Raw genomic sequence first — 55,929 nt, 5'->3', positions numbered from 1 at the left:
TAGATGACGTCGACGTGATCCATCCCGCGACCGCGTGCCTCTTCGAGGACGGCGGCGATCGCGTAGCTGCCGACGCCGCGGCCCTGCTCATCGGCGTCGACGTTGATGCGCCACAGCACGGAGCGGAAGTGCTCCTCGTGGGCCTCGGGGTCGAAGTTGGCGCTGACGAAGCCGACGACCTCGTCGCCGTCGAGCACCACGCGCTGCCACGACGTCTGGGGATTGCTCACCGTCGCGGCGATGCCGTAGCTGACGGGAGCGAGGAACTGCTCCTGCCCGGGCTTGAGCGACAGGGTGTTCACGGCCACGATCGTGGCGGCGGACAGTTCGACGAGACGCAGGTCAGCCATGCGCCCAGGCTAGCGGCCCGATCCCTCAGCCCCAAGGCCGGGGTGAACCAACGAGCACGCAGGGGGCTTGCGAAGTGCGCGCAGGCCCCGATTAGGCTTGTCGAATGCGTGTGGATTACGGACAGTTGGCCCTGTGCTCGCAGACGCTTCGCCGCCAAGGTGAGCAGCACCTCCCCGCGATGTCGCGGTACGTGCAGGACCGTGGCATTCTGACCCCCGCCGATACGGGGATGATCATGATGCCGTTCACGGCGCTCTCGCTCGCGATCGCCGTGGTGGGTGTGCAGATCGCCGATGGACTGGCGCAGGTGATGAACTCCGCGGCCGACAAGGTCGACGGTGCCGCGGCCGCCTATGCGGAGCAGGAGAAGGCTCTGCACGACCGGATGAACCAGATCCTCGCGCCGCTGGGCGGGGGGACGCCGTTCGTCGATCCGCGTTCGAACCCGCCGACCCTCCCGGCCGCGCATGGCGGGGCGCCGGCAGGGCACGGCGATCCGGAGCCGTGGCTGTTCGAGCAGGCCTACGACGCCGGTCAGTCTCTCGTCAGCGGCGGCCGCGGCATGGTCGACGACATCTCGGGCGCCGTGAACTCCTGGTCGGTCGGGGCCACGGGCGTCGTGGAGCGGCAGGATCCCTCGAGCTTCCTGGTCGCGCCGAACGCGACGAAGAGCGAGGTCGAATCGATGCGCTGGGGCGCGGGTCCGCTCCTCGGAGGCGTCGACTGGGTCTTCGAGAAGATCGCCGGGTTCAGCCTTCTCGAAGACGTCATCATGAAGCCGTTCGCCGGCGACTGGACGGGGATCGAAGAGGTCTCGATCGCCTGGCAGTACCTGGGGGAGGCGAGCCGTGCCGTCGCCGACAACACGGCGGGCCTCGTTCAGCAGGGCGAGTTCTGGGACGGCGAGGCCGGCCTGGCGTTCCGCGGGGGGATGACGGCGATCGGCGGAACGATGTTCGGCGTCGGCGCGGCGTGCGACATCGTCTCGGCGAAGGTCGGCACGTTGGTGCTGGTGTCGAAGTCGGCGGCCGCGGGGATCGGCCTCATCCTCAACCAGATCTCGCAGAAGCTGCTGCGCATGGCGGCCGAGGCGACGGTTCCCGTGGCGGGCTGGATCGTGGCAGCGGCCGAGGGTGCGCACCTGGCGACCAAGATCTTCTCGCTCGTCCGCCTCATCTACACGATCGTCGACACCATCTTCGATGCGATCGAGGGTGCCGTGGAGGCGAAGGCGCAACTGGTCGAGACGGCCCTGCTGGTCGACGACCTGCTGAGATTCCTCGTCGACACCGGAAGGCGGGCGGCAGCATGAACGACGATCTCTTCGACCTCACCCGGCAGCGCATCGCCCGCATCGAAGCCCTCGTCGCGGAGGCACGCGCCCTCGACGACGACGAAGAACTCGACGCCGAAGAGGAGTTCGCCCGCCGCGCACGCGCCGGGGAGCTCGGCATCGATTGGCAGGTGCTGCAGGGGCGCATCGACCTGGGCGAGACCAGCCGCACCGCCATCTTCGACGGCACCGACGACAGCGTCGCCGCTCTCAGCGTCCGAGAGGCGGCGAACGAGGGTGTCGGTCTCTTCGGCGAGGAGGCGCGGGCGATCGCCGACGCCGAGGGAGAGCCCGACCCCGTCGCCGAGCTCGAGCTCGAGAGGGAGCGGCTCCTCGCCCGCGGGGCGGCGCTCCGTGCCCGTCTGTCCGATCTGATCGGCCCGAACGAAGGGATGTCGCGATGAGCGGGATGCGACTCGAGTTCAGCGCCGCGCACGAGGCGGCCGCCCGGATCGCGGCGGCGCAGTCGGGCATCGCCGAGCGTCTGAGCGCGCTCGAATCCGCGGCCGCCACGCTGTCGGGCGGGTGGTCGGGCGACGCACAGGCCGCCTACGCGTCGGCTCAGGCCGAGTGGTCCGCCGGAATGGTCCGCATGAACACCCTGCTCGACGGGACGCGACAGGCGCTCGACGACTGGGTGGGCGAGGTGGAGCAGCTCGAGGCCGACCTGGCCACCGGGTGGCCCGGATGAGCGCCGCCGCGCGCGCGGTCCCGCTCTGGCGCGAGTCGCTCGTCGGGGGCCACAAGATCCGCGCCGCGTGCCGTTTCACGGTCCCGCCCTCCGAGTCGACGGCCGGCATCGTCGCGGTGGGCGAGCTTCTCGGCCGGGCGGGTTTCACCCGCGCCGACGCGCCCGACGGCGTCATCGTCCTCCGCCGGGGGAGCGCCGTGGGCGACACGATCCTCAACGGCACGGGACTGTCGCTCCTCACCTCCCGTCTCGGCCCGCTGTCGCTGGAAGCCGTCGTCGTCGTCGAGGCGACGCCGCGCGACGATCTCACCGAGATCGTGGTGTCGATGGTCCTCGGCGACGAGTTGGCTCCGACCGTGGCCGAGGCCGTCGACGCGGTCATCGACGGCCTGGTCGCCCGCGGCGTCGCCGTCGGCGGCGCCGGCTGGGGCAGGGCGGTGGATCTGCCCGCCGAGAGTCTGGGCAATCCGAAGACCGCTCGCGAGCACGGCCTGCGCCGCTGACCGGCGCAGCGCGGGTCGGGGCAGGGCGCGGATGCCGAGAACTATCTCGACATCAAGAGACTTTGCCGCGGTGCGATAGGCTGAAACACAACCCTGGCCGCCTCTACGGAGAGATCTGACGTGCCCGATTCCACCATCATTTACACGTACACCGACGAGGCGCCGGCTCTTGCCACGGCGTCGTTCCTGCCCATCGTGCAGGCCGTCACGAAGCAGGCGGGCGTCGACGTCGAGACCCGCGACATCTCGCTCGCCGGCCGCATCCTCGCCGCCTTCCCGCAGCGCCTGACCCCCGAGCAGCAGGTGGGCGACGCCCTCGCCGAGCTCGGCGGACTCGCCACGCTGCCCGAGGCGAACATCATCAAGCTGCCGAACATCTCGGCATCCATCCCGCAGTTGAAGGCGGCCATCGCCGAGCTGCAGGCGCAGGGATACGACATTCCCGACTACCCCGACGAGGCGTCGAGCGTCGAAGACAAAGACGTGCGCGCCCGCTACGACCGCATCAAGGGTTCCGCCGTGAACCCCGTGCTGCGCGAAGGCAACAGCGACCGCCGTGCCCCGCTCGCCGTGAAGAACTACGCCAAGAAGCACCCGCACCGCAACAAGGCGTTCGGCGCGGGCTCGAAGACGCGCGTCGCCACCCTCGGGCACGACGACTTCCGCTCGAACGAGAAGTCGGTCGTGCTGGCCGACGACGACGTGCTGACGATCCAGCACGTCGCGGCCGACGGCACCACCACGACGCTCAAGGAGGGCCTCAAGGTCCTCCAGGGCGAGATCGTGGATTCCACGTTCCTCTCGGCCGCGGCGCTCGACGCGTTCCTCGCCGACACGTTGGCCGAGGCGAAGGCCGACGACGTGCTCTACTCGGTGCACCTCAAGGCCACGATGATGAAGGTCAGCGACCCGATCATCTTCGGTCACGTCGTGAAGGCCTTCTTCGCCGACGTGTTCGACCGCCACGGCGACGCCCTCGCGGCCGCCGGTCTCACCCCGAACGACGGCCTGGGCTCGATCCTCGCCGGTCTGTCGAACGTCGACGGCGGCGACGCCATCGCGGCCGAGATCCGCGACGCGCTCGCGAACGGCCCGCGCCTGTCGTACGTCAACAGCGACAAGGGCACCACCAACCTGCACGTGCCCTCCGACGTCATCGTGGATGCCTCGATGCCGGCGCTCGTGCGCAACGGCGGCAAGCTGTGGGGCGTCGACGGGGGAGAAGACGACACCCTCGCCGTCATCCCCGACTCGTCCTACGCCGGTGTGTACCAGGCGACCATCGAAGACGTCATCGCGAACGGCCCGCTGGATCCCGCCACCATCGGCTCGGTGCCCAACGTGGGTCTCATGGCCCAGGCCGCAGAAGAGTACGGCAGCCACGACAAGACGTTCGAGATCGCGGCCCCCGGCCGCGTGCAGGTCGTCGCCTCGAACGGCGACGTGCTGCTCGAGCACGAGGTCGAGACGGGCGACATCTGGCGCGCGACCCAGACCAAAGACGTCGCCGTGCGCGACTGGGTGAAGCTCGCCGTCACCCGTGCCCGCGCCGCGGGCGTTCCGGCCGTGTTCTGGCTCGACGAGAGCCGCGCGCACGACAAGAACCTCATCGCCAAGGTGCACGAGTACCTCGCCGACCACGACACCGAGGGCCTCACCATCGAGATCCTCGAGCCGGCCGAGGCCACGCGCTACTCGCTCGAGCGCATCCGCCGCGGCGAGGACACCATCTCGGTGACCGGCAACGTGCTGCGCGACTACCTCACCGACCTGTTCCCGATCCTCGAGGTCGGAACCAGCGCCAAGATGCTCTCGATCGTGCCGCTGCTCGCCGGCGGCGGACTGTTCGAGACGGGCGCCGGCGGTTCGGCCCCGAAGCACGTGCAGCAGCTGCTCGAAGAGGACTACCTGCGCTGGGACTCGCTGGGCGAGTTCTTCGCACTGGCCGCCTCGCTGGAGCACCTCGCCGACACGACGGGCAACGAGAAGGCCCGCGTGCTCGCGCAGACGCTCGACGCCGCGACCGGCACGTTCCTCGAGAACGACAAGTCGCCCGGCCGTGCCCTCGGCACCATCGACAACCGCGGCAGCCACTTCTACCTCGCCCTGTACTGGGCGCAGGAGCTGGCACAGCAGTCGACCGACGCCGAACTGGCCGGGGTCTTCGCCCCGGTGGCCGAGAAGCTGGCCGCCGACGAAGAGACCATCGTCGCGGAGCTCAACGCGGTGCAGGGTCACACGGCCGAGATCGGCGGCTATTACCGCCCCGACACCGCCCTCGTCGAGAAGATCATGCGTCCCTCGGCCACGCTGAACGCGGTGGTCGACGCTCTGCGCTGAGTCGCTGACACGCTGACGGAAGAGGGGTGGATGCCACGGGCATCCACCCCTCTTCCGTTTCTCGGCGCGGGCCCGGGGCCTGACCGGCCGCGTCGCGCGTGCCTCATGCACGACTCCGGCACGTCGCCGTGACCCGCGGGCTGTGTCGCGGTTCGGCGCTGTTCTGCGGGAGTCGTGAGCGGACACGTGCGCTCGTGCCGCGGCGGTGACGCGGGGCTAGGAACGACGAAGGGGCGGATGCCATCGGCATCCGCCCCTTCTCCGTTGCGGGCTCAGTAGTGGACCGAGACCTCGGTGCCCTTGTACGCCCAGTCGTAGAGTTCCTTGGCGTTGTTCACCGTGAGGTTGACGCAGCCGTGGCTCATGGGGGTGCCGAAGTTGTTGTGCCAGTACGTGCCGTGGAACGCCTCGTCGCCGTTGAAGTACGCGACCCAGGGGACGTCCTTCGTGCACCAGTCGTATCCGGGAGCGCAGCCCATGTCCTGCATGGAGGTCTTCCAGCCGATGCGGTAGGTGCCGGTGTGGGTCTCCCACCCGGTCTTGCCCGACGACATCGACCAGTTGCGGTAGACCTGACCGTTCTCGTACAGGGTGACCGTCTGCGCGCTGAGGTTGACGTCGATGCGACGCTCGGTCTTCGCGGTCTCGAACGGCGTCTCGGAGACGGCGAGGGAGTACTTGGCGTTGCCGTCGGCGAGCTGAGCGGCGAAAGCTGCGGCCACGCCGGCGGTGTCGCCCAGGGCACGACCGGTCTGACCCTCGGTGAGCGTCTTGATGACCTCTCCACCGCTGTCGACGATCACGTCGGCGTTCACGGCTCCGCGGTCGACGGCGCCGGGAAGACCGGCGACGGCCTGCTCGATGGCGGAGGTGTCGGCCGAGATGGCGAAGTCGCCCTTGCCGTCGGGGGTGACGGTGAGCCACGAGGCGGCGGTGGCGCGATCGACGGTGACGGTGCGCTCGTCGCCGACGTAGAAGCCGGCGGTGTCGAGCACGCCGTTGAGCGTGGCGACGGCCGCGTCGGCCTCTTCGGTGCTGACGGGGGCTTCGACCGGCACGAGCGCCGCGTCGACCGTGGTCGCGGGGGTGCCGGAGTCGAAGGCCGACTGCAGGGCGGCGGTGACGGCGGCGACGTCGATGCCCTCGCCCGCCTCGGCGGGGGAGGTGACGTACGTCTGCGAGCCGGCGTCGTAGGCGACGGTGGCGTCGACGGGCGCGCGGTAGGTGCCGGGGGCACGGTCGCGCAGAGCCACGGCGGCAGCCGACTGGTCGACGGCGACGGTGACTCCGGTGCCCTGCGGGAACCACGACGAGGGCTTCCACATCGGGTTCTCGGAGAACGCCTTGTCGGCCAGGGCGGCCGCGTCGACCGAGGCGCCCAGATCGGCGCCGGTGACGGTGACTTCTCCGGCGGGGCTCTCGACCGTGATGGCCGTCTGCGCCAGTCGCGTCGAGATGGCCTGCGCGGCGGCGCCGGCGGTCAGACCGCCGATCTGCACGCCGGCGACCGAGGCCCCGGGAGCGATGAGCACGAGCGAGGCCGCGATGAGGGCCACGGCCGTCGCGCCGGCGGGGATGCCGATCCACAGGCCGGAGCGGTTCTTGCGCTTCGTGGGCTCGGGCGGAGCCCAGGCGTAGGTCGCGCCGTCGGTGCCGTTTGCGCCGTCGGTCATGTGTCAAACCCCCCAGTAGTCAGTCTTCCCATGGTAAGTGGGTCTGCTGCGCAATCGCCGGGAGCATTATCACGGTCTGGTCACGCCGCAGAAATGCAGGGGGCGATCACGGCGCGAAGACCTTGCCCGGGTTCAGGATGCCGAGCGGGTCGAACACCCGGGCGATGTCGCGCTGCAGACGCCACTGGTCGTCGCCGAGCTCGTCGGCCAGCCAGCGGCGCTTGAGCACGCCGATGCCGTGCTCGCCGGTGAGCGTTCCGCCCAGGCGCAGGGCCGCGTGGAACAGCTCTTCGGCGGCCTGCCACACCACGGGCGGCACCTCGGGCCCCTCGAACACGAAGTTGGGGTGGAGGTTGCCGTCGCCCGCGTGCGCGACGGTCGGGATGACCAGGTCGAACCGGCGCTCGATCCGGGCGATCTCGTCGAACATGTCGGGCAGGGCGCTGCGCGGCACCGAGACGTCTTCGATGAGGGCGGTGCCGAGGGTCTCCATCGCGGGGTGCATCGCGCGCCGGACGGCCAGCAGCTCCTCGCCCTCCGCGTCGTCGGCGGCGACGGACACGCGCCCACCCGCGGCCGTCAGCACGTCGGCGATCGCGCGGGCCTCGTCGGCCGCGACCGGTCCGTCGGTCTGGATCGTCAGCTGTGCCGCGCCCACCGGCGGGGCCGGCAGCGACAGCAGGCGGTGCACGGCGGCGAGGCTCGTGGCATCCATCAGCTCCATGATCGCGGGCTGGAGTGCGGATGCCGTGACCGCGGCCGAGGCGACCGCGGCGGCGCGCACGCCGTCGAAGAGGGCGGTGAGGGTGACGCGCTCGCCCGCGATGAGGCGGCGGAGCTTGAGCGTGGCGCCCACCACGATGCCGAGCGTGCCCTCGGACCCGATCACGAGCGAGGTGAGGTCGAGCCCGGTGACGCCCTTCACGCTGCGGTGCCCCAGGTGCATCAGTCGCCCGTCGGCGAGCACGAGGTCGACTCCCAGGACGGCGTCGCGCACGACCCCGTACTTGGCGCACAGCAAACCGCCCGCGCCCGTGGCGATGTTGCCGCCGACGGTCGAGATCGCCCGACTGGCCGGGTCGGGCGCCCACCACACGCCGTGCGGTTCGAGCAGCGCATTGAGTTCGGCGTTGAGGATGCCGGGTTCGACGACGGCGAGAAGGTCGTCGGGGCGCACCTCGATCAGTCGGTCCATGGCACGCAGCGACAGCGAGATCTCGCCGCCCCCGGTGTTGGCGCCGCCGGCGAGACCCGTACCGGCGCCCCGCGGGACGACCGGGGTGCCGGTGGCCGAGGCGATGCGCATCACCGCTTGCACGTCGGCGACGGAGGCCGCGTGCACGACGGCGAGGGGGACGCCCTCGGCCGCGTGGCCGGACTTGTCGGCCCGGGCGGCGTCGAGGGCGGCGGGCGAGGTGTCGACGCGCGCGCCGAGCTCGGCACGGAGCTGCGCGACGACGTCGGCGGTCATGCCAGGCGCCGGCGACCGTTCAGCGCGCCCACCACGACGGCGACGATGGCGAAGACGAGGCCGATCGCGGCCTGGCCCATGCTCCACCACGCCACGGTCGCCGCGGCGTAGACGAACAGTTCGACCAGCGCGCGGATGAACGGGTGCACGGCGAGCACGGCGCGCGGCGAGACGAAGAGGGCCCACACGAGCACGGCGAGGGCGGGTGCACCGATGCCGACGACGATGTTCCACGGGAACGGCCACGCGAGGAAACCCCAGACGGCCAAGGTCACGAAGGCGAACAGCCCGCACAGCACTCCGACGATCTCGAGCGCCGACGGCCGCGGACGCATGCCGGGAGCGAGAGGCGCCTGGGCGCGGGCGTTCGATGAGTCGGTCACCCCGTCATTTTACGTGGGCGCCGGGCCGCGGCATCCGGGGTCTCTCGGCATCGAGCGGAGAACGACCCTGTGGAGGACCGGTGGATGCCGGGACACGCGGGGGAGCGGACGCATTACCCGCTAAAGTGGCACCGTCGCGACTGGCGTTGAGGTGGGCCACCACCGGGGAGCGACCGCTTGGCGGTATTCGACCGTACGCCTGGGTCGATGCGGTATTCACGCGGACTCGACCGAGCCCGCGGCATCCGGAAGCCATCGTCAAGGAGATCGCATGACCGATCAGTACTTCAACGCCCCCCTCTCCGAGGTCGACCCCGAGATCGCCCAGGTGCTCGAGCGTGAGCTCGACCGCCAGCGCAGCTTCCTCGAGATGATCGCCTCCGAGAACTTCGTGCCCGTGTCGGTGCTGCAGTCGCAGGGCTCGGTGCTCACGAACAAGTACGCCGAGGGCTACCCGGGTCGCCGGTACTACGGCGGCTGCGAAGAAGTCGACGTCGCCGAATCGCTCGCCATCGAGCGCGCCAAGGCCCTCTTCGGCTCCGAGTTCGCCAACGTGCAGCCCCACTCCGGCGCCACCGCGAACGCCGCCGTGCTGCACGCGATCGCCCGCCCCGGCGACACGCTGCTCGGCCTCTCGCTCGACCAGGGCGGCCACCTGACCCACGGCATGAAGATCAACTTCTCGGGCCGTCTGTACGACATCGTCGCCTACGGCGTCGACCCCGAGACCTCGCTCATCGACATGGACGAGGTGCGCCGCCTCGCCGTCGAGCACAAGCCCAAGGTCATCATCGCCGGCTGGTCGGCCTACCCCCGTCAGCTCGACTTCGAGGCGTTCCGCGCGATCGCCGACGAGGTGGGCGCGTACCTGTGGGTCGACATGGCGCACTTCGCCGGTCTCGTCGCCGCGGGCGTGCACCCGAACCCCGTGCCGCACGCGCACGTCGTGTCGACCACGGTGCACAAGACGATCGGCGGCCCCCGCTCGGGCCTCATCCTCACCAACGACGCCGATCTCGCCAAGAAGATCAACACCGCGGTCTTCCCCGGCCAGCAGGGTGGTCCGCTCATGCACGTGATCGCCGCCAAGGCGACCGCGTTCAAGCTCGCGATGACCCCCGAGTTCAAGGAGCGCCAGGAGCGCACCCTGCGCGGCGCGTCGATCATCGCCGACCGCCTCACGCAGGACGACGTCACGAACGCCGGCATCGCCGTGCGCTCGGGCGGCACCGACGTGCACCTCGTGCTCGTCGACCTGCGCGACGCCGAGATCGACGGCAAGCAGGCCGAAGACCTGCTGCACGAGATCCACATCACGGTCAACCGCAACGCGGTTCCGAACGACCCGCGTCCGCCGATGGTGACCTCGGGCCTGCGCATCGGCACCCCCGCGCTCGCGACCCGCGGCTTCGGCGACGCCGAGTTCACCGAGGTGGCCGACATCATCGCCCTGGCCCTGCAGCCCGGCGCCGAGCTCGAGGCCCTGCGCGCGCGCGTGGCCGTGCTGGCCGACGCCTTCCCGCTGTACCCCGACCTGAAGCAGTGAGCCGCGGCCGGGACGGCCGCCGCATCGCGCGGCGGTTCGTCCCGGCACCCGCCCCGCGACGCACGGCGGCGGGGTCGCGGCATCCGCTGCCGCGTTCCTGCGCCGGGTGTGTCGCGACGTCGCGGGTCCGGCATCCGGATGCCTCGACGACCGACCCCCACGCATAAACGCCGTCCGTGCGCATAAACGCGCAGAGAGAGTGTTTCTGCGCAGCACTGCCGTTTATGCGTCCTCGAACACCCCCGCATGACGATGACCGACACCAGGAAGAGGGATGCCATGACGGCGACGATTCTCGACGGCAAGGCCGCTTCGGCGGCGATCAAAGACGAACTCACCGAGCGGATCGCGGCCCTGCGCGAGCGCGGGGTCGTGCCGGGCATCGCGACGGTGCTCGTCGGCGCCGACCCGGCCTCGCAGCTGTACGTGGGGATGAAGCACCGGCAGTCCGAGGCGATCGGCATGAACTCGATCCAGGTGGAGCTGCCCGCCGAGGCCACGCAGGCCGAGGTCGAGGCCGTCATCGACCAGCTCAACGCCGACCCCGCCTGCCACGGGTACATCGTGCAGCTGCCCCTGCCGAAGCACATCGACACCGACGCGATCCTCGAGCGCATCGACCCGGCCAAAGATGCCGACGGCCTGCACCCCACCAACCTCGGTCGCCTGGTGCTGAACGTCAACGCGCCGATCACCACTCCGCTGCCGTGCACGCCGCGCGGGGTCATCGAGCTGCTGCTGCGAGGCGGCTACGACCTGAAGGGCAAAGAGGTCGTCGTCGTCGGCCGCGGCGTCACCATCGGTCGCTCGATCGGGCTGCTGCTGACCCGCCGCGAGATCAACGCGACCGTTACCCTCACCCACACGGGAACGGCCGACCTGGCCAAGCACCTGCGTCAGGCCGACGTGATCGTGGCCGCCGCCGGCGTGAAGCACATCGTGCGCGCCGAAGACGTCAAGCCGGGCGCCGCGGTGCTCGACGTGGGCGTCACCCGCGAGACCGACCCCGAGACGGGCAAGTCGCGCGTTCACGGCGATGTGCACCCCGACGTGGCCGAGGTCGCCGGGTTCGTCTCGCCGAACCCCGGAGGCGTCGGTCCGATGACGGTGGCGCTGCTCATGACGAACGTCGTCGAGGCCGCGGAGCGTGCCACGGCCCTCTGACGGTGAACCGCTCGGTGCCGCCGGTTGAACACACGGCGCGGCGTGCGCAAGAGGCGGGCGCGAAACCCGGCGACGTGGGATCGTAGAGACATGACTGAGTCTGTGCTGAACGACCTCCTCCGCCGCGTCACCGAGAGCGGTCTGCTCGACGACGCCCAGATCGACGAAGACAGCGTCATCGGCGTGGGGCACCTGGATGCCGCCGGCGTCGAGGTGGAGGTCGACCTCGACCCCGAGTTCGACGACGAGAGCGACTCCGACCTCGACGCGATCATGGTCGCGCTCAAGGACGTGCTGTCGGTGAGCGAGGACCGCTGGCGCGCGATCGTCGAAGAGGTCGCGAGCGACATCGAGGACGCCCTCGACGATGACGAGCTCAGCGCCGACATCGACCTGCGCACCGACCTCGAAGCGATCGGGGTGGGTGTGTTCGCCGACGCCATCATCGTCGTGTTCGCCGGCCAGACGTCGTTCCCCGACGCGCTCGTGCACGTGCAGCTGACCCCCGAGCTCGAGGTCGAAGACATCGAGATCATCGGCGACGACGAAGAAGACGACGAAGAGACCACCGAGGGCTGATCCTCGACACGATAAGAGGGACCGAGCCGTGCGGCTCGGTCCCTCTTTCGTTCTGCTCGGGCTGCGGTCAGACGATCGCGGCGCGGAGCGCGGCCGCGGCGGCGCCCACGTCGGGAGAGCTGTAGATGGCGCTGCCGGCGACGGCGACCTGCGCGCCCGACTTCTGCACATCGGCGATGCTCGCGACGGTGACGCCGCCCGCGACCGAGAACGGCACCCCGGCCGCTTCGCCGTCGCGCAGCAGCGTGCCGAAGGTGAAGCCCTCTTCGGCCTGCTCGTCGAGGCCGGCGTGCATCTCGACGAACTCGGCGCCGAGGGCGATGACCTCCCGGGCGCGGGCGGGCTTGTCGGCCACCCCGATCAGGTCGACGACGACGCCCTTGCCGTGCTTCTTGGCCGCGGTGACCGCGCCGACGATCGTGCTGTCGCCGGCCGAGCCGAGCACGGTGACGAGGTCGGCACCGGCGCCGAAGGCGATGTCGGCTTCGAGCTCACCGGCATCCATCGTCTTCAGGTCGGCGAAGACGATCTTGTCGGGATGCGCCTTCTTGATCGCGGTGATGGCCGAGAGGCCTTCGCTCTTGATGAGCGGCGTGCCCAACTCGAGGATGTCGACGTGGGGCGCCGCGGCGGCGGCGAGATCGAGGGCGGCCTCGGTCGTGAGGGTGTCCATGGCGAACTGCAGCTTCATGCGGGTGTCCTTACTTTCTGCGGTGGGGAGGGAGGAATCATTCGAGGTTCGCGTGGCGCGGCCAGAGGTCGTCGGCCGAGAGCCCCGAGCGCTGCCACAGCGCGTCGAAGATCGCGTCGCCGACGAGCACGACGGCCTGCTCGAAGAGACCGCCCGCGTACTGCGTCGAGGCGGCTCCCGAGCGGTCGAGCTTCGCCGCGGCGGGCACCACGACGAGCGCGTCGGCGGCGCGTCCGAGCGGCGAATCGGCGGCCGTGGTGATCGCGACGATGCGCGCGCCGACCTCGGTCGCGGTGTCGGCCGCGCGGACGATCCCCGCCGTCGTGCCCGAGCCGCTCGCGGTCAGGAGCGCGTCGCCGGGGCCGATGGCCGGGGTGGTGGTCTCGCCGACGACGTGCACGTCGAGGCCGAGGTGCATGAGGCGCATCGCGGTCATGCGCAGCGCCAGGCCCGAGCGACCGGCGCCGAAGACGAAGACGCGGTCGGCGTCGGTCAGCACGTCGAGGACGCCGTCGAGACCGGCGGGCTCAGTGACGAGACGGTCGACGACCGCGGTCAGCTCGCCCGAGATCCGGGCGAGGGAGTCCGCGATGCGGGCGTCGGAAGAGGTCATGCCTCCATGCTCCGCCTCGCCGGGCGTGACCGTCGCCGGTCGATGGCACGGGTCTACCTACCCGAACGGGTAGGTGCCTGTCGGTGGGCTAGGTTAGGCGCGTGAGTGAGTCACCCGAACTGTCGTCGACCGCGTCGCGCGCGCTCGTCATCGAACACGAACGCATCGTCGCCGAACAGGCCGACCGTCACGCGGTGACCCTCGAGTCGATCCTGGCGATCCTGCGGTCGGCGCGGCTCGACGATCGCGCCGCCCGTGCCCTGGCCGTCGAGACCGCGGCCGCCGCCCTCGTCGTTCTGCGCACCTCGACCGACCAGCAGCGCAGCGCCCTGCTCGAACCCGTGACCGGCGCGTTCGCGCGGCTGCGCACCGACCTGCGCCCGCTCGTGCGACACGGCGACCTCGACGTGCAGTTCGTCGAGCCGCCCGCAACCGGACGCGCCCTGCCCGGCGAGGTCGCCCACGAGGCGCGGGCCATCGTGCGCAGCGCCGTGCTGGCCCTGCTCGACCGGGGGACGCCCCACCGCGTGCGCATCCAGTGGGACTGCGACGGACTCAACCTGCTGATCGGCATCCGCGACGACGGCGCGGGCACGCTCACCGCCCACGACGATTCGCTCGGACCGATCGTCGAGCGGGTGAGCGCCCTCAACGGGGCGTTCGACGTCGCGTCGACGCCCGGATGGGGCTCCGAGCTGTCGGTCGTGCTGCCGCTCGATCCGCCGCCGCGGCCCGACTTCCTCGACGAGGCCGTCGACCTCAGCCCCCGCGAGAGCGAGGTGCTCAGCCTGGTCGTCGCGGGGTCGCGCAACCGCGCGATCGCCGAACGTCTGGGGATCAGCGAGAACACGGCGAAGTTCCACGTGTCGAACCTGCTGCGAAAGGCCGGCGTCTCCACGCGCGCGGAGCTGGCGGCGCTGGGGACGGCGCGCGCTCAGTAGCTCTCGCGCAGACCCCCGCGCGCGCTGACGAAGCGCGCGGCCAGGGCTTCCGACGCCCGCGCCAGCAGCGCCACATCGGCCCCCACCGCGACGAAGTCGGCGCCCGCGTCGAGGTAGGCCTCGGCCACCGCCGGGTCGAAGGCGTTCACGCCGACCGGGGTTCCGGCATCCCGTGCCGCGGCGAACACCGCGTGCACCGCCGCCACGACGTCGGGGTGCGACTGCTGCCCCAGGAGCCCCAGGGACGCCGACAGGTCGGAGGGACCGACGAAGACGGCATCCACCCCCTCGACGGCGGCGATCTCGGCCGCGGCGGCGACACCCGCGGTGGTCTCGATCTGCACCGTCAGCGACACGTGCTCGGCGGCCTCGGCGAGGTAGCCGTCGATGCGGTTCCAGCGGGCGCTGCGGGCCAGGGCGCTGCCCACTCCGCGCACGCCCTGCGGCGGATACCGGGTCGCCGCGACGGCGGCCCGGGCCTCGTCGGCCGACGAGACCATGGGCACGATGAGGTTCTGCGCGCCCACGTCGAGGACGCGCTTGATGGTGACGACGTCGTTCGCGGGCACGCGCACCACGGGGGTGATGGGGTAGGCGGCGACGACCTGCAGCTGCACGAGCACCTGCTCGATCGACGTCGCCGAGTGCTCCATGTCGATGAGCAGCCAGTCGAGGCCGGAGCCGGCGGCCACCTCGGCGACGACGGGATTGCCCGTGCAGAGCCACATGCCGGCGAGCGGACGATCGGATGCCGTCAACGCGGCCCGGAAGGTGGGGGTCAGACGAAGCGGCACGAGATCGTTCCCATCGGTCCGTAATCGCACAGCACGTCGTCGCCGCGCGACACCCACATCGGGCGCGTGAACGATCCTGCCAGGATGATCTCGCCCGCCTCCAGGCGCGCGCCGTGCTGGTGGAACTTGTTGGCGAGCCACGCGACGCCGGTCGCCGGGTGACCGAGGACGCCGGCGGCGACCCCCGTCTCTTCGATCTCGCCGTTGCGGCTCAGCACGCCGGGGACCCAGCGCAGGTCGATCTCGTCGGGGCGTCTGTGCACGTCGCCGAGCACCATCGCGCCGTACGCGGCGTTGTCGCTGATCGTGTCGACGATCGTGCGGCCCTCGAGCTCGATGTGCGAATTGAGCACCTCGAGCGCGGGCACGGCGTAGTCGATCGCGGCGAGGGCGTCGTCGAGCGTGCAGTCGGGGCCTTCGAGCGGCGCCTTCAGCACGAAGGCGAGCTCCACCTCGATGCGCACGTTCGAGAAGTGGTCGACGGGGATCTGCGCGCCGGAGCGGTAGACGGTGTCGTCGAACATCACGCCGTAGTCGGGCTCGGTGATGCCCGTCGCCTGCTGCATCGCTTTGGAGGTCAGGCCGATCTTGCGCCCCACGAGCGTGCGCCCCGCGGCGATCTGCGTATCGCGCCAGCGGCCCTGGATCCGATACGAGTCGTCGACCGTGGCATCCGGGTACCTCGCCGTGATGCGCGGGATGACCGCGTGGGCGCGATCGGCCTCGGCGAGCTCGGCCGCGATGGCGTCGATCTGTGCGTCGGTGAGCATGCTGTCTCCTGTCGATGGGGCACGGTCGGACGGTGCGTGTCCCATTTCGTGCGAGCTTCTGCCGCGATTTCCGCACGAAGTGGGACATGCCTGGCGGGGAGGCGTGCGGCGGGCGGTGCGTGTCCCACTTGGTGCGACGTTCGGCGGTGATTTCTGCACGAAGTGGGACATGCCCGGCGGGCTACAGCTGGTTGCCGAGCTTGAACTCGGCGGAGGGGGCTGCGGATGCCGTGTCCTCGGGCGCGCGGGTGTAGCTGAAGCCGTCGGCGCCGATCGTCACGGCCATCTCGGACGAGTCCTCGCGGGCGCGGACCGGCTGCGGGCGGCCGTCGAGGTCGAGCACGAGCGAGCCCTCGGTGTACCACGACGGCACGACGGGGTTCCCCCACCAGTCGCGGCGCTGGTTGTCGTGCACGTCCCACGTGATGACGGGGTTGTCGGGGTCGCCGGTGTAGTAGTCCTGCGTGTAGATCTCGACGCGGTGACCGTCGGGGTCGCGCAGGTACAGGTAGAACGCGTTCGAGACGCCGTGGCGGCCGGGGCCGCGCTCGATGGCATCCGATCGGCGGAGGGCCCCGAGCTTGTCGCAGATGGCGAGGATGTTGTGCTTCTCGTGCGTCGCGAAGCACACGTGGTGCATACGAGGGCCGTCGCCGCCGGTCATGGCGGTGTCGTGCACGGTGGGCTTGCGGCGCATCCAGGCCGCGTAGACGACGCCCTCTTCGTCTTGGATGTCCTCGGTCACGCGGAAGCCGAGCGACTGCATGAAGTTCACCGCGCGGGGCACGTCGGGGGTGATCTGGTTGAAGTGGTCGAGGCGCACGAGCTCGCCGGGGGAGTGCAGGTCGTAGCGCCACGAGAGGCGTTCCTGGTGCTCGGTGTCGAAGAAGAACTCGTAGGGGAAGCCGAGCGGGTCGACGACCCGCACCGAGTCGCCGATGCCCTTCGTGAAGCCGCCGGGCTCCCGGCGTACGTCGCAGCCGAGCTCCTCGTAGAAGGCGACGGCCGCGTCGAGGTCGTCGGACGAGCGCACGCGGTACGAGAACGCGGCGACCGCGGCGACCTCGCCCCGCCGCAGCACCAGGTTGTGGTGGATGAACTCCTCGGTCGAGCGCAGGTAGATCGCCTCGTCGTCTTCTTCGGTGACGTGCAGGCCCAGCACGTCGACGTAGAAGACCCGGGATGCCGCGAGGTCGGTGACCACGAGCTCCATGTAGGCGCACCGCAGGATGTCGGGCGCGGGGGAGGAGGGCGTGGGGATGGGGTTCTCGGAGACGATGGGGGCTTCCTGGGTCACCCAGAACCCCGAGGAGGTCTTCTGTTCTTCGGTGTGCTTTGCCATGGTGCGCGTCCTTGCGTATGACGAGTGGGGGATGGGGCGGGGCGGGGTCAGTGCGCCTTGCCGAAGGTGGGGTTGTGGGCACCGCCGAGCGTGATGTGAACGGCCTGCTGGTCGGTGTAGAAGTCGATCGAGCGGTAGCCGCCCTCGTGCCCGAGTCCCGAGGCCTTCACCCCGCCGAAGGGGGTGCGGAGGTCGCGCACGTTGTTGCTGTTGAGCCACACCATGCCCGCCTCGACGTTCTGCGCGAACAGGTGCGCGCGCTTGAGGTCGTTCGTCCACACGTAGGCGGCCAGTCCGTAGCGGGTGTCGTTCGCGAGCGCGAGAGCCTCGGCATCGGTGTCGAAGGGCGTGATCGCCACGACCGGGCCGAAGATCTCCTCCTGGAAGACGCGCGCATCGGGGGCCACGTCGGCGAACACCGTGGGGCGCACGAAGTTGCCCTCGTCGAAGCCCTCGGGGCGGCCGCCGCCGGCGACCAGACGCCCCTCGGTCTTGCCGAGCTCGACGTACGACATGACCTTGGCGTAGTGCTCGGGGTGCACCAGCGCCCCGACCTCGGTCGCGGGATCGTCGGGGTAGCCGACGGTCACCCGGTCGGCCTGCGCGGCGTACCGCTCGACGAACTCGTCGTACACGGAGCGCTCGACGAGGATGCGGCTGCCCGCGGTGCAGCGCTCGCCGTTGAGCGAGAAGACGCCGAAGATCGTGGCGTCGATGGCGGCGTCGAGGTCGGCGTCGGCGAAGACGATCGCGGGGCTCTTGCCGCCGAGCTCCATCGACAGGCCCTTGAGGAAGGGGGCGGCGTTGGCGAAGATCAGCTGCCCGGTGCTGCTCTCGCCGGTGAACGAGATGAGCGGCACGTCGGGGTGCTTCACGAGCGCATCGCCGGCGTCTTCGCCGAGTCCGTTGACGAGGTTGAACACGCCCTCGGGAAGGCCCGCCTCCTCGAAGATCCCAGCCCACAGCGACGCTGACAGGGGCGTGAACTCCGCGGGCTTGAGCACCACGGTGTTGCCGGTCGCGAGGGCGGGGCCCAGCTTCCAGGACTCGAGCATGAACGGGGTGTTCCACGGGGTGATGAGCCCCGCGACGCCGATCGGCTTGCGGTTGACGTAGTTGAGCTGGCGACCGGGCACCTTGAACGCGTCGTCGGTCTGCGCCACGATCAGGTCGGCGAAGAAGCGGAAGTTCTCGGCCGCCCGCCGCGCCTGGCCGAGGGCCTGGGTGATGGGCAGGCCCGAGTCGAAGCTCTCGAGCTCGGCGAGGCGCTCGTCGCGCGACTCGACGAGGTCGGCGATGCGGTGCAGCACGCGCGAACGCTCGCGGGGCAGCATGCGCGGCCACGGTCCCTCGGTGAAGGCCGTGCGGGCGGCGGCGACGGCGAGGTCGATGTCGGCCTTCTTGCCGGCGGCGGCCGAGACGTAGGCCTGGTTCGTCACCGGGTCGAGCACGTCGAAGGTGTCGCCGTCGACCGAGTCGACGAAGGCGCCCCCGATGTAGTGCTGGATGCGCTCGGGCAGGTCGGCCGGGATGCGGCGGGTCATGGATGCTCCTTCGTTGGAGGGGCGGATGCCGGTGGCATCCGGAATCAGAAAGCGGGAAGGCCGAGCACCTGGTCGGGGTGCTCGTGGATCATGTACGCGTCGAGGGTGGCCGAGCGATGGCGCCGCGACGCCTTCTCGATCTCGGCGAGCGGGGCGCCGGTCTCGATGAGAACGAGGATGTTCTCGTGCTCCCGCACCGATTCGGCGGCGCGTCCGGGCACGAAACTGAACGTCGAGTCGCGCAGGTGCCCGAGCCGCGCCCACTCGGCCTGCACCAGCTCGAGCATGCGCGGGTTGGCGCATTTCTCGAACAGGATGGCGTGGAACTCCTGGTTCAACGCGGTGAAGGCGCGGGGATCGAAGTGCTCGAGGGTCTCGACCATGAGCTCGTTCACCTGCCGCGCGCGACGCACGTCGTCGGTGGTGAGCGCCCGGGCCGACAGGGCGGTCGCCGCCCCCTCGAGCAGGCTCAGCGCCTGCATGCTGAAGCGGTACGCGGTGTCGTCGACCATCGAGACGCGGGCGCCGACGTTGCGCTCGAACATCACCAGGCCCTCGGCCTCGAGCTGACGGATGGCCTCGCGCACCGGCACGACGCTCATGTCGAGCTCGCCGGCGATCGAGCCGAGGACCAGGCGGTAGCCGGGGGTGAACTCCTGAGACGCGATGCGCTGCTTGATCCACTGGTAGGCCTGCTGCGACTTGCTCTTCGTCGCCGGGGTCGTGACGTCTCTCATGAGCGTCCCTCGCTCTCGTAGCGCGCGCGCCATTCGGCGTTCATCGGGAAGAGCCCGTTTACGGGATGACCGGATGCCACCTGCTGGGCGACCCACGCATCTTCGGCCTCTTGCGCGAGGGCGGCGTCGACCACTTCTTCGGCGAGGGCGGGAGGGACGACGATGACGCCGTCGCCGTCGCCGACGAGGATGTCGCCGGGCTCGACGGTGGTGCCGCCGCAGCCGACGGCGACGTCGGTCTCCCACGGCACGTGCCGGCGGCCGAGGACCGCGGGGTGAGGGCCGGCGGTGAACACGGGGATGCCGACCGCGGCCACGGCCTCGGCGTCGCGGACGCCGCCGTCGGTGACGATCGCGGCGGCCTTGCGGGCGTGCGCGCGGATCGCGAGGATGTCGCCGAGAGTGCCGGATCCGGTCTCTCCGCGCGCTTCGATGACGATGACCTCGCCCTCTTCCACCGCGTCGAACGCGCGCTTCTGGGCGTTCTGGCCGCCGCCGTGCGAGGCGAAGAGGTCTTCGCGGTGGGGGACGAAGCGCAGGGTGCGGGCCGTGCCGACGAACCGGCTGCCCGGGGTCAGCGCGTGGACGCCGTCGATCGTGACGTCGTTGAGGCCGCGCTTGCGCAGCTGTCCGCTGAGGGCCGCGACGGGAACGCGCGAGAGCTTGTCGCGGAGGGCGGCGGTGAGGACGGGGGCGGCGGGGACGAGCCCGGCGGCCTCGGCCGACCCCCACGCCTCGGTGCGCTGGGTGTCGTCCACCGCGGGCAGGGAGCCGAGGGCGGCGTCGAAGGCGCGGTCGCCCTGGACCACCGCGGTGCGGAGCCGGCCGGTGGAGAGGGGGCCGGCATCCACCTGCACCTCCACGACCTGGCCCGGCGTGACCACCGACGACCCCGCGGGGGTGCCGGTGAGGATGACGTCGCCCGTTTCGAGGGTGAAGTGCTGCGACAGGTCGGCGACGATCTGGGCGAGGGGGAACAGCAGGCCCGCGGTCGAGTCGTCTTGCACGAGCTCGCCATCGACCCAGGTGCGCAGGCGTAGGGCGGCGGGATCGACGTCGCGGGCGTCGATCAGCGCGGGACCGAGCGGGGTGTAGCCGTCGCCGCCCTTGGAGCGGACGTTCGATCCCTTGTCGTTCGCGCGCAGGTCGTACAGACCGAAGTCGTTCGCGGCGGTGACGGATGCCACGTGCGCCCATGCGGCATCCGGAGTCACCCATCGGGCGGGCTCGCCGATCACGAGCGCGATCTCGCCCTCGAAGGCGAGCAGTTCGGTGCCGGCGGGGCGCACGATCTCGGATCCGGAGGCCGCGAGCGAGCTCGACGGCTTGAAGAAGTACGACGGGGCGGCCGGGCGGCGGCCGCGCTGGTCAGCGCGGGAGGCGTACGAGAGGTGGACGGCCACGATCTTTCCCGGGCGGCCGCCGAGGGCGGTGAACCGGGGGTCAGCGGTGTCGTTCATGGAGCTCCCTTGCGTCGTATCCGAAATCGTATACGATGACGAACGCCCCAGCAACACCACGCCTCGTCACCGACGACGACGTCCCGGGGCCCGACGATGACGTCTCGAAGGAGTCCCCATGTCCCGCTCTCAGCCGCCGGGCTTCACGCCCACCGGCACGATCTCCACCACGAAGGACCGCCGCCGCGTGGTCTTCGCCACCGTTGTCGGCACCACCGTCGAGTGGTACGACTTCTTCCTCTACGCCTCGGCCGCGGGCCTGGTCTTCGGCCAGCTGTTCTTCGCACCCGCCGGCCCCGGCATCGCGCAGATCCTGGCGTTCCTCACCGTGGGTCTGAGCTTCCTGTTCCGGCCCCTCGGCGCCTTCCTCGCCGGCCACCTCGGCGACAAGTACGGTCGCCGAGTCGTGCTGATGCTGACCCTGATCATGATGGGCGCCTCGACCACGCTCATCGGCGTGCTGCCCACCTACGAGGTGATCGGCGTCGCCGCCCCCGTGCTGCTGATCCTGCTGCGCGTGCTGCAGGGCATCTCGGCCGGTGGCGAGTGGGGTGGCGCGGTGCTCATGGCCGTCGAGCACGCCCCCAAGACCAAGCGCAGCCTGTTCGGCGCCTCGCCGCAGCTCGGCGTGCCCCTCGGCCTGCTGCTCGCGAGCGGCATGCTCGGGCTGATGGCCCTGATCGCCCCCGGCGACGCCTTCTTCGCGTGGGGATGGCGCGTGCCGTTCCTGCTGTCGTTCGTGCTGATCCTCGTCGGCTACTACGTGCGCCGGAAGGTCGAGGAGAGCCCGGTGTTCGTCGAACTCGCCGAGCGCAAGGAGCAGACCCGCATGCCGATCGTGCAGCTGTTCCGCAAGCACTCGCTGCTCGTGGTCATCGCCGCGTTCGTCTTCGCCGGCAACAACGCCGTGGGCTACATGACCACCGGTGGGTACATCCAGCGCTACGCGACCAACCCCGACGGCCCCCTCGGTCTCGCGACCGCCGACGTGCTCGGCGCCGTGACCCTGTCGGCGGTGACCTGGCTCATCTTCACGTGGCTCGGTGGGTGGCTGGGCGACAAGATCGGCCGCCGCAACACGTACATCATCGGATGGGTCTCGATGCTCGTGGCGATCGTGGCGCTGTTCCCGCTCGTCAACTCCGGCAGCATCGTGCTGCTGACGGTCGGCCTCATGCTGCTGACGGTCGGCCTCGGCCTGACCTACGGCCCCCAGGCCGCGCTGTACGCCGAGCTGTTCCCGGCATCCATCCGCTTCTCGGGTGTCTCGATCGCCTACGCCCTCGGCGCCATCCTCGGCGGAGCGTTCGCCCCGACCATCGCGACCGCGCTGGTGGATGCCACGGGCACGACCGTGTCGGTGACGGTGTACCTCGCGATCATGGCGGTGCTGGGCCTCGTCGCGACGCTGCTGCTGCGCGACCGCAGCGGCATCCCCCTCGGCCCCGACCACGAGGCCGAGCAGGAGGTCAGCCCGATCCGCGGGCTCTCGCGCGTCTGACCCGGGAATCGAACGGCCTCGTCGCGGACAGCCGCGGCGGGGCCGTTCGTCGTGCGGGTGCGGGGGAACGGTCGCCGGATCGCGCAGGGTGCGGCTCACAGCAGCACCGCCAGGGCCATCAGCGCGGTCGATCCACCCATCGCGGCATGGTGCGCGCGATCCGCGCGGGACGCGCTCAGCGCCCGGTGCGCTGAGGCGGCGACGTGCACGACCGCGAGTGCCACGCAGAGCCACGTCAGGGTCGCGGAGCCGACCGCCATCCCGCCGTGGGCGTGGGCGGCGGTGGGGGCGGCGCCCGGGTCGCCGTGCGTGGTCGACGCGATCAGGGCGGCCATGACGACGAGACCCGCGGGGGTGTGGATGCCGTGACCGCCGCGCCCCGAGTGCAGCCGGCGCCCCGCGCTCACGACGAGGGCGACGCCGAGGAGGACGGCCGCCCAGACGATCGGCGGGACCACGCGCAGGACGGCGGAATCGATCATCGCGGCGGTCATGAGCGCCGACGTGGCGACCCGCTCTCGACGCTCCGCCGGGGGACCCGACCTCGCGCAGCACGCAGCGATCCCCGAGCAGAAGAGGGCGGCCCCGTGCGTCAGGAGCTCGATCGTCATCGCGCGCCCTCGACCCGTGCGACTTCGACCCGTACGACTTCGGCCCGTGCGACCTCGACCCGCGCGCCCGACGGCAGGACCGGGGTCTCGTGCCGTCGGATTCTGCGCATGACGCGAGCGTAGGAAGAGGGGCGCCCCCGCGACAGGGATGAGGATCGATCGTGCGCGCACAGCACATTCGCGTGCACGGGTGGGCGAGGGGTCGCGACGTCAGCGACCGCCGACGCGTCGAGAGCGCATCTGCCTCATCCGTAAAAGGTCGAGGGAACCATGTACACCGAGTCGGATGGCATCCGTGAGACCAGGAGGCTCGGACACGCGCGCTCGTCGGCTCCGGCGACGGAGGGTGGGGAGGAACCCGTGAACGTCACGGTCACTCCGTAACAGGTGAAGTACGCCGAGGACTCCCACGGCAGCCGGGCTCGCTGGCCGGGGGGACCGGGGCGCTCTCCCGACGAGAGGAAGACCCGGAAGGCGAGCGCGTTCGTGTGCTCCTCGATGTCGTGGATGACCAGAGTGGGTCGGGAGAAGTCGAGGGCGTCCGCCCCCTCCGGGCTGCCATCCCATCGGTCGCCGTCGAGCGCGTCGAGAAGGGCCGTGACTGAGCCGGCCGTCGGTGAGTACAGCGTCCTGTCGAAGGGGTCCTCGACCGATGCCACCTGGCGCCAGAGGACGCCGTCCACGTCGGGGCCGTTCTCGTACTGGTGCCGAGCCCAGAGGTATGAGCCGGCCAAGACGACGGGGCCCATGATCAGGACACCGCACACCACCGTGATCCACCAGACGCGAGGCAACCTTCCCCTCGTCTCGAGGGTGCGCGGTTCGGTCACGTGGGCACCCGGCGCATCAGCAGGCCCGCCGCGAGAACGACGATCCCCACGACGAAGACCATCGCCGCCACACCCATCGCGGCGGCGTCGTTCGGGAGCATCGAGCAGCCCGCGGAGGTGTCTTCGTACTCGCAGCTCCGCCACGGCTGGAAGAAGTACAGCACCACCACGGCGCCGCTGATCATCGCGATCGCGGTGCCCGAGGCGATCAGGCGCGTTCTCGTCCCCATGCGTCACCACCGTACCGGCGGCCCGCGACTCCGGCGGGCCGGTCCGCCACGGGCGGTCGGCTCCGGGGCGTCCGGTCGCTAGATCGCCCGCCCCGGTGTCAGGATGCCGCGGGGATCCAGTGCGGCCTTGACCGCGCGCTGCACGTCGAGGGCCACGGCATCCTGCTGCCAGGGGAGCTCGTGACGCTTGACCGAGCCGATGCCGTGCTCGCCCGAGATGGTGCCGCCGAGCGAGAGCGCCAGGTGCGTGATGTCGTCGATCACCAGCTCCGCCGCGGCATACTCGGCGGGGGTGTCTCCCGCCTCGACCGTCGGATGCAGGTTGCCGTCGCCCGCGTGCGCGACGATCGCGATGCGCCGACCGTGGCGCTGTGCCAGTTCGCCGATGCCGCGGAACACCGTCGCCAGCTGCGAGACCGGGACGCCGACGTCGCACGACACCCGCAGTCCCTGCGCGGTGAGCGCCGGGTTGGCGAGACGCCGGGCCTCGAGCAGGCTGTCGGAGTCGGAGACCTCGGTCTCGACGGCGCCGTGCGCGCGACAGATCGCGGTGATCGCCTCGGCGGCGTCGAGGGCGGTGAGCCCGACGGTCTGACCGACCAGCATGGCCGCGCCGGGGGAGGGGAGGCCGCTCGGGTGGAACGCCTCGATGATCTCGACGCTGCGCGCGTCGATCAGCTCGAGCACCTCGGGGGCCGCGGGGCCCGACACGATCGCCGTGACCGCGCGGCCGGCGTCTTCGATGTCGTCGAAGCTCGCGCGGAAGGTGCGGGGCTGCCCCGGCGGCACGGGCTTGAGGCGCACGGTCGCCGCTGTGATCACGCCGAGGGTGCCCTCCGAGCCGCAGAACAGGCTCGTGAGGTCGTAGCCGGTGGTGTTCTTGCGGGTGCGGGCGCCGGTGCGCAGGATCCGCCCGTCGGCGAGCACCACCTCGAGGGCGGCGACGACGTCGGTGGTCACGCCGTGGGCGACGCAGCGCAGGCCCCCGGCGTTGGTTGCGATGTTGCCGCCGATCGTCGACCACTGCGCGCTCGCCGGATCGGGCGGGAAGAACAGGCCGTGCGCGTGGGCGGCGGCATCCAGGTCGGCCGTGACGACGCCCGCCTCGACGTCGGCGAGACGGTTGTCGGCGTCGATCGAGACGATCCGATCCATCGCCTCCAGCGACACCACGAGCCCGCCCGCGTAGGCCACGGCCCCGCCGGAGAGTCCGGTGCCCGCGCCGCGGACGGAGACCCGGATGCCGCGGGCGTGCGCCCACGCCAGGGCGGTCGAGACGTCGCCGGTCGAGGTCGCCCGGACCACGGCGATCGGCAGGCCCTCGGGCTGCGCACGCGAGCTGTCGACGGCGTAGGCGGCGAGACTCGCGGGGTCGTCGAGCAGGCGTTCGCCGAGGGCGGCGCGCAGCTCGTCGAGAGCGCCACGCGACTCACTCGTGCCGCCGCTCGGCGCGTCGAAGCCGTCGCCGGGGTCGCCGGAGCCTCCCGGAGCGGCGAGCCCGACGATGCTCACGAGTTCACCCGGATGATCTCGCGCTGGTACGGCGCGATCACGGTGCCGCTGATGCGCAGGTCGAGCAGCAGAAACGGCCGCTCGGCGGGGTCGCGCCGGGTCCACTCGGCCAGCGCCTCGAGGTCGGCGACCTCGCGCACCACCACTCCCTCGGCGCCGAAGCCGCGCGCGACGGCTGCGAAGTCGACCTCGGGGATGAGCATCGGCTCGCGGGTGAGGCCCTTGAGGCCGTACAGGTTGATCTCGGCGCCGTAGGCGGCGTCGTTCCACACGACGGCGATGCCGTGGCCGGCGGCCGTGCGCACCGCGCTCTCGAGGTCGGCGATGGCCATGAGTCCGCCGCCGTCGCCGGTCGTCAGCACGACGGTGGTGTCGGGGCGCGCCGCGATCGCCCCGGCGACCGAGGGGAAGCCGAGACCGATGGACTGGTATGCGGTGCCGATCATCATGACGCGGTCGGGTGAGGAGACGGGCCAGTACATGTTCGACCAGCCCAGGAAGTGCCCACCGTCCGACACCACGACGCGGTCCTCGGGGAGCAGCTCGCCGATCCGCGCGGCGGCGGAGCGCGGGTCGAGGCGGCCATCCGGGGCGAGCCCCTCGCCGGCTTCCTGTTCCCGCAGCGGGGCCACATCGACGCGGTCGCGCCACCCCGACGACACCGCGCCGCGGGAGCGCAGGCGGTTCCCGATCTCGTCGGCCGCCAGCGCGGCATCCGCCCGCACGAACCCGCCCACCTGCGCGTGCGTCGCCGTCGGCGCCACGTCGACCTGGAAGACCCGCGTGCCGGGGGCGAAGAGCTCGCCGAAGCGCATCGTGAACTGGTTCAGCCCCGCGCCGAAGACCACGGCGACGTCGGCCTCGCGCACGAGCTCCATCGCGCCCTCGGCGCCGAAGCCCCCCGTGACGCCGAGGTCGTGGGCGGTGTCGGGGAAGATGCCGCGGCCGAGGGCGGTGGATGCCGTGATCGCCCCGGTCAGCTCGGCGAGCCGACCGAGCGCGGGGCCGGCGTCGGCGAGCCAGGCTCCCCGTCCGGCCAGCAGGAAGGGGCGCGCGGCGCCGGCGAGGGCATCGGCGATCCGGTCGAGTGCGGCGGAGGCCGCGGGTCCCTGCGGGGGCAGGGGGGCGGGGATCGTCACGGTGCCGGCATCCGTCAGCGGCCCCGCTTCGCGCATGACCACGTCATAGGGGATCGCCAGCACGACGGGGACGCGGTACGTCAGGGCGTGCTCGAGGGCGATGAGCACGGTGGCCGAGGCGTCGCGATCGCCGACGGTGTACGTGCGGACCCCGACCGCCGACGCGAGCGCGACCTGGTCGACCCCCCACGGGCGCGGGCCCGACGTGGGCTCGTCGCCGACGACGAGGAGCAAGGGGATACGCGCCTGGGCCGACTCGGCCAGAGCGGTGAGGGTGTTGGTGAAGCCGGCGCCGTAGGTGGCGGTGGCGGCGGCGATGCGCCCCGAGGCGCGATAGTGCGCGTCGGCGGCGACCACTCCGCCGGCCTCGTGCCGCATCGCGGTGAAGGCCGCGTCGGTGTGGCGGTGCAGGGCGTCGAGGAAATACGCGTTGCCGTTGCCCATCACGCCGAAGACGTGGTCGAGGTGGCGGCCGAGGGTGTGGGCGACGTGCGCGGAGACGATGGGCATGACGAGCCTTTCGCGAAACAGGAACGGGAATGAGCCGTATGTGTCTCGCGCGGTTCTCGCGCTACGTGCCCTTTTTTCGAGCAGCGACGCACGACCTCGTGCGCCTGACGGGAGTGATCATATACGATCCGCGGGCGCGGGGCGACGGGGGCGTGCATGCGCCTCGCGCGGACGCGTCCCGTGACCCTCCCGCGATGGTCGTGTCCGGTCGCCGCACGTTGCGGGGCGACGGAAGAACGGGCAAGCGGGCGCGCCCGGTCATGGCCCGCGCACGCGCGGACAAGCGCGGTGCGGGCCCGCGGCGGAGGCTGACGGAAGACGGGCCCCTCGCACCACGGCCCGGGACACGAACCGAAGGAGCCGAGATGTCCGACCCCACCCCCGCCCTGGCCGATCCCGAGATCGACGCGGCCGTGCCCGCCTCGGACCCGACGGCCGACGACACCGCCCTGCTCGCGCGCGTGCAGGCTCCCGAGGGCCAGGGGCGGGATATCCCGGATGCCGCCACGCGCGAGGTGATCGGACGAGCCCCGGTGCACACGGTGGCCGATGTCGACGACGCCGTGGCCCGCGCCCGCGCCGCCCAGCCCGGGTGGGACGCCCTCGGACACGAGGAGCGCAGCGGCCTGCTGATGGCCGCAGCCGAGCGCATCGAGGCCCACGCCGAAGAGCTCGCGCGCCTGCTCTCGCGTGAGCAGGGCAAACCGCTCGACGGCCCCAACGCCCGGTTCGAGGTCGGCGCGTGCGCGGCGTGGCTGCGCACCGCCGCGAGCACCGCGCTCGATCCCGAGGTCGTCGTCGACGACGGGCAGCTGTACGCCGAACTCCACTACCGCGCGCTCGGTGTGGTCGCCGCGGTCGGCCCGTGGAACTGGCCCATGATGATCACCGTCTGGCAGATCGCCCCCGCCCTGCGGATGGGCAACTCCGTGGTGGTCAAGCCCAGCGAGTACACGCCGCTGAGCGTGTTGGCGCTGGTCGACGTGATCAACGAGGTGCTGCCCGACGACGTGCTCATCGCCGTCGCGGGCGACCGCGATGCCGGTGCCCGGCTCGTCGCCCACCCCGAGGTGGACAAGGTGATGTTCACGGGCTCGACCGCCACGGGGCGCAAGATCATCGAGAGCTCGGCCGGCAACCTCGCCCGCCTCACGCTCGAGCTCGGCGGCAACGACGCCGGCATCGTGCTGCCCGACGTCGACCCCGCGGCCATCGCCGAGGGGCTGTTCTGGGGAGCCTTCATCAACACCGGTCAGACCTGTGCGGCGCTGAAGCGCCTGTACGTGCACGACGAGGTCTACGACGACGTCGTCGAGGCGCTCGCCGGCTACGCCGCGAACGTGCCGATGGGACGGGGGCTCGACGAGGGGACGGTCCTCGGGCCGCTGCAGAACACGCAGCAGTTCGACATCGTCGCCCGTCTCGTCGACGACGCCCGGGCCGCCGGCGGTCGCATCGTGCTGGGCGGCGAGCCCGCCACCGACCTCGGCGAGCTGTTCTACCGCACGACGATCGTGGCCGACGTGGCCGACGGTGTGGCCCTCGTCGACGAGGAGCAGTTCGGACCCGTCCTGCCCGTCATCCGGTACACCGACGTGGAAGACGCCATCGCCAGCGCGAACGGCCTCGACGTCGGCCTCGGCGCCTCGGTGTGGTCGAGCGACCGCGATGCCGCGCGACGCGTGGCCGCGCGCCTGCAGGCGGGCACCGTGTGGATCAACTCGCACGGCGGGGTGCACCCGCTCATCCCCTTCGGCGGGGTGAAGGGCTCGGGCTACGGTCTCGAGTTCGGCGTCGAAGGGCTCAAGGCCCTGGGCGTGCCGCAAGTCATCAACGGCTGAGCCCCACCCGGGCGGAGTCGGTCCCCGCCCGGTCCCCGGGTTGTGCGTCCTGCGTCAACCCGGGGGCATCCGCGGTCAAGCACAGCGGGCCCGGGGCGCGCAGGATGTACTCACTCGCTCCACCCCGGCACCGTGGCATCCGCCCGCCGGACCCGTTCCACCCTCACCGTCGTCGCCCTCGACGCCGCCGAACACCGGGAGCCTCATGACCGTCGCCGACCTCATCCTGCACGGCGCCGTGGTGCGCACGGCCGATCGCTCCCGCCCGCTCGCCACCGCGCTCGCCGTCGCCCAGGGGCGTCTCATCGCCGTCGGCAGCGACGACGAGGTGCTCGCCACGGCCGGCCCCGACTCCGAGGTGCGCGACCTCGCCGGGGCAACGATCGTGCCGGGACTGGTCGACGTGCACAACCACCACCTCATGGCCGGCGAGGCCGACCTCTTCCAGCTCGCGTTCCCGCCCACCGCGAGCCTCGACGAGGTGCTCGAGGCCGTGCGCACCTGCGCCGCCGGGCTCGGCCCCGACGAGTGGGTCGTGGGCGAGGCGTTCGGCAGCGTCCTGCTCGACGAGTTCTCGCACGCCGAGACCCGCGCGCGCTTCGACGAGGCCGCGGGCGGACGCCCCGTCGTCCTCACCGACGACAGTCACCACAACCGGTTCGCGAACTCCGCGGCGCTCGAGGCCGCCGGCATCCATATCGACACCCCGGATCCCGCGCAGGGGCGCATCGTGCGCGACGCCGAGACGGGCGAGCCGACCGGCCTGCTCATGGAGGCGGCGACTCTCGCCGTCACCGAGGCGCTCGATCGCAACCTCGCACGGACCCCGGAGCGCTACCGCCGGGCGAGCGCCCGGGCGATCGAGATCCTGCACTCCTTCGGCATCACGGCATTCCAGGATGCCGCCGCCACCGTCGAGATCATGGGCGCGCTGCGCGATCTCGACGTCGACGGCGACCTGCACGCCTGGGTGGTGTCGTCGCTGCTGTCGAGCGAGTTCCTCTTCGCGAACACCCCCGTGGGCGACGAACTCGTCGCGCGGCGCGAGGAGTTCCGCACCCCGCATCACCGCCCCGACTTCGTCAAGGTCGCGCTCGACGGCGTTCCGCCCACCTACACGGGCGCGTTCCTCACCCCCTACCTGCCGAGCCCCGATCACGGGCACGCGCACTGCGGCGTGACCACCATGGACCCCGCGCACCTGACCGACTGGCTCACCCGCACCGCGGCGCAGGGACTGGGCGCCAAGATCCACTGCACGGGCGACGCCGCGGTGCGCATCGCGCTCGACGCGATCGCGGCCGTCCGCGCCGGCGGCGACACGACCAGCCGTTACCAGATCGCCCACGGGCAGTTCGTGCACCCCGACGACCGGCAGCGTTTCGTCGACCTCGACGTGTCGGCCGACATCTCGCCCTTCCTCTGGTTCCCGGGGGTCATCCCGGATGCCATCGCGCAGGTGCGTCCTCAGCCCGAGGCCGCTCACCTGCAGCCCAATCGCGACCTCGTCGATCGGGGAGTGCTGGTGGCGGGCGGGTCGGACTGGCCCGTCAGCGTCTCGCCGAACCCGTGGGAGGGGATCCAGGGCCTCGTCACCCGAGCCGACCCGCTCGGGCGCGCGCCCGGCACGCTCTGGCCCGAGCAGGCGCTCACCCTCGCCGAGGCGTTCGAGGTCTTCACCGTCAACGCCGCCACGGCGATGGGCCTCGGGGACGTGACCGGCTCGCTCGTCGTCGGCAAGTCGGCCGACTTCGTCGTCCTCGACCAGGATCCCTTCGCCGTCGAGATCGACCGCGTCGTGCACACGCGCGCGATCGAGACGTGGTTCGCGGGACGCCGGGTGTTCACCGCCTGACCGCGCGCCGCCGCACTCCGCCCCCGGATCCCCGGGGGCGGCATCCAGCAACCCCCGCACCACCCGCACCACAGCAACCGCACACACCCCTGACCCGCAAGGAGCATCATGAAGCGCCGCCTCCGCCTGACCGCGATGGCCTCGGTCGTCATCGCCGGCCTCGCCCTCTCCGCCTGCAGCACCACCGCCGCCGACGACGCCGGATCGGGGCCCAGCGCGGCCCCGTCCGACCGCGGACCGGTCACGAAGATCCTGTTCGACTACCCCTTCACCGCCCTGCCTGTCTACGGCGCCATCGTCAACATCGTCGAGCAGCGCGCGGCCGAGAAGGGCGTGGAGGTCACCTTCACCAACGACGAGATGGACCTGCAGAAGCAGGTCAGCCAGCTCACCTCGAACCTCACCAGCGACGTCGATGCCGTCGTGTCGTTCCCCGTCGACCCCGCGAGCCTGGAGTCGGTCGCGCAGCAGTACCGCGACGGCGGGAAGTACTGGGTGACCTACGGCGGCGACATGACCAATCAGGACGCGACGCTGCAGTTCAGCTTCTACCAGTCGGGGTACGACCTCGGGAAGGATGCCGCGGAGTGGGCCCTGAAGAACGTCGGCCCCGACGCGAAGGTGATCGTGCTCAGCGAGACCGAGCGGCAGATCGGTCAGGAGCGCACGCAGGGCCTGCTCGACGGTCTGAAGGAAGCCGGTCCCGACCTGCAGATCGTCGGCCAGCAGCAGGCCGTCACCCCCGACGACGGTCTGTCGGTCACCACCACGCTGCTCGCGCAGAACCCGGACGTCAACGTCGTCGTCTCGGCGGTCGGTGACGCCGCTCAAGGTGCGTACCAGGCGCTCGTCGCCTCGGGCCGCGCCGAGAACGACGCGAAGACGTACGTCGGCGGGCTCGACCCCAACCTGTTCCTCCTGCAGAAGATGAAGGACGGCAACTTCTTCCGCGCCGCCACCTACTTCTCGCTGAAGGACCTCGTCGACAACGTCATCGACATCCCGATCGCGCTCGGCGAGGGCAAGACGGATGCCAGCGTCGACCTGCCCGTGACCGTCGTCACGGTCGACGATCCCGACCTCTCGAGCTACATCACCGAGCTCGGCGGCTGATCGCCCGGCGGGAGCGGGGTGACCCGCTCCCGCCTCCATCCGACGAGAACGGAGAAGACATGACTGTCACCGTGCGCGGTCTGACGAAGCGGTACGGGGCCACCCTCGCGCTCGACGACGTCACCCTCGACATCCCCGGCGGGCGCATCCACGCGCTGCTCGGACACAACGGCGCGGGCAAGTCCACGCTCATCGCCTGCCTCGGCGGCGGGGTGGCGCCCACCGCCGGCACGATCGAGATCGACGGCACCACCCACGACTCCCTCACCCCGCGCACCTCGATCGCCGCCGGCGTCGCCGTGATCTACCAGCACCTCAGCCTGCTCGAGAACATGACCGTCGCCGAAAACCTCTTCATCGGGCAGGAGCGCACCACCGCGGGGCTCATCCGCCGCGGGGAACAGCGTCGCCTCGCCCGCGAGGCGCTCGACGCCGTGGGCGCCGGGGGCATCGACCCCGACGTGCGGGTGGCGACCCTGCCCATCGGACAGCGCCAGCTGGTCGAGATCGCCAAGGTGGTGCGCCGCGATGCGAAGCTCATCGTCTTCGACGAGCCCACGGCCGCGCTCTCGCGCGCCGAGGCCACCCGTCTGGGTGCGCTCGTGCGCGACCTCGCCGGTCGGGGTATCGCGATCCTGTACGTCACCCACCTGTTGGGCGAGGTGCTCGCGCTCGCCGATGCCGCCACCGTCATGCGCAACGGACGGGCCGTCTGGTCGGCCGAGGGCGCCGGGATCACGCGCGAGACGCTGGTCGCCGCCATCAGCGACGGCCACGGCGCCACGAACGACCGCCCCGCGGCTCCCCGCCAGGGCGAGACGCCGGTGCTCGAGGTGCGCGGACTCACCGCGCCCGGCCTCGGACCGATCGACCTCTCCGTCGCTCCGGGTGAGATCGTCGCCTGCTACGGGCTCGTCGGCTCGGGGCGGACGCGCTTCCTCGGCACCGTGTTCGGGCGCATCCCGCGCACCGGCGGCACGCTCCTGATCGACGGCGTCCCGCGCGAGACCCGCTCCCCGGCGCAGGGTCTTCGTGCCGGCATCGCCCTCGTTCCCGCCGACCGCGCGCGCGAGGGACTGTTCGCCGCCCTCCCCGCCCAGGACAACATCGTGATCGACGCGATGCGCCGGCTCGGATCGTGGGGAATGCGCTCGCTCCCCGCTGAACGCGGGGTGTTCGATCGCATCGCCGACGGGCTCGCCCTGCGCCCCCGCGCGGCGGATCTGCCCGCCGGACGCTTCAGCGGCGGCAATCAGCAGAAGATCCTGCTCGGTCGCTGGGTCAACGACGCCGCCCGCACGCGGGTGATCCTGCTCGACGACCCCACCCAAGGTGTGGATGTCGGCGCCCGCAAAGACATCTACGACGCCGTGAAGGCCCTCGCCGCCGAGAAGGGCGTGGGCGTGATCGTCGCCACCAACGAACCCGAAGAGGTCATCGACCTCGCGCACCGCTGCCTCGTCTTCTCGCGGGGAGCGTGGTCGACGAGCTCGACGTCGCCGAGACCACGGCCGACGGCCTGCTCTCGGCCGTGCACACCGCCCCCACCGCCCTGACCGCCCCCACCGAAGGAATCCGCCCGTGACCGAGAACCGCTTCCTCCGCGCCATCGTCGAGGGCGTCGTGCGCACCCCGCTGCTCGTCGTGCTGATCGTGATGGTCATCGGCGTGCACCTGGCCACCGACTCGTTCTTCGGGTGGCAGAACATCCGCGGCATCCTGCAGGACAGCGCGGTGATCGCCATCGTCGCGATCCCCGTGGCGATGCTGCTCATCGCGGGGTACATCGACCTCTCGGTGGGCTCGAGCCTCGCGCTCGGCGGGGTCGTGGCATCCCTCGTCATGGACAAGGGCGCCGGTCAACCCGCCGTCGCGATCGTGCTCGCGATCCTCGCCGGGGCGGCGGTCGGGCTGGTCAACGCGGTGATCGTCACGGTGCTCGGGCTCAACTCCTTCATCACCACGCTCGGCACGCTCACCGCGGTGCGCGGGGTCGCGCAGCTGATCAGCCCGACCCCGCGCAACAACTTCGGCCCGGAGTTCGGCCTGCTGGGCGTGGGCACCGTCGCGGGTGTGCCGCTGTCGGTGTGGATCGCCGCGGTGCTGCTCATCGTGGCGGGCGTCTTCCTCGCGTTCACCCCGACCGGCCGGCACGTGTATGCGGTCGGCGTGAACCGTCAGGCCGCGTACCTCTCGGGCGTCCCCGTGCGGCGCCTGCCGTTCTCGCTCTTCGTGCTCTCGGGCGCGATGTCGGGCTTCGCCGGAACCATCGTCGTCGCGCGGCTCAACAGCGCCCCCGCCGGGCAGATCGGCGCGGGCTTCGAACTCGTCGTGCTCACCGCGGTGCTGCTCGGGGGCGTGGCCCTGACCGGCGGCGAGGGAACGATCTTCGGCGTCGTGGTGGGCGTGCTCTTCTACGGGGCGCTGAACAACTCGCTCGTGCTGCTGGGCGTCACCACCTTCTGGCAGGCGGTCGCCAGCGGCCTGGCCCTGGTGGCCGCGATCGGGCTCAGCGCCCTCACGCACGTGCTGCGCGTCCGCCTCGCGACCGCTCGGGCGCGCAGGTTGGTGGCGCTGGCCGCCTGACGCTTCCGCTCGCTCGCGAAGGCCGCGCTCCCGAGGGGGCGCGGCTTTCGCGCGTGTGCGGGGTGCCGACGCCGGTTGCCGGGTGACGGGCGGAGGGCGTGGGGAGGGTCCTCGCGGGGGTGGGGTCCTCCGCTGGTCCCTGGCCCTCCGCTCGCCGCGCTGGGGCCGCCGGGGCGTGGCGGGCGGAGGGCGTGGGGTGAAGGGAGGACCCTCGCGGCGGTGGCATCCTCCGCTCGCCCCCGGCCCTCCGCTCGCCACACCGCCCCTCACGCAAACGCCCCCCGCCCGCACGCCGAAGAGCCGCGCCCCCGAAGGGACGCGGCTCTCGAGAGGGACCGGCCTCAGCGCTCCAGTGGACGCGCCGGGTCGTACTCGAGCGGGTGCACGGTGTTCGACAGCAGGCGGCCGTGCGCGCCGAACGTGAAGTGCGTGGCGCCGCTGTTCGACTCGTCGGCGCCGAAGAGCACGCCGTGGGCGCGCAGGGCCTTCTGGTCGCGGTGGTCGGCGATCGTCACCGAGCCGCACGGGATGACCTTCTCGCGCCACGTGAAGACGTAGATGCCCGGACGCACGCGCCACACCGTGTTCTCGTCGGTGTCGGCGAGGCCCTGCTCGGGGCCGGCGAGGCAGTGCCACGAGTACCAGTGCGGCGAGAGGTACACGTGCTCGTACGCGTGCACGGTCGAGTACACCCACAGCACGCGGCGACCGATGAGCTCGTCGGTGGGCGCGGGTGCCTCCCCGTGCGCCTCGAGCTCGGCGATGCGCGCGGGCGTGAAGCTCATCTGCACCGCGGTGCGTCCGGGCTCGGCGCTGCCCAGCGCGCTCACGACCGTCAGCGCGTATCCGCTGCGCAGGTCGAGGATGAGCGTCACGGCGGTGTCGGGGTGCGCGGCGGGCGTGTACTGCGCGTAGTACAGCGCCTCGTCGACCTCGATGACCTCGACGTCGTCGCGGCCGCTCTCGGCCCCCGACTCCCACACCACGGCATCCGCGTCGAACCGGTACGCGGTCTGCGCGCCCCGCTCGTCGACGGTGGTGAACGTGCGGCCCGCGAGGTCGTCGGTGAGCTCGGCCTTGGCGGCGTCGAAGCCGGGAGCGAGCCCGTCGAGGGGCAGCCAGGTGCGGGTGTCGGACAGGTTGAGGGTGTCGGTCATGCGATCTCCTTGCTGGGTGGAAACGGAAGGGGGCGGATGCCGGACCCCGGGCCCGTGCGGGGGTGAGGCCGGGGAGTGCGGCTGGGGCGGGCGAGCGGGGGCGGGGCCCGGCGAGCGGGGGCGGGGCCTGGCGAGCGGGGGTGAGGCCGGCGAGCGGGGCCGGGGTCCCGGCATCCGGGATCGTCGTTCAGAGTCCGGGAACCGGGTCTTTCCCCTGCTCGGCCGGGGCGACGTTGAACGCCTCGAGGTCGTCGGACAAGCCGGAGTAGATCGCGGGCTTGCGGCGGCGCAGGTAGGCGCCGTACCCGATGCCGCCGATGACGGCCGCCACGAGCAGCAGCGGCATCAGGCGGATGGCGGGTTCGCTGGATCCGGCGACGATGTCGAAGTTGACGACGGCCAGGACCACGATGATCGACAGTGCGAGGAAGCCGATGCCCGGCGCGATCAGCGTGCTCCACCAGCGGCGGTCACCGCGACGGCGGAAGAACACGACGATCGACAGCGCGGCCAGCGCCTGCAGCACGATCACGGCGAGCGTGCCGAAGCCGAGCATGGCGGGGACGAGGTTCAGGATCGGGTCGAGGCCCGCGAGGGCGAACAGGCCCGCGACGACGGCGGCGAACGCGGCCTGCACGATCCCGGCGAGCTGCGGAGCACCCGAGGAGCGGGTGCGGGCGAGCGCGAAGGGCAGCACGCGGGCGCGCCCGAGCGCGTAGAGGTAGCGGGTCGCCGAGTTGTGGAAGGCGAGCATGGCGGCGAACAGGCTCACCAGCAGCAGCACCTGCATCACGACCGTCAGCTGCGGGCCGAGGTAGGTGGCCGAGATGCTGAAGATGAGGTCGCCGGTGGCCAGGTGCTCCTGCGCGGTCGCCTGCGCCCGCGCGACCCCCGTGGCGCTGACCATGGCCCAGGTGGTGACTCCGAGGATGACGCCGATCGCGACGATGGCGGTGTAGGTCGCCCGCGGGATGGTCTTGAGCGGGTTGCGCGCCTCTTCGCCGAACAGGGCGGTGGCTTCGAACCCGAGGAACCCGGTCGCCGCGAGCAGCAGGCCGATGGGCAGCGATCCCGAGAACACGGCCTCGGGTGAGAAGGCTCCCAGGTCGTACCCGGTCTGCACGAGCACCGACACGTCGAACACGACGAGCATCAGCACCTCGAGCACCAGGGCGACGCCGAGCACTTTCGACGAGAAGTCGACGCCCGTGCGGGCCAGGACGAAGCACACGACGATCGAGAGCAGGCCCCACACGTACCAGTGCACGTCGAAGCCGGTGAGTCCGGCGATGATCGACTGCATGAAGAAGCCGCTGGTGCCGATCGTGCCCACGACGAAGAAGTTGTAGCCGAGGGTGGCGATGAGCCCCGCGATCAGTCCGCCCGTGCGTCCGAGGCCCTTGACCACGAACGCGTAGAACCCGCCGGCGTTGACGAGCTGCTTCGACATCTGCGCGTACCCCACGGCGAACAGCAGCAGGATGACGGCGATGATCAGGAACGACGCGGGCGTGCCTCCGCCGTTGCCGAGCGCGATCGCGAGAGAGGCGACCACGACGATGCCGGTCAGAGGGGCGACGGCGGCGAGCACGAGGAAGACGATGCCCGCGACCCCCAGGGCGCCGCGCTGCAGCGCCGTGGACGAGCCGGGGGAGGTCGAGTCGGTCATGGCGAATCCTTCGGGTCGGGTTCCGAGCGCACGTCGGCGCCCGTTGCAGCGATCTTGCTCCGCGCTCGCCCGCCCGACTTGACCGCGGGCGAGAGGGCCTGTTGCGTCCGTGCAGGGACGACCTCCGCCTCCCGCCGCCGCGTCCAGGATGGGCCGCATGGACCTGCACTTGACCTCGCGCCGCGCCCTCGTCACGGGAGCCGCCGGCGGAATCGGCCGCGCGGCGGTGCGCGCGCTCGCCGCGGAAGGCGTGCGGGTGGGAGCGGTCGACCTCGACCCGCGCGTGCGCGAGCTCGGGGGTCCGGCCTTCGTCGTCGATCTCGCGGATGCCGACGCGGCCGCCGCCGCGGTCGACGCGTGCGCGCGGGAGCTCGGCGGGATCGACGTGCTCGTGCTGGCCGCCGGGATCTCGGGGCCGGTGGGCACGCCGCTGGGGGAGACGTCGATCGGGGCGTGGGAGCGGGTGTTCGCCGTCAACGTCACGGGCGCCTTCGTGACGCTGCGCGCGGCGCTGCCGTGGCTGCGCGCGTCCGACGCCCCCGCGGTGGTCGTGGTCGCGAGCGACTCGGCCCTCGTCGCGAGCCCCGGCATGGCGCCGTACGGCGCGTCGAAGGCCGCGGTGCTGCAACTGGCCCGTGCCGCCGCCGTCGAGCTGGCGCCCGAGGGGATCCGCGTCAACGCCGTGTGCCCCTCGATCGTCGACACCCCGATGAGCCGGGGCGACCTCGGGATGCCGGACGGCTTCGCCGGCGCGGAGTACCCGGTGCAGACGGCGGCCGAGGTGGCCGACCAGGTCGTGCTTCTGGCATCCCCGCGCCTGCGACCGGTGTCGGCGGCCACCTGGGTGTCGGATTTCGGCGTCAGCGCCCGGTCCGGTTTTCCCGCCTGAGCGGATGAACGAGAGCCCCGTGCGTGCGCACGGGCGGAAAGAGGGACGAATGGATGCGGAATTGCACGGTCAGGTGGCCCTGGTCACCGGGGGAGGCACCGGCATCGGCGAGGCGGTCGCCCGGCGCCTCGCGCGCGCGGGCGCGCACGTCGTCGTGACGGGGCGCCGCCGCGAGCCTCTCGAACGCGTCGCCGCCGAGATCGGCGGTACCGCTGTCGCCGCGGACGCGGCGGACTCCGCGGCCGCCGCCGCCCTCGTCGGCGGCGTCGTGGAGGCGCACGGGCGACTCGACATCGTCGTCGCCAATGCCGGCGGACACGGCTTCGCGACCGTCGCCGACACCGACGACGTGGCGTGGGAGACGGCGCTGCGCGCCAACGTCACCACGGCGTTCGTGATCGTCCGGGCGGCGCTTCCCGCCCTGATCGCGGCGCGGGGGCGGGTGGTGGTGATGTCGTCGATCGCGGGATTGGCGGCGGGCCCCTCGGTGGCCGGCTACACCGTCGGCAAGCACGCGCTGATCGGGCTCACCCGCTCGCTCGCGCGCGACTACGGACGCCACGGCGTACGGGTCAACACCGTCTGCCCCGGGTGGGTGGCCACCCCCATGGCCGATGACGAGATGGACGCCTTCGCCGCGGCGGCGGGCCTCGACGACCGCGCCGCGGCGTACGCCGCCGTCACCGCCGACGTGCCGCTCCGGCGCCCCGCGCAGCCCGACGAGATCGCCGCGGTCGTGCGCTTCCTCGCCTCGCCGGAGTCGTCGTACATCACGGGGGCGACGATCGTGGCGGACGGCGGGGCGCACGTGGTCGACGTGCCCACGATCGCGTTCGATCACGCGGGCATGTGAGGGCTGCTCCGCGCGAGCGTGCGGCTCGCCGGAGCGGGCGACGAGAAGAGGCGGCGACCCGCGCCGATCAGTGCGCGGCGCGGCACTCGCTCGGTGAGAAGCCGAACGCCGACTTGAACGTGCGGCTGAAGTGCGCGGCATCCGGGAACCCCCAGCGCGCGCCGATCGCCGACACCGACTGGTCGGCGAGCAGCGGGTCGGTCAGGTCGCGGCGGCAGCGCTCCAGGCGCCGCGTGCGGATGAGCGCGGCCACCGTCGTCCCCCCGCCCTGGAACAGCGTGTGCAGGTGCCGGGTCGAGATGTAGTGCGCGGCGGCGATCGCCCCGGGCGACAGCTCGGCCGAGGCCAGGTGCGTGTCGATGTGCTCCTCGACGCGGCGCCGGAGGGCGGCGTGCGGATCGCCCGCCGACACGTCGCTGCCCAGCTCGTGGGCGTAGACGGTGGCCAGCAGGTCGAGCGCGGTGTGCACCAGGCGCGATCCCGACGGGCTCGCCACCTGGTCGAGATGCGTGCCCAACTGGGCGAGGAAGGGTGCCACGACCCCGCCGAGGCCCCCGTCGCCGGGCACGCGCACGGCGGTGAGCTGCGCGAGTGCCGACGGCGGCAGGGGCAGCGCGCTGGGCGCGAACATCGTCACGATGGTGCGGAACTCGCCGCTGAAGCACAGCGAGTACGGCCGGGAGGTGTCGTAGACGGCGAAGTCGCCCGGACGCAGGAGCGCCTCGCGGCCGTCCTGGATCAGCAGGCCCGTGCCCGCGAGCATCAGGCTCATCTTCACGGCCGGGCCGTCGGCGCGAGCGATCAGGTCGGGGGTGCGTTCGACCACGTGGGCGGAGGCGGCGACGGTACTGACGTGGATGCCGTCGGCGCAGGCCGCCCGAATTGTGCCGCGGAAGCGGTCGGGGTCGGCGGCGGTGACGTGCAGAGGAACGAAGCTGTCGTCGACGGCCGCGCGGAACGCGGTGAGATCGGCGGCGTGGATGGCGGTGACGCCCGGTTGCGGGCGGGTGGTGGTGATCGACATGGGAGACCTCCTCGTTTCCCTCGACTCCTGAGCTCCCACGTCATTTTTATCCGACGCTTGTAGAGCCAAAGTTTCCCGAATGTTACACCTGGCGACCAATTGTCGCGAGAGAGTCGTCAGCGGAGCATGTCGACGAGGGCATCGACGGTGGCGAGCATGCGCTCTTCGCGCGCCGTCTCGGGGAACAGCACGCCATTGGCCTGCATCCCGTTCACCGCGTGCAGGATCGCATCGCTCACGGCCTGCACGTCGAGCCCCGCGCGGACCTCGCCGCGGTCCTGCGCCTCGGCCACCATCGCGACGAAGGCTTCCTGCCACTGCCGCATGAGGCCGCGGAACATCTCGGCGAGCGCCGGGTCTGCGGCGGCGTACTCGAGGAAGGCGATGACGATGCGCGCCTCGAGGGAGCGCTCCTCGTCGATCGGAGCCGCCTCCAAGAGGAAGGCGCGCAGGGCCGCGAGTCCCACGACGCCGGTGCGGGCGCGCTCCTGCGCGAAGCGCGCCGTGGTCGCGGCGAACACGTGCGCGAACGCGGCGGTGAGGATCGCGCTCTTGTCGGGGAAGTAGTGCGTGACGCTGCCGTTGGCCAGTCCCAGCTCGCGGGCGAGGCCGCGCATGGTCGTGGCCTCGATCCCGCGCTCCGCGATGAGGCGCCAGGTGGCCTGCACGATCTCACGTCGGCGGGCTTCGTGGTCGACGAGTCGGGGCACGGACGTCCTTCTTCTCGGGTCGCCGGGGATCGGCCCATTTTATCCGGCGGGCCCGCGTCGCCTGGCCGCCGCCGCCTCGCGCGGGCATAACCTCCGCGATGCGCGCAATCTCCGTGGCATCCGGGGCCCTGGGGCTGAGGTCGTGCACATCGCGGAGGTCATGCCGGCGCCATCGCGCTCCCCGACGCCGGAACCGCTCTCCGTCAGTGCCCGCAGTGGCAGGCGTCACCCCCGCCGCAGCACCCGTCGCCGCCCGGCGCGTGCGCCTGCGTCGCCTCGGGCAGGTCGAGCGCGGGGTTGCGGTCGAGGAAGCCGTAGGGCTTCAACCAGAACCCGGCGTAGTCGACCGGCATGATCGGCCAGTCCTCGGGCCTCGGCACGTGCGTGAGGCCGAAGGTGTGCCAGAGCACGAGGTCTGCGCCGTCGATCGAGCGGTCGTCGGCGGTGTACGCCGGAAGCCCCGCGCCTCCGGCGTGGGCGTTGGGGTAGCGACCGGCGGGCCAGCGCTCCTCGGGGTCGTACGCGGTGCCCCAGAGATGCTTGGTGGCGAAGGCGGCGCGGGCGGCGACGGTCGAGGCCGGATCCGCCATGAGCAGCGCCGTCGGCTCGGGGATGAGGTGATAGGCGGTCGGCTTTCCGACGTGATTGGCGCGGCTGGTCGACTGCACCTCCCAGACCCGGGCGACCGAGGTGTCGGCCTCGCGCTGCGCCTCGTGCTCGGTGCGAAGCGGCGTGTGCGACCAGGTGAAGGCGTTGCCGAAGGGGTTGTCGTCGCCCATCGGAATGCGCACGGCATCCACTTCGAACAGCCGGTTCTCGTCGCCGTCGATCGCCATGTCGAGGCGCGCCGAGAACAGGTGCTGGTGCACGGGGGCGAAGACGCCGGGGGCGATCTCGGGGGCGTGGCGGTTGGTCGAGCCGGGCTCCCCGCCGCCGACGAACACGATGCCGGTGGCCTTGGCCTCGACCTGGATCGAGCCGTCGAGGTAGAAGTACCAGAAGAAGCCGTAGTCGTAGTTGCCGATGGTGGCGAAGTACGACACCACCAGGCGGCGCGAGCGGCGCACGTGCGAGCCGACCGGGCCGGGCTCGGTGTGCTTCCACAGCACGCCATAGTCCTCCTCGTGCATGCACACCGCGTTCGGGATGCGCATCGCGTGCCCGTGGTCGTCGGCGACGTGCCCGTCGAAGTAGTGGATGACGCCGAGGCAGTCGCATCCGAGCTCGAGGTGGTTCGCGTTCTTGCCGAGCAGGTACTCGCCGGCGTCGAAGTAGCTGATCCAGAAGCGCGTGTTGCTGGTGTCGCCGTAGGGGACGACCATCTCGGGCACGCTCGCGCGCGAGAGCACCGGGCGGTCGTCGAAGCGCACGTCGTGCAGCACGAGACCCTCGCGGGCGTTGAAGTCGACGCGCAGCGACCAGTTCTCCCACTGCACGTGCGAGCCCGACACGTGGAAGCTGGGCCCCTCGGGCTGTGTGATCTCGATCGGTTTCAGCGTCTCGCGGGCGGGGCCGGTGGCCTGCGGGTCGTAGCGGCCGCTGCCCGCGGGAACGGGCACGTCGCCCTCGTCCTCGATCCCGATCACGCGGTTCGCGGTGAGGTCGATGTGCACGATGAGACCCTCGACGGGGTGCGCCCAGGCGATGTCGTCGTCGCTGTCGCGCAGGAAGGTCAGTGACCGGATGACGCGGCGTCCGACCTCGTTCTCGCGCCCGACGAAGCCGGGAGCGAGCGGTGTGCAGAACGCCAGGTCGATGCGGTCGGCCAGGCCCCGTCGCTGCATCGCGGCCCGCCACTCGGGCGAGGCCTTGACGAGCTCGGCGGCCCGCTCGTACTCCTCGAACAGGTACTGCGGCTGACCGTAGGGAGGGGCGTCGGCGGCGTACCGGCGGCTGCTCACCACCTCGCCCGCGGTGATCGCCACTATCGCCTCGGTCACCTCTCCGGTCGCGGTGTCGAGCAGGGTCACGTCGGCGCGACGGTCGAGGGGGTCTCCCGGATGCCAGGTCGCCACGGCCTTCTTGTCGGGTTCGGCCGGCAGCAGCATCGGCACGCGCACGCTCTCGCCGAGCAGCCCCGCCGCGACGAGGACGTCGCGGGCGCGCTCGATCTCTTCGGCGCTCAGCGGATCGAGGGGATGCGTCGCCGGCGGGGTGTCGCCCGCGGTCTCGAGGTCGGGGTTCTCCATCGCCTGGTCGGGGACGGCGTGGGCGTGTTCGTGCATGGTGTGGCCTCCGGCATCCACTCTCACCCGGCGCGCGCGGTGGGGCGTTGTCTGCCCGTGCACACCGGATGCCTGAGCGTGCGCTTCCGTGCCGGGGTCGCCGGCCCTGGGGAGGGAACAACGACGCCGACCCGTGACATCGCGTGCGATCCCGCTCGGCCCGCTCGCCCGGCCGCGCGCGGCCTCGGGTGTCGGGCTGAACTAAAGCGCCGAGCGGATCGCGTCGGCCGCGGCCGTCAGCCGCGCCGCGATCGCCGCGTCGTCGAGGTCGGTCGCCACGTGCACGGCGGCGACGGCGGCGGGCTCGCGCCCCTGCACGGCGAGGGGCACCGCGACGGCGCGGAACGTGGGGATCACCTCGTCGTGACTCGTCGCCCAGCCGCGCTCCGCGGCGTCGGCCACCTCCGACGCGAGCCGCGCGTCGACGTCGTCGGGCCACCGGCGCGGGGGGAGCTGCGCGAGGATCGCGCGGCCGGGGGCGCCCCGGGTGACCGGATGCCGCGACCCGGGCCGCTGCGCCACGGCGGTGACCGTGTGCCGCGGCTCGACGCTGACGAGGGTCACGCATTCGTCGTGGTCGAGCACGACGAGGAAGCACGTCATGCCCAGGTCGTTCGCCGCGGCGGTGAGTTCGGGCAGGGCCTCGGCCTGCAGGTCGGCGGCGACGCCCGCGGCGAGGGCGGCCAGGCCCGTTCCCAGGCGCACCGCGCCCGCGGCATCCCGAGAGACGAGCCCGTGGTCTTCGAGCGTGCGCAGCAGCCGGTACGTCACCGAGCGGTGCAGATCGACGCGCTCCGCGAGCTCGTCGATGGTGAGGGGGCTCCGAGCATCGGCGAGCTCTTCGAGCAGGCGGATGCCGCGACTCAGAGTCTGCGAGGCGGGGGAGGAGTCTTGCCGTGGGGGCATGGAGCGGCTAACCTCTCGTTCGATAGCAGAACGCTGCGTTCGAATATAGAACACAGATGGATCTGCCCGCAAGCATCGCGAGGTCGCGGTGCCCCCGACACCGACGTCAGGAGTCTCATGCAGTTCCACCACCACGGTTACGTCTCGGGCGACCCGCGCGTGCAGAACGCCACCGGCACGGGCCTCGACCGCCCGGCGGAGCTCCCCGACGAGGTCGACGTGCTCATCGTCGGCTCGGGTCCCGCCGGCATGCTGCTCGCGGCCCAGATGTCGCAGTTCCCCCAGGTCACGACGCGCCTCATCGAGAAGCGCGAGGGGCGCCTGCCGCTCGGCCAGGCCGACGGCATCCAACCCCGCAGCGTCGAGACGTTCCAGGCGTTCGGCTTCGCCGACCGCATCACCGCCGAGGCGTACAACATCGGCTGGATGAACTTCTGGGCGCCCGACCCCGAGGACCCCGACCGGATCGTGCGCACGACCCGCACCGAGGACTACGGGCTCAAGATCAGCGAGTTCCCCCACCTCATCGTCAACCAGGCGCGCGTGCTCGACTACTTCGCCGAGGCCGCCGCCCAGGGCCCCGCGCGCATCGCGCCCGACTACGGCGTGGAGTTCGTCGGCCTCACGGTCGGCGAGGGCGCGTACCCGGTCGAGGTCACGGTGCGAGACGCCACGGGGGAGCGCACCATCCACGCCAAGTACGTCGCCGGGTGCGACGGTGCCCGCAGCGGCGTGCGCCAGGCCATCGGCCGTCCGCACGTGGGCGCGGCGGCGAAGCACGCCTGGGGCGTCATGGACGTGCTGGTCGAGACCGACTTCCCCGACTGGCGCATCAAGTGCGCGATCAACGCCGCCGCGGGCAACATCCTGCACATCCCGCGCGAGGGCGGATACCTCAGCCGCATGTACATCGACCTCGGCGAGGTCGCCGCCGACGACGACCACCGGGTGCGCCAGACGCCGATCGACGAGGTGATCGCGCGGGCGAACGCCATCCTGCACCCGTACACGATCGACGTGAAACAGGTCGCGTGGAGCAGCGTCTACGAGGTGGGGCACCGGGTGACCGACCGCTTCGTCGACGATGCCGAGAGCCCCCGCGTCTTCCTCACCGGCGACGCCTGTCACACGCACAGCGCCAAGGCGGGACAGGGGATGAACGTCTCGATGCAGGACGGCTTCAACCTCGGCTGGAAGCTCGGGCACGTGCTCACCGGCCTCGCTCCCGCGGAACTGCTGCGCACGTACAACGACGAGCGGCACCCCGTCGCCCAGCAGCTCATCGACTTCGACCGCGAGTGGTCCTCGCTCATGGCGCGCAAGCCCGGCGAGATCACCGACCCCGACGAGCTCGCGACCTACTACCTGGCGACGGCGGAGTTCCCCTCCGGTTTCGGCACGCGCTACGCCCCCTCGCGGATCGTCGCGTCCGAGGCGGCCGAGCAGCTGGCATCCGGATTCCCCGTCGGCAGGCGCTTCCACAGCGTCGAGGTCGTGCGGGTGTGCGACGGCAACGCCGTGCACCTCGGGCACCACGCGCGCGCCGACGGGCGGTGGCGCATCTACGCCTTCGCGGATGCCGACGGCTCGGCGCTGCGCGACTGGGCCGAGGCCGCGCGCCCGATCGTGGAGCGCTTCACCCCCGACGGCGCCGACCTCGACGCGGTGTTCGACGTGAAGGTCGTCTACCCCGGCCGCTGGGAGGACGTGACCGAGGTGCCCTCGCTGTTCCGCCCGCAGTCCGGGCCGCTGGGCCTGACCGACCTCGAGAAGGTGTTCGCCGCCGCGCCGTCGGCGTGGACGAGCGCCGACATCTTCGCCGAGCGGGGAATCGGGGCCGAGGGAGCCGTGGTGCTCGTGCGCCCCGACCAGTACGTGGCGCACGTGCTGCCGCTGTCGGCGCCCGAGAGCCTGGAGCGGTTCCTCGAGCGGGCGCTCCTGTCGTCGGGCCCCGCGTCTGCACCCCCTCTCGCATAAACGCCGTTCCTGCGCGTAAACGCGTCGGCTGAGCGTTTCTGCGCACGAATGGCGTTTATGCGTGGCGGCCGGCGTCGCGGCCCGTGCCGCTCACGGCGCCGAACGCGGGAGCCGGTGCCCGTGCCCGCGCCGCTCCCGGCGCGAAACGCCGGGGCCGGCGCCGCGGCCCGCTCCCGGCGCCGAACGCACCGGAGCCGCACCTCCCCGGCGGTGGTCGGCGGCCCACCGCCCGACGGCACCGAGCCTCCACCGCGGCCATGGCAACACCCCGTTTGTACACGACGTATATCGGCCCCGACCCGCGGGCTGAGCAGAATGGCGGGGAACCCCGCCCCGATCCAGGAGGACCCATGACCGATTCACGCGAGAGCGAGCTGCTGGCATCCGTACCCACCGGTCTGCTGATCGGCGGCGAATGGCGCGCGGCCACCGGCGGCGAGACCGTCGCCGTGAACGACCCCGCCACGGGCGAGGTTATCCGCGAGATCGCCGACGCCACCGTCGACGACGGGATCGCGGCGATGGATGCCGCGGCCGACGCCTTCCCGTCCTGGGCGGCGACCCCCGCGCGCGAGCGGGCCGAGATCCTGCGCCGCGCCTTCGACCTGCTGCAGGAGCGCAAGGAGGACATCGCGCTGCTGATGACGCTCGAGATGGGCAAGCCCCTCGCCGAGGCGCGCGGCGAGGTTGCCTACGGCGGGGAGTTCCTGCGCTGGTTCAGCGAGGTCACCGCGCACACGCAGGGCCGCTACGGCGCCAACCCCGAGGGCACCGGCCGCATGATCGTGTCGCAGCACCCCGTGGGCCCCTGCTACCTGATCACCCCCTGGAACTTCCCCCTCGCGATGGCGACCCGCAAGATCGCGCCCGCGCTCGCCGCCGGCTGCACGGTCGTCATCAAGCCGGCGACCCTCACGCCGCTCACGACGCTCTTCTTCGCGCAGATCCTGCAGGATGCCGGACTGCCGGCGGGCGTGGTCAACGTGATCACCACGACGAACACCGGCCCGGTCTCGGAGCGCATCATCTCGGACCCGCGCCTGCGCAAGCTCTCGTTCACCGGCTCCACGCCCGTCGGAGTGAAGCTGCTGCAGCAGGCTGCTCCCGGTGTGCTCCGCACCTCGATGGAGCTCGGCGGCAACGCGCCCTTCGTCGTCTTCGACGACGCCGACCTCGACAAGGCGGTCGAGGGGGCGATGCTCGCGAAGTTCCGCAACATCGGTCAGGCGTGCACGGCCGCCAACCGCTTCATCGTGCAGCGCAGCGTGGTCGAGGAGTTCTCGCGCCGCGTGACCGAGCGCGTGCAGGGCCTCACGATCGGCCGCGGCACCGACGAGGGAGTGCAGATCGGACCCCTGATCGACGACCGCGCCGTCGACAAGGCGCGCACCCTGGTGGGCGATGCCGTCGAGCGCGGCGCCACGGTCACCACGGGCGGGTCGCCCATCGACGGCCCCGGCACGTTCTTCGAGCCCACCGTGGTCACCGACGTGCAGCCGGGCAGCGACATCCTGCGCGAGGAGATCTTCGGCCCCGTGCTCGCGATCGTCCCCTTCGACGACGAGGACGACGCGGTGCGCATCGCCAACGACACCGAGTACGGCCTCGTCTCGTACGTCTTCACCGAGTCGCTCGCGCGCGGCCAGCGCATGATCGACCGCCTCGAGACCGGGATGATGGGCCTCAACGTCGGCGTCGTCTCCAACGCCGCCGCCCCCTTCGGCGGGTGGAAGCAGTCGGGCCTCGGCCGCGAGGGCGGCGACGAGGGCATCCACGAGTACCTGCAGACGAAGTACACGCTGACGGCGAACCCCTACGCCTGATCGGCCGAGCCGAGAACCCCGGATGCCACGACCCGGCGCCCCGTGAGGGCCGGGGTCGTGGCATCCGTCGTCCTGCCCATCTCCGACGCGGGCCGAACTCCTGAGTTTCTGTCGGCGCCGGCCGGGCGGGCCAGTCGTGGGCGCGTTGTGCGGCGGGCGGGCGTCGATTTCTCAGGAGTCCGGCCCGGGCCGTCGCCGACGGACTGTGGCCGCCCGACGCGCCCGACCGGTCCGGTGCGCCCGCCGCGGTCAGCGCGAGCGACGGCGCGTCGACTCGCCCGGCACGAGCTCGACGGGGATCACCGCGCGGTCGCCCTCGCCACCCGACATGAGGGTGTCCAAGATGTCCATCGCGCGCGCGGCGATCTTGCCCCAGTCCTGGCGGACCGTCGTGATGGTGGGCGAGATCTGCTGGGTCCAGCCCACGCCGTCGAAGCCGCAGAGCAGCAGATCGTCGGGCACCGATCGCCCCTCCTGCAGGGCGCGGAAGAAGGCGCCCACGGCGTGCAGGTCGCTGACGGCGAAGACGGCATCGACGTCGGCGTCGGTCTCGAGCAGCTCGGCCATCGCGCTCTGCCCCCCGTCCATGCCGTAGCTTTCGCCGATGATCAGCACGTCGTCGGCGGCGAAGCCGCGGTCGGCCAGCCCGGCGAGGAAGCCTTCGCGGCGCTCCTTGGTCGAGGGGAGATAGCCCTCGCCGCCGAGCATCGCGAAGCGCGTGCCGCCAGCATCCACGAGGTGGTGGGCGGCGGCCCGGCCTCCGCCGAAGTTGTCGGAGCGCACCCACCCGCCGATGAGTGCGGAGTCGGCCGGTTCGTCGCACGCCACGATCGGCACGGGACTCGCCTGCAACCGGTGTACTCCCGAGCGCGGCGGCCTCGAGGGCGACAGCAGCACGCCGTCGGTGCTGCGCACGAGGTTCTCGAGGGCGTCGAGCTCGATGTCGGGCTGGTAGTCCGACCCCGCCAGCACGAGCGCCCAGTCGCGTCGGGCCCCTTCGCGCTCGAACGCGTGGGCGAGTTCGGCATAGGCCGGATGCCGCACGTCGGGCAGCACGATGCCCACGGTCGTGCGGTCGGTGCGGCGGCGTGTCGATGCCCGGGGGTATCCGACCCGCTGTGCCGCTTCGAGCACGCGATCGCGCAGTTTCGGGCTCACGCCGCGATTGCCGGTGAGGGCGTTGCTCGCGGTCGCGAGGCTGACCTTCGCCGCCGTGGCCACTTCTTGGAGGGTCGGCGTCCGGCCTGGACCGTCGGTCATTCGGCATCCCCCCGCCGAGAGTGTATCCACTCCGGCGGGAGGGGATGCTCAGCGACGGCCCGCACGATCTCGGCCAGTGCCGTCGTCTGCGCGGCGAAGGCGCGCTCGCCCCACGCGGCGCTTGCGGTGGTGGGATCCCCGATCACACCCGAGGGGGAGAGGTCGTCGACGTGCCACGGCACGCTGACCGTCCCGAAGGGGCGGGTGAGCGAGGTTGCCACGGCCTTCACCTCAGCGACACCTCCGGCGCGGGCCGCGGTCATCTCCACCGCGGCGGGATCGAGCGCGAGCATCACACTGGTCTCGTAGTGCCCCGCGTGGGCGTCGAGGGCACCCGTGGTCACGCCCTCGGCCAGCTCCGGAGGCAGCGCCAGGCCGGGCACGTGCACCGCGAACGCCGCGAGCCCCTGCTGCTCGCGCAGCTGCCGGCACGCGACGTGCAGCAGTTCGGGATTGCCCCCGTGTCCGTTGACGAACAGCAGACGACGGATGCCGCTGGCGGCGACGCCCCGACCGATGTCGGCGGTCAGGGCGAGCAGTGTCGAGGCGCTGAGGCCGACGGTACCGGGCCGTCCCGCGTGCTCGGGGGAGAAGCCGTAGGCCAGCGCCGGCAGGACCCAGGTGGCGACGTCCCGCGAGACGCGCGCGGACGCCGCCGCGGCGAAGGCCGCCGCGATCGTGGTGTCGGTGGTCACCGGCAGGTGCGGCCCGTGCTGCTCGGTCGCCCCGACGGGTACGAGGGCCACGCCGTCGCGTGCCGCCGTGCGGGAGACCTCCGTCGAACTCGTCATGTCAGCGCAGTCCGAGCAGCGTCCGTGCTTCGGCGCGGGCGGCGGCATCGGTTTCGTACACGCCCCGGCCGGCCAGCGAGAACGCCGTCGCCCCGACCGTGCGCTCCCCGCGTGCCCACATGCAGGCGTGCTGCGCGGTCAGACGCACCAGCACGCCCTTCGCGTCGAGCGTGTCGGAGACGACCTGGGCGATCTGATCGGCCAGGCGCTCCTGCATCTGGGGGCGCGCGGCGAGGACGCGCAGCATGGCGTCGAAGTCGCCGATGCCCGCCAGCGACCGGTCGGGCAGGTAGACCACCGACACGACCCCCTGGAACGGCAGCAGGTGGTGCTCGCACATCGAGGAGTAGGGGATGTCGTGCACGGCGACGGCGCCCGGGTAGACACCCTCGATGGGTTCCCCGCCGCCGAGGGCGCGGTGCGGATCGCCGTCCATTCCCGAGAACAGGTCGAGGCCGGCGTGCGCGACCCGGCGGGGCGTGTCGACGAGCGTCGGGTGCTCGGTGTCGAGACCGATCGCGCGCATGTACATGCGGATGCCTTCTTCGGCGGCCTCCAGGTCGGGGGCGAGGTGGGTGGTGGCGACGGCGGTGAGATCGGTCATGGGAGTGGCCTTTCGGGGGGATCAGTGGAACAGGAGCTCGGTGGCACGGTCGACGTGGGCGTGGAACTCGGGGGAGCTCGTCATCTCGAGCGTGCGGGGCCTCGGCAGGTCGATGTCGATGACCTCTTTGATGCGACCGGGGCGCGGGCTCATCACGGCGACCTTGTCGCTGAGGAACACCGCCTCCTGCACGCCGTGGGTCACCATCACCGTCGTCGCCTGCTGCTCGCTCCACAGGCGCTGCAGTTCGATGTTGAGGCGTTGGCGGGTGACGTCGTCGAGCGCGCCGAACGGTTCGTCGAGGAAGAGCACGCTGGGGCGCAGCGCCAGGGCGCGTGCGATCGCGACGCGTTGGCGCATTCCGCCCGACAGCTGCCACGGTCGCGCTTTGGCGAACTGCTCCAGGCGCACGAGATGCAGAAGCTCGCGCACCCACTCCTTGTCGACAGGGCGCCCCGCGATCTCGAACGGGAACGCGATGTTGCGCTCGACCGTGCGCCAGGGGAGGAGCGCGTGGTCCTGGAATGCGATGCCGTAGGCGTTGGTGCGCCGGAGCGCCGAGGGGCTGAGGCCGTTGACGGTCGCCTCGCCCGAGGTGGGGGTGTCGAGGCCCGCGAGGATCCGCAGCACCGTCGACTTCCCGCATCCCGACGGGCCCAGCAGCGACAGGAACGACCCGCGAGGGGTGTCGAGGTCGACGCCGTCGACGGCGACGACCGGACCCCCGCGTGCGGCGAAGTGGCGCGAGAGATCGCGGATGTGCACACCGGACTCGGTCATGCGTGTCCTTTCGGGGCGGAGGTCGATTCGCGCGGAGGGAAGCGCCCGGTCAGCAGGAGCGTCTCGGCGGCGACGACGAGGCCGTAGGCGGCGAGCGAGAGGAGCACCGTGATCACCACCAGCGTCCACAGCAGGCCGTAGTCGGAGTACGACTTGCTGGTGAGCAGGTTTGCGCCCAGCCCCTCGAACGAGAAGAGGAACTCGTACAGCGTCGCCGCCGACACGGTGGCCGGGGCGGCGAGCTTGAGACCGGCGAAGAGCGAGGGGAGTGACGCCGGCAGCTGCACGAAGCGCAGGAGCGTCCACCGTCCTCCGCCGTACGCACGCACGAGGTCGATCGTCTCGGGGGTCGAGGAGGTGAGTCCCGCGCCGATGTTCATCAGCAGGGGGAAGAAGGTCACGACCGCGGCGACCACGGCGGCGGTCAGGATGCCGGATCCGAACACCGCGTAGATGACGGGCGCCATGGCGATGAGGGGGACTGTCTGCAGCAGCAGTGCCAGCGGCAGGAAGATCGATCGGAGCGCCCGCGACACGGTGAGCAGCACCGCTCCCACGAACCCCGCGCTGACCCCGAGCAGCAGACCGACGGTGCTGTGCAGCAGGGTCACCCCGATCATGGGCACGAGGGCGTCGCGCCGCTCGGCGGCGGTGTCTCCGGTGCCGTCGACGAACAGGTAGCGCCAGACGTCGACGGGCGTCTTCGCGAGGTAGGGCGACAGGTGCGAGAGGCCGATGGCGACCTGCCATCCGATCAGCAGCAGGGCCGCGGCGGCGAGGGTGCACAACGTCGTCGTCACCCAGGCGGGCGGGCGCAGCGGGCGGGCGGTCATCGGAGGCTCCCGGTGTGCGAGGTCCAGGGGGCGAGAAGGCGGCCGAGGCCGGCGACCGCGCCGTAGCCGAGGGCCGAGACGACCGTGGCGAGCAGGGCGATCGCCCACATGCCGGTGTAGTCGCCGACGTACTGCTGCGAGATGAGGAGCCGGCCCGCGCCCTCGTCCACCCCGACGGTGAAGAACTCGCCGGTCATCGCGCCGAGGAAGGCTGCGGGGGCGGCCAGTTTGAGGGCGGCCAACAGCGCGGGGATCGCCGAGATCACGCGCACCTTGCGAATCGCCGTCCACGCGCCGCCGCCGTAGGCGTGCACCAGGTCGAGCTGGGCGGGCGCGGCCGAGCGCAGCCCGAGCAGCACGCCGATGATCAGCGGGAACTCCACCGCGAGCAGCGCGAGCACGACGCTCACGGCGCGGCTGCCCGAGGGGCTCAGCAGGACCACGATCGGGGCGATGGCGGCGGCCGGCGCACACGCGGCCACGACGCCCAGTTGCGAGGCGAAGGGCCCGAGCGGGGGTGAGATCATGACCAGGATGCCGAGACCCAGGGCGATCACGACCGCCACCGCGTAGCCGGTGAGCGCCGCCCCGGCGGTCGCGGCGAGCCCTTCGGCGTATGAGCCGCCGATCAGGCCGCTCACCGCTCGGGCGACGACCGGGAGGGGCGGGGGAACCGGCCCGGCGCTGCCGTTGGCGCGTTGGTACACCGTCACGGCGACGATGTGCCAGGCCGCCACGAGCACGGCCAGGCCGGCGGTGCCGAAGAGGACGCCGCGCAGGGGAGTCGGGATCATGACGTGGCGTCCTCTCGGCTCGGTGGGTGGGCGACGATCAGGATGCCGGAACGGTGTAGCCGGGGATCAGGTCGGGGTTCTCGGCATACACCTCTTCGAGCAGCGACGTGTCGAACATGCTCGGGTCAGCCGTGATCCCGGCCGCGGCGAGCGAGGCCACGGCTTGGTCGATGAGCGCGGGTGTCAGGGTGAAGATGCCGTTCTTCACGGTGTCGGGCGTGAGCATGAACGACGGCAGCACGGCGGCGGAGTCGACCTGCAGCTGGCGGTCGAGTCCGTTGTCGGTGCCGCCGTGCTTCATGGCGATGTCGGCGATGGCATCCGTGCCCTGGTCGAGGGCGGAGTTCCAGCCCTGGATGCTGGCCTTCATGATGGCCTTCAGCTCGTCGCGGTTCTCGGCGAGTTCGGTGTCGCTGACCACGACGGCGTCGCCGAACTGGGCGTAGTTGGCGTCGGCGAACGACATGGTCACGACATCTCCGCCAGCGTTCTTCACCGCGATCGGGTAGTTGGTGAGGAACCCGATGAGGGCATCGACCTCACCGTTCATGAGGGGGTCGACCCCGTTGGGCACCGAGACGAATTCGACGGTGTCGGCGGGGAGGTCGTTGGCCTTGAGGACGGCTTCGACGGCGAGCTTGCCGCCGGCGTCGACGCCGATGCGCTTGCCCTTCAGATCGGCGACCGTGCGGATGGGGTTCTTCGCCAGCGAGACGAAGCCCACGGGGTTCTTCACGAACTGCGCGCCGATGACCTTGAGTCCGGCACCGTCGTTGATCGCCCCGGTGATGCCGGTCAGGTCGGATGCCAGGCCGATCTGCGCCTGTCCCGAGAGCACGAGGTCCCAGGGGTTCGTGTTGCCGCCCCCCGCGATCAGGTCGACCGTGTCGAAGCCGGCGTCGCTGTAGTCGTTTTCGTCTTCGGCGAAGTAGTAGCCGGCGAATTCGTAGTTCTTGATCCAACTGAGGGCGACGCTGGCGGTGCCGAAGGAGCCGGCGGAGGTGGGGGCGGAGGATGCCGCGGGCGAGGCGCAGCCTGAGACGGCGAGGGCCAGGGCGATGACGCCGGTGGCGGCGAGGGCGGCGCGGCGACGGCGGCGGGTCGGCGTGGTTTCGCGGACGGTCGGGGCGGCGGACGGAACGAGGACGGTGCGAAGGTGGGGCATGGTGGGAGCCTCCGTATGGGTGGGTGTCCCGCAAATGTAAATCTTTTACTTTTCGTGAACTGTCCATCCGTGTGACGTTTGGATTTCGTCTCCGAGGCCCCCTCTGCCTCTCCGGCCGACCCGCGGTGCGCGCGGCGGCCACCCGCGGTCGAGTCCACGCTCCCGCACGTGCGGCGGAAGCGGCTCAGCTCCGCCGGACCGCCCACGGCCCGCAGTGCACGCCGTGCCGAACTCCTGAGCTTCTTCACCGTTCGGGTGACGCGAGGCATCTGAGGGCCAAACCGAACCGAAACTCAGGAGTTCGGCACGCACGCCCCGGCACCGGGCTCGTGCCGCCGGCTCTCGCGAAGCGACCCGGCGCCCCACGAAGAGCCCGGGTCGCGCCGCCGTCGGCCGGCGCCGATGCACGACTCCGGCAGAACCGACGACCCGGTCCTCACGCGTACCGCTCGCTCGCCGTTGCCGGAGTCGTGCCGACGGCCCGCGCGAAGACCCGCCTCAGCCGTCGGCGTGACGATCGAGGAACGCGAAGACCTCGGCATCGTCGACGCCCGGGAACATGCCGCGGGGGAGCGGCGAGAACATGTACTGGTGCACTCGGGCGCTCGGCCAGGCCTTGCCCTGCCACCGCTCGGCGGCCTCGGCGTCGGGGCGGCGGCAGCACGATTCGTCGGGGCAGCGTGAGATGCCGCGCGTGCTGGTCTCGCGTCCGCGGAACCACCGGGCGTCGTCGAACGGCACGCCCACGGTGATCGAGAAGTCGCCGGCCGAGGTGCTGCCGGTCTGGGTCGAGCACCAGAAGGTTCCGGCCGGGGTGTCGGTGTACTGGTAGTGCTCGGTGGTGCGGTTGTGCTCGTCGAAGGCCGAGCGCGCCGAGAACTTCTTGCACACGATCTGTCCCTCGACCGACCCGGTGACGTCGGTGGGCAGGGGGAGGCCGTCGTTCTCGTACACGCGCGAGATCGCCCCGTCGCCGTCGACGCGCATGAAGTGCAGCCGAATGCCGAGGTGCGCCGTCGTGAGGTTCGTCATGCGCATGGCCGCCGCCTCGTGGGTCACCCCGAACGCGTCGCGGAAGTCCTCGACGGCGAGGTTGCGGTCGCGCTTCGCCTGCGAGAGGAAGGCGACCGCGCTCGTCTCGGGCATGAGGCAGCACGCGGCGTAGTAGTTGATCTCGAGACGCTGCTGCAGGAAGTCGGCGTAATCGGTGGGTGGGCGGTGCCCCAGCAGGCGGTGCGCCATCGCCTGCAGAGCCATCGAGCGCAGGCCGTGGCCGCCGGGGATCGAGGCCGGCGGCAGGTACACGCGGCCGTTCTCGAGGTCGGTGACCGAACGGGCCGAGTGCGGCAGGTCGCTGACGTAGATGAGCTCGAAGCCCAGCTGCTCGGCCATGATGCTGACCGTGCGGTGCGTGAGGGCCCCCGTGGTGTGTCCGGCGGCCTTGAGCTGCTTCTCGGCGAGGCGCTCGATCTCCGGCAGGTGGTTGTCGGTGGAGCGCATGCGCAGGCGCAGCTCGGTGTTGGCGCGCCGGGCCTCTTCGGGGCTCGCGATCGTCTCGCGCTCGCGGCGCTGGAGTTCCCGGTGCAGGCCCAGCACGGCCTCGATCGTGTCGTCGCTGGTGCCCTTGGTGACCTTCATCGGGGGGATGCCGAGCTGCCGGAAGAACGGACTGGTCTGCGCCCGGTCGAGCTCGATCTCGAGGGCGGCCCGCCGGTTCGGCGGCTCGTTCGACAGCAGCTCGGCGACGTCGGTCTCGGTCGCGCCCGCGATCTGCTGCAGCAGAGAGAGCTTGGGTTCGCGTTTGCCGTTCTCGAT

General features: G+C 71.6%; 50 protein-coding genes and 1 riboswitch (2 of these 51 running past the window's edge). Of the genes, 19 read left to right on the top strand and 31 right to left on the bottom strand.

Going from position 1 to position 55,929, the window contains the following annotated elements; all coding sequences use genetic code 11:
- Positions 1-350: the 5' portion of a GNAT family N-acetyltransferase gene (locus BJP65_RS05265; protein ID WP_070408451.1), read on the bottom strand. Its footprint begins 103 nt before the window's first position; only the first 350 of its 453 coding nucleotides appear in the window; it begins with the start codon at positions 348-350; its stop codon lies off the left edge, out of view.
- Positions 351-454: 104 nt separating this feature from the next.
- On the opposite strand from BJP65_RS05265, the gene BJP65_RS05260 reads away from it, so the two are divergent.
- The 5 genes from BJP65_RS05260 (at position 455) to BJP65_RS05240 (ending at position 5,218) form a co-directional block, all read left to right on the top strand.
- Entirely contained in the window at positions 455-1,663 is a 1,209-nt protein-coding gene (locus BJP65_RS05260; protein ID WP_156784817.1) for a hypothetical protein, read from the top strand.
- Positions 1,660-2,088, top strand: a complete 429-nt coding sequence (locus tag BJP65_RS05255; protein WP_070408449.1) for a hypothetical protein — start codon at positions 1,660-1,662, stop codon at positions 2,086-2,088. Before BJP65_RS05260 ends, BJP65_RS05255 begins: the two co-directional genes overlap by 4 nt.
- Positions 2,085-2,375, top strand: coding sequence for a WXG100 family type VII secretion target (locus BJP65_RS05250; RefSeq protein WP_055834234.1), 291 nt, complete (start codon positions 2,085-2,087; stop codon positions 2,373-2,375). The genes BJP65_RS05255 and BJP65_RS05250 overlap by 4 nt, the downstream gene beginning before the upstream one ends.
- On the top strand, positions 2,372-2,878 hold the full coding sequence (locus BJP65_RS05245) for a hypothetical protein (RefSeq protein WP_156458724.1): 507 nt from the start codon (positions 2,372-2,374) through the stop codon (positions 2,876-2,878). Before BJP65_RS05250 ends, BJP65_RS05245 begins: the two co-directional genes overlap by 4 nt.
- Positions 2,879-2,998: 120 nt before the next feature.
- Positions 2,999-5,218: an NADP-dependent isocitrate dehydrogenase gene (locus tag BJP65_RS05240; RefSeq protein WP_070408447.1), complete on the top strand. Its 2,220-nt coding sequence runs from the start codon at positions 2,999-3,001 to the stop codon at positions 5,216-5,218.
- 272 nt (positions 5,219-5,490) lie between these two features.
- Here BJP65_RS05240 and BJP65_RS05235 read toward each other — a convergent pair whose 3' ends face one another.
- The 3 genes from BJP65_RS05235 to BJP65_RS05225 all read right to left on the bottom strand — a co-directional run bounded on the left by BJP65_RS05235 (position 5,491) and on the right by BJP65_RS05225 (position 8,745).
- Entirely contained in the window at positions 5,491-6,891 is a 1,401-nt protein-coding gene (locus tag BJP65_RS05235; protein ID WP_070408446.1) for a L,D-transpeptidase family protein, read from the bottom strand.
- A 106-nt stretch (positions 6,892-6,997) separates the two neighbouring features.
- Positions 6,998-8,362 (bottom strand): FAD-binding oxidoreductase, encoded by a 1,365-nt coding sequence (locus BJP65_RS05230; RefSeq protein ID WP_070408445.1) that lies wholly within the window; start codon positions 8,360-8,362, stop codon positions 6,998-7,000.
- On the bottom strand, positions 8,359-8,745 hold the full coding sequence (locus BJP65_RS05225) for a YrdB family protein (protein ID WP_258027528.1): 387 nt from the start codon (positions 8,743-8,745) through the stop codon (positions 8,359-8,361). Before BJP65_RS05225 ends, BJP65_RS05230 begins: the two co-directional genes overlap by 4 nt.
- Before the next feature lie 126 nt (positions 8,746-8,871).
- Positions 8,872-8,957, top strand: a riboswitch (ZMP/ZTP riboswitch).
- A 59-nt stretch (positions 8,958-9,016) separates the two neighbouring features.
- Here BJP65_RS05225 and glyA point away from each other — a divergent pair.
- The 3 genes from glyA to BJP65_RS05210 all read left to right on the top strand — a co-directional run bounded on the left by glyA (position 9,017) and on the right by BJP65_RS05210 (position 12,034).
- A complete protein-coding gene (glyA, locus tag BJP65_RS05220) occupies positions 9,017-10,291 on the top strand; it encodes a serine hydroxymethyltransferase (RefSeq protein ID WP_070408444.1) in 1,275 nt (424 codons plus the stop codon).
- A 279-nt stretch (positions 10,292-10,570) separates the two neighbouring features.
- A complete protein-coding gene (locus BJP65_RS05215; RefSeq protein WP_070408443.1) occupies positions 10,571-11,455 on the top strand; it encodes a bifunctional methylenetetrahydrofolate dehydrogenase/methenyltetrahydrofolate cyclohydrolase in 885 nt (294 codons plus the stop codon).
- A 90-nt stretch (positions 11,456-11,545) separates the two neighbouring features.
- The gene (locus BJP65_RS05210; protein WP_156784816.1) at positions 11,546-12,034 is read left to right on the top strand and encodes a cytochrome C5; all 489 of its coding nucleotides are present in this window, start codon (positions 11,546-11,548) and stop codon (positions 12,032-12,034) included.
- 67 nt (positions 12,035-12,101) lie between these two features.
- Here BJP65_RS05210 and hxlA read toward each other — a convergent pair whose 3' ends face one another.
- Positions 12,102-12,725 (bottom strand): 3-hexulose-6-phosphate synthase, encoded by a 624-nt coding sequence (gene hxlA / locus BJP65_RS05205; protein ID WP_070408441.1) that lies wholly within the window; start codon positions 12,723-12,725, stop codon positions 12,102-12,104.
- Between the two features lie 37 nt (positions 12,726-12,762).
- Positions 12,763-13,338, bottom strand: coding sequence for a 6-phospho-3-hexuloisomerase (hxlB, locus tag BJP65_RS05200; RefSeq protein ID WP_070408440.1), 576 nt, complete (start codon positions 13,336-13,338; stop codon positions 12,763-12,765).
- 101 nt (positions 13,339-13,439) lie between these two features.
- On the opposite strand from hxlB, the gene BJP65_RS05195 reads away from it, so the two are divergent.
- The gene (locus BJP65_RS05195) at positions 13,440-14,279 is read left to right on the top strand and encodes a helix-turn-helix transcriptional regulator (protein ID WP_055936443.1); all 840 of its coding nucleotides are present in this window, start codon (positions 13,440-13,442) and stop codon (positions 14,277-14,279) included.
- Here BJP65_RS05195 and BJP65_RS05190 read toward each other — a convergent pair.
- From BJP65_RS05190 to BJP65_RS05165, 6 genes are all read right to left on the bottom strand, one after another.
- Positions 14,273-15,073 (bottom strand): aldolase/citrate lyase family protein, encoded by an 801-nt coding sequence (locus tag BJP65_RS05190; RefSeq protein ID WP_070408439.1) that lies wholly within the window; start codon positions 15,071-15,073, stop codon positions 14,273-14,275. The two genes, BJP65_RS05195 and BJP65_RS05190, sit on opposite strands and share 7 nt — an antisense overlap.
- Positions 15,058-15,843 carry a fumarylacetoacetate hydrolase family protein gene (locus BJP65_RS05185; protein ID WP_070408438.1) on the bottom strand — a complete coding sequence of 262 codons (786 nt, stop codon included), beginning with the start codon at positions 15,841-15,843 and terminating at the stop codon, positions 15,058-15,060. Before BJP65_RS05185 ends, BJP65_RS05190 begins: the two co-directional genes overlap by 16 nt.
- Positions 15,844-16,024: 181 nt before the next feature.
- Positions 16,025-17,185, bottom strand: a complete 1,161-nt coding sequence (hpaD, locus tag BJP65_RS05180) for a 3,4-dihydroxyphenylacetate 2,3-dioxygenase (RefSeq protein WP_070408437.1) — start codon at positions 17,183-17,185, stop codon at positions 16,025-16,027.
- Positions 17,186-17,232: 47 nt separating this feature from the next.
- Entirely contained in the window at positions 17,233-18,729 is a 1,497-nt protein-coding gene (gene hpaE, locus BJP65_RS05175; protein ID WP_070408436.1) for a 5-carboxymethyl-2-hydroxymuconate semialdehyde dehydrogenase, read from the bottom strand.
- Positions 18,730-18,773: 44 nt separating this feature from the next.
- Positions 18,774-19,466, bottom strand: a complete 693-nt coding sequence (locus tag BJP65_RS05170; protein WP_055834282.1) for a GntR family transcriptional regulator — start codon at positions 19,464-19,466, stop codon at positions 18,774-18,776.
- The gene (locus BJP65_RS05165) at positions 19,463-20,926 is read right to left on the bottom strand and encodes a fumarylacetoacetate hydrolase family protein (RefSeq protein ID WP_070408435.1); all 1,464 of its coding nucleotides are present in this window, start codon (positions 20,924-20,926) and stop codon (positions 19,463-19,465) included. Before BJP65_RS05165 ends, BJP65_RS05170 begins: the two co-directional genes overlap by 4 nt.
- Positions 20,927-21,044: 118 nt before the next feature.
- On the opposite strand from BJP65_RS05165, the gene BJP65_RS05160 reads away from it, so the two are divergent.
- The gene (locus tag BJP65_RS05160; protein WP_070408434.1) at positions 21,045-22,427 is read left to right on the top strand and encodes an MFS transporter; all 1,383 of its coding nucleotides are present in this window, start codon (positions 21,045-21,047) and stop codon (positions 22,425-22,427) included.
- A 95-nt stretch (positions 22,428-22,522) separates the two neighbouring features.
- On the opposite strand, the gene BJP65_RS05155 is transcribed toward BJP65_RS05160, so the two are convergent.
- The 5 genes from BJP65_RS05155 to BJP65_RS05135 form a co-directional block, all read right to left on the bottom strand.
- Entirely contained in the window at positions 22,523-23,038 is a 516-nt protein-coding gene (locus BJP65_RS05155) for a hypothetical protein (protein ID WP_070408433.1), read from the bottom strand.
- A 245-nt stretch (positions 23,039-23,283) separates the two neighbouring features.
- On the bottom strand, positions 23,284-23,832 hold the full coding sequence (locus BJP65_RS05150) for a hypothetical protein (RefSeq protein WP_156784815.1): 549 nt from the start codon (positions 23,830-23,832) through the stop codon (positions 23,284-23,286).
- A gap of 32 nt (positions 23,833-23,864) precedes the next feature.
- Positions 23,865-24,098, bottom strand: coding sequence for a hypothetical protein (locus tag BJP65_RS05145; RefSeq protein ID WP_070408431.1), 234 nt, complete (start codon positions 24,096-24,098; stop codon positions 23,865-23,867).
- 78 nt (positions 24,099-24,176) lie between these two features.
- On the bottom strand, positions 24,177-25,610 hold the full coding sequence (locus BJP65_RS05140) for an FAD-binding oxidoreductase (RefSeq protein ID WP_258027527.1): 1,434 nt from the start codon (positions 25,608-25,610) through the stop codon (positions 24,177-24,179).
- Positions 25,607-27,259: a thiamine pyrophosphate-binding protein gene (locus tag BJP65_RS05135; protein ID WP_070408430.1), complete on the bottom strand. Its 1,653-nt coding sequence runs from the start codon at positions 27,257-27,259 to the stop codon at positions 25,607-25,609. Before BJP65_RS05135 ends, BJP65_RS05140 begins: the two co-directional genes overlap by 4 nt.
- A gap of 365 nt (positions 27,260-27,624) precedes the next feature.
- On the opposite strand from BJP65_RS05135, the gene BJP65_RS05130 reads away from it, so the two are divergent.
- The 5 genes from BJP65_RS05130 to BJP65_RS05110 all read left to right on the top strand — a co-directional run bounded on the left by BJP65_RS05130 (position 27,625) and on the right by BJP65_RS05110 (position 34,654).
- Positions 27,625-29,100 (top strand): aldehyde dehydrogenase family protein, encoded by a 1,476-nt coding sequence (locus tag BJP65_RS05130; RefSeq protein WP_258027526.1) that lies wholly within the window; start codon positions 27,625-27,627, stop codon positions 29,098-29,100.
- A 205-nt stretch (positions 29,101-29,305) separates the two neighbouring features.
- The gene (locus BJP65_RS05125) at positions 29,306-30,955 is read left to right on the top strand and encodes an amidohydrolase (protein WP_070408429.1); all 1,650 of its coding nucleotides are present in this window, start codon (positions 29,306-29,308) and stop codon (positions 30,953-30,955) included.
- A gap of 108 nt (positions 30,956-31,063) precedes the next feature.
- Positions 31,064-32,068 carry a sugar ABC transporter substrate-binding protein gene (locus BJP65_RS05120; RefSeq protein WP_070408428.1) on the top strand — a complete coding sequence of 335 codons (1,005 nt, stop codon included), beginning with the start codon at positions 31,064-31,066 and terminating at the stop codon, positions 32,066-32,068.
- A gap of 59 nt (positions 32,069-32,127) precedes the next feature.
- Positions 32,128-33,624, top strand: coding sequence for a sugar ABC transporter ATP-binding protein (locus tag BJP65_RS05115; protein WP_258027525.1), 1,497 nt, complete (start codon positions 32,128-32,130; stop codon positions 33,622-33,624).
- A 25-nt stretch (positions 33,625-33,649) separates the two neighbouring features.
- Entirely contained in the window at positions 33,650-34,654 is a 1,005-nt protein-coding gene (locus tag BJP65_RS05110; RefSeq protein ID WP_070408427.1) for an ABC transporter permease, read from the top strand.
- 341 nt (positions 34,655-34,995) lie between these two features.
- Here the strand turns inward: BJP65_RS05110 and BJP65_RS05105 are convergent, their stop codons facing one another.
- Positions 34,996-35,811, bottom strand: coding sequence for a molybdenum cofactor biosynthesis F family protein (locus BJP65_RS05105; RefSeq protein ID WP_070408426.1), 816 nt, complete (start codon positions 35,809-35,811; stop codon positions 34,996-34,998).
- A 187-nt stretch (positions 35,812-35,998) separates the two neighbouring features.
- Complete coding sequence (locus BJP65_RS05100; RefSeq protein WP_070408425.1) at positions 35,999-37,480, bottom strand: APC family permease; 1,482 nt, start codon at positions 37,478-37,480, stop codon at positions 35,999-36,001.
- 157 nt (positions 37,481-37,637) lie between these two features.
- Between BJP65_RS05100 and BJP65_RS05095 the strand changes: the two genes are divergently transcribed.
- Together BJP65_RS05095 and BJP65_RS05090 are read left to right on the top strand one after the other, a co-directional pair.
- The gene (locus BJP65_RS05095) at positions 37,638-38,369 is read left to right on the top strand and encodes an SDR family NAD(P)-dependent oxidoreductase (RefSeq protein WP_070408424.1); all 732 of its coding nucleotides are present in this window, start codon (positions 37,638-37,640) and stop codon (positions 38,367-38,369) included.
- Positions 38,370-38,418: 49 nt separating this feature from the next.
- Complete coding sequence (locus BJP65_RS05090) at positions 38,419-39,222, top strand: SDR family NAD(P)-dependent oxidoreductase (RefSeq protein ID WP_070408423.1); 804 nt, start codon at positions 38,419-38,421, stop codon at positions 39,220-39,222.
- A gap of 67 nt (positions 39,223-39,289) precedes the next feature.
- Here BJP65_RS05090 and BJP65_RS05085 read toward each other — a convergent pair whose 3' ends face one another.
- The 4 genes from BJP65_RS05085 to BJP65_RS05070 form a co-directional block, all read right to left on the bottom strand.
- Positions 39,290-40,246 (bottom strand): helix-turn-helix domain-containing protein, encoded by a 957-nt coding sequence (locus BJP65_RS05085; protein ID WP_070408422.1) that lies wholly within the window; start codon positions 40,244-40,246, stop codon positions 39,290-39,292.
- A 116-nt stretch (positions 40,247-40,362) separates the two neighbouring features.
- On the bottom strand, positions 40,363-40,956 hold the full coding sequence (locus BJP65_RS05080) for a TetR/AcrR family transcriptional regulator (RefSeq protein ID WP_070408421.1): 594 nt from the start codon (positions 40,954-40,956) through the stop codon (positions 40,363-40,365).
- A gap of 203 nt (positions 40,957-41,159) precedes the next feature.
- Positions 41,160-43,181: a primary-amine oxidase gene (locus BJP65_RS05075; protein ID WP_219811355.1), complete on the bottom strand. Its 2,022-nt coding sequence runs from the start codon at positions 43,179-43,181 to the stop codon at positions 41,160-41,162.
- A 201-nt stretch (positions 43,182-43,382) separates the two neighbouring features.
- Positions 43,383-44,087 carry an IclR family transcriptional regulator gene (locus BJP65_RS05070; RefSeq protein WP_070408420.1) on the bottom strand — a complete coding sequence of 235 codons (705 nt, stop codon included), beginning with the start codon at positions 44,085-44,087 and terminating at the stop codon, positions 43,383-43,385.
- A 117-nt stretch (positions 44,088-44,204) separates the two neighbouring features.
- On the opposite strand from BJP65_RS05070, the gene BJP65_RS05065 reads away from it, so the two are divergent.
- Together BJP65_RS05065 and BJP65_RS05060 are read left to right on the top strand one after the other, a co-directional pair.
- Positions 44,205-46,064: an FAD-dependent monooxygenase gene (locus BJP65_RS05065; RefSeq protein WP_070408419.1), complete on the top strand. Its 1,860-nt coding sequence runs from the start codon at positions 44,205-44,207 to the stop codon at positions 46,062-46,064.
- Positions 46,065-46,414: 350 nt separating this feature from the next.
- Positions 46,415-47,887, top strand: coding sequence for an NAD-dependent succinate-semialdehyde dehydrogenase (locus BJP65_RS05060; protein ID WP_070408418.1), 1,473 nt, complete (start codon positions 46,415-46,417; stop codon positions 47,885-47,887).
- Positions 47,888-48,136: 249 nt separating this feature from the next.
- Here BJP65_RS05060 and BJP65_RS05055 read toward each other — a convergent pair whose 3' ends face one another.
- From BJP65_RS05055 to BJP65_RS05020, 8 genes are all read right to left on the bottom strand, one after another.
- The gene (locus BJP65_RS05055) at positions 48,137-49,147 is read right to left on the bottom strand and encodes a LacI family DNA-binding transcriptional regulator (RefSeq protein WP_083285715.1); all 1,011 of its coding nucleotides are present in this window, start codon (positions 49,145-49,147) and stop codon (positions 48,137-48,139) included.
- The gene (locus tag BJP65_RS05050; RefSeq protein WP_070408416.1) at positions 49,144-49,938 is read right to left on the bottom strand and encodes a creatininase family protein; all 795 of its coding nucleotides are present in this window, start codon (positions 49,936-49,938) and stop codon (positions 49,144-49,146) included. Before BJP65_RS05050 ends, BJP65_RS05055 begins: the two co-directional genes overlap by 4 nt.
- A 1-nt stretch (position 49,939) precedes the next feature.
- Complete coding sequence (folE, locus tag BJP65_RS05045; RefSeq protein WP_083285713.1) at positions 49,940-50,542, bottom strand: GTP cyclohydrolase I; 603 nt, start codon at positions 50,540-50,542, stop codon at positions 49,940-49,942.
- A gap of 21 nt (positions 50,543-50,563) precedes the next feature.
- Positions 50,564-51,322, bottom strand: coding sequence for an ABC transporter ATP-binding protein (locus BJP65_RS05040; RefSeq protein ID WP_070408415.1), 759 nt, complete (start codon positions 51,320-51,322; stop codon positions 50,564-50,566).
- Positions 51,319-52,155, bottom strand: a complete 837-nt coding sequence (locus BJP65_RS05035) for an ABC transporter permease (protein WP_070408414.1) — start codon at positions 52,153-52,155, stop codon at positions 51,319-51,321. Before BJP65_RS05035 ends, BJP65_RS05040 begins: the two co-directional genes overlap by 4 nt.
- Positions 52,152-52,949: an ABC transporter permease subunit gene (locus tag BJP65_RS05030; protein WP_070408413.1), complete on the bottom strand. Its 798-nt coding sequence runs from the start codon at positions 52,947-52,949 to the stop codon at positions 52,152-52,154. The genes BJP65_RS05035 and BJP65_RS05030 overlap by 4 nt, the downstream gene beginning before the upstream one ends.
- A gap of 37 nt (positions 52,950-52,986) precedes the next feature.
- Positions 52,987-54,114 (bottom strand): ABC transporter substrate-binding protein, encoded by a 1,128-nt coding sequence (locus BJP65_RS05025; RefSeq protein WP_083285712.1) that lies wholly within the window; start codon positions 54,112-54,114, stop codon positions 52,987-52,989.
- A gap of 498 nt (positions 54,115-54,612) precedes the next feature.
- Positions 54,613-55,929 carry the 3' portion of a helix-turn-helix transcriptional regulator gene (locus BJP65_RS05020; protein WP_070408412.1) on the bottom strand. The gene runs 123 nt beyond the window's last position, so only the last 1,317 of its 1,440 coding nucleotides appear in the window; its start codon lies beyond the right edge, outside the window — the gene reads right to left on this strand; its stop codon occupies positions 54,613-54,615.

The sequence above is a fragment of the Microbacterium sp. BH-3-3-3 genome (assembly GCF_001792815.1).
Classification (GTDB): domain Bacteria; phylum Actinomycetota; class Actinomycetes; order Actinomycetales; family Microbacteriaceae; genus Microbacterium.
This window is presented reverse-complemented; position numbering and strand designations above follow the sequence as displayed.

What these genes read in the sequence shown, in the direction of transcription:
- BJP65_RS05260 (WP_156784817.1), top strand. Translation starts at nt 455, where the DNA reads ATGCGTGTGGATTACGGACAGTTGGCCCTGTGCTCGCAGACGCTTCGC.
- BJP65_RS05255 (WP_070408449.1), top strand. Translation starts at nt 1,660, where the DNA reads ATGAACGACGATCTCTTCGACCTCACCCGGCAGCGCATCGCCCGCATC.
- BJP65_RS05250 (WP_055834234.1), top strand. Translation starts at nt 2,085, where the DNA reads ATGAGCGGGATGCGACTCGAGTTCAGCGCCGCGCACGAGGCGGCCGCC.
- BJP65_RS05245 (WP_156458724.1), top strand. Translation starts at nt 2,372, where the DNA reads ATGAGCGCCGCCGCGCGCGCGGTCCCGCTCTGGCGCGAGTCGCTCGTC.
- BJP65_RS05235 (WP_070408446.1), bottom strand. Translation starts at nt 6,891, where the DNA reads ATGACCGACGGCGCAAACGGCACCGACGGCGCGACCTACGCCTGGGCT.
- BJP65_RS05230 (WP_070408445.1), bottom strand. Translation starts at nt 8,362, where the DNA reads ATGACCGCCGACGTCGTCGCGCAGCTCCGTGCCGAGCTCGGCGCGCGC.
- glyA (WP_070408444.1), top strand. Translation starts at nt 9,017, where the DNA reads ATGACCGATCAGTACTTCAACGCCCCCCTCTCCGAGGTCGACCCCGAG.
- BJP65_RS05215 (WP_070408443.1), top strand. Translation starts at nt 10,571, where the DNA reads ATGACGGCGACGATTCTCGACGGCAAGGCCGCTTCGGCGGCGATCAAA.
- BJP65_RS05210 (WP_156784816.1), top strand. Translation starts at nt 11,546, where the DNA reads ATGACTGAGTCTGTGCTGAACGACCTCCTCCGCCGCGTCACCGAGAGC.
- hxlA (WP_070408441.1), bottom strand. Translation starts at nt 12,725, where the DNA reads ATGAAGCTGCAGTTCGCCATGGACACCCTCACGACCGAGGCCGCCCTC.
- hxlB (WP_070408440.1), bottom strand. Translation starts at nt 13,338, where the DNA reads ATGACCTCTTCCGACGCCCGCATCGCGGACTCCCTCGCCCGGATCTCG.
- BJP65_RS05185 (WP_070408438.1), bottom strand. Translation starts at nt 15,843, where the DNA reads ATGCTCACCGACGCACAGATCGACGCCATCGCGGCCGAGCTCGCCGAG.
- hpaD (WP_070408437.1), bottom strand. Translation starts at nt 17,185, where the DNA reads ATGGCAAAGCACACCGAAGAACAGAAGACCTCCTCGGGGTTCTGGGTG.
- hpaE (WP_070408436.1), bottom strand. Translation starts at nt 18,729, where the DNA reads ATGACCCGCCGCATCCCGGCCGACCTGCCCGAGCGCATCCAGCACTAC.
- BJP65_RS05170 (WP_055834282.1), bottom strand. Translation starts at nt 19,466, where the DNA reads ATGAGAGACGTCACGACCCCGGCGACGAAGAGCAAGTCGCAGCAGGCC.
- BJP65_RS05165 (WP_070408435.1), bottom strand. Translation starts at nt 20,926, where the DNA reads ATGAACGACACCGCTGACCCCCGGTTCACCGCCCTCGGCGGCCGCCCG.
- BJP65_RS05160 (WP_070408434.1), top strand. Translation starts at nt 21,045, where the DNA reads ATGTCCCGCTCTCAGCCGCCGGGCTTCACGCCCACCGGCACGATCTCC.
- BJP65_RS05155 (WP_070408433.1), bottom strand. Translation starts at nt 23,038, where the DNA reads ATGACGATCGAGCTCCTGACGCACGGGGCCGCCCTCTTCTGCTCGGGG.
- BJP65_RS05145 (WP_070408431.1), bottom strand. Translation starts at nt 24,098, where the DNA reads ATGGGGACGAGAACGCGCCTGATCGCCTCGGGCACCGCGATCGCGATG.
- BJP65_RS05135 (WP_070408430.1), bottom strand. Translation starts at nt 27,259, where the DNA reads ATGCCCATCGTCTCCGCGCACGTCGCCCACACCCTCGGCCGCCACCTC.
- BJP65_RS05130 (WP_258027526.1), top strand. Translation starts at nt 27,625, where the DNA reads ATGTCCGACCCCACCCCCGCCCTGGCCGATCCCGAGATCGACGCGGCC.
- BJP65_RS05125 (WP_070408429.1), top strand. Translation starts at nt 29,306, where the DNA reads ATGACCGTCGCCGACCTCATCCTGCACGGCGCCGTGGTGCGCACGGCC.
- BJP65_RS05120 (WP_070408428.1), top strand. Translation starts at nt 31,064, where the DNA reads ATGAAGCGCCGCCTCCGCCTGACCGCGATGGCCTCGGTCGTCATCGCC.
- BJP65_RS05115 (WP_258027525.1), top strand. Translation starts at nt 32,128, where the DNA reads ATGACTGTCACCGTGCGCGGTCTGACGAAGCGGTACGGGGCCACCCTC.
- BJP65_RS05105 (WP_070408426.1), bottom strand. Translation starts at nt 35,811, where the DNA reads ATGACCGACACCCTCAACCTGTCCGACACCCGCACCTGGCTGCCCCTC.
- BJP65_RS05100 (WP_070408425.1), bottom strand. Translation starts at nt 37,480, where the DNA reads ATGACCGACTCGACCTCCCCCGGCTCGTCCACGGCGCTGCAGCGCGGC.
- BJP65_RS05095 (WP_070408424.1), top strand. Translation starts at nt 37,638, where the DNA reads ATGGACCTGCACTTGACCTCGCGCCGCGCCCTCGTCACGGGAGCCGCC.
- BJP65_RS05090 (WP_070408423.1), top strand. Translation starts at nt 38,419, where the DNA reads ATGGATGCGGAATTGCACGGTCAGGTGGCCCTGGTCACCGGGGGAGGC.
- BJP65_RS05085 (WP_070408422.1), bottom strand. Translation starts at nt 40,246, where the DNA reads ATGTCGATCACCACCACCCGCCCGCAACCGGGCGTCACCGCCATCCAC.
- BJP65_RS05075 (WP_219811355.1), bottom strand. Translation starts at nt 43,181, where the DNA reads ATGCACGAACACGCCCACGCCGTCCCCGACCAGGCGATGGAGAACCCC.
- BJP65_RS05070 (WP_070408420.1), bottom strand. Translation starts at nt 44,087, where the DNA reads ATGCCCCCACGGCAAGACTCCTCCCCCGCCTCGCAGACTCTGAGTCGC.
- BJP65_RS05065 (WP_070408419.1), top strand. Translation starts at nt 44,205, where the DNA reads ATGCAGTTCCACCACCACGGTTACGTCTCGGGCGACCCGCGCGTGCAG.
- BJP65_RS05060 (WP_070408418.1), top strand. Translation starts at nt 46,415, where the DNA reads ATGACCGATTCACGCGAGAGCGAGCTGCTGGCATCCGTACCCACCGGT.
- BJP65_RS05055 (WP_083285715.1), bottom strand. Translation starts at nt 49,147, where the DNA reads ATGACCGACGGTCCAGGCCGGACGCCGACCCTCCAAGAAGTGGCCACG.
- BJP65_RS05050 (WP_070408416.1), bottom strand. Translation starts at nt 49,938, where the DNA reads ATGACGAGTTCGACGGAGGTCTCCCGCACGGCGGCACGCGACGGCGTG.
- folE (WP_083285713.1), bottom strand. Translation starts at nt 50,542, where the DNA reads ATGACCGATCTCACCGCCGTCGCCACCACCCACCTCGCCCCCGACCTG.
- BJP65_RS05040 (WP_070408415.1), bottom strand. Translation starts at nt 51,322, where the DNA reads ATGACCGAGTCCGGTGTGCACATCCGCGATCTCTCGCGCCACTTCGCC.
- BJP65_RS05035 (WP_070408414.1), bottom strand. Translation starts at nt 52,155, where the DNA reads ATGACCGCCCGCCCGCTGCGCCCGCCCGCCTGGGTGACGACGACGTTG.
- BJP65_RS05030 (WP_070408413.1), bottom strand. Translation starts at nt 52,949, where the DNA reads ATGATCCCGACTCCCCTGCGCGGCGTCCTCTTCGGCACCGCCGGCCTG.
- BJP65_RS05025 (WP_083285712.1), bottom strand. Translation starts at nt 54,114, where the DNA reads ATGCCCCACCTTCGCACCGTCCTCGTTCCGTCCGCCGCCCCGACCGTC.